The following is a 56,235-nucleotide window of genomic DNA, read 5'->3' as shown; positions in this document are numbered from 1 at the left end:
AGATGCGGCCGTTGTCGATCACCGGATCTGCGTCGATGTCCGACAGGCTCGACACCGACGTCGTGATCGAGGTGCGCGACAGCGCATCGCCCCACAGGACACGGCCGTTTTCGTAGCGATAGGCGTTGAGCTCGCCGCTCGAGAAGCCGGCGACGATCGTGCCCTGGCTGGCGGCCGGTGCCGCGACGCCGAACACGCCCTGCGTTTCCAGCGTGCCGGACTGCGCCCATTGCACCTTGCCGTCATTCTGGTCGATCGCGAAAATCTGATTGTCCTGGCTCAGCACATAGACCGAACCATTGGCCAGGGTCGGCGCGCCGCGCAGCGGGCCGCCGGGCTTGGCGCGCCAGATTTCCTTGCCGTCCGCAGCGTTGAACGCGACCACGTCGCCCAGGCCGTCGGTCGCGAAGACGCGGCCACCCTCGACGCTGGCACCGCCGCCGAAGCGCGCGGGGCGGTTGGCATCGCCGCTCGCGACGCTGGCGCTCCACAGCTTGGCACCCGTGTCGGCGGCAAAGGCATGCAGCTGGGCCTGCACGTCGACGATATACAGCTTGTTATCGACGATCACCGGCGCGGCGGCGAGCCGTTCACGCACCGAGCCGCCGTCGATCCGGCTTTCCCAGAGGCGCGACGGGGTTTCGGCAAGCGCGAGCTGGCCCATCGACTTGGCCGCATTGCCGCCCGGCTGCGACCAGCTCGCGTTGGCGGCGGGGGCGGGCAGCGTCACCTGGATGTCGGCGATCGACGGATCGGCCTCGATGCCGTTTTCCGACGTCAGGATCGGCACGCGCTGGCCGACGGTCGGCGTCTTCTTGGGTGCGCCCTTGAACACGCCGCAGGCGGACAAGGCCATCAGGGCCGCAATGCCAACCGAGGCACGAATGGTGGTCTTCATCTACGCGAGGCCTTCTCTATCGTGCGGCGGGTTATTGCGCGGTCGCGGCGCTGGCGGGGGTGACGACGCGAACCTTGGCGGCGGATGTATCCACCCCCATCGATCCGGCCATCTGAACCGCGCGTTGACGGATCGTCTCGGGCACGCTCTCTGTGCTGCCGAGCTGGCTGAACATCTGGCCGGCAAGGTCGCGGCGCCCGCTGTCGAGATAGGCCATCGCGACCAGTTCGCCCGCGCTGCCGAAATAGGCGTTGGCGGGGACGGCGATCGGCCGCAGCCGCTCGATCACCACCTGCGGCTTCAGCGTGTCATATTCGGCGACGGTCTGGCGGATCAGCGCGAGATCGCGGAACGGCTGCGCGACGCTGGTGTCGGCGGCGATCGCGGCGAACTTGGCCGCGGCAGCCTTGTCCTGCTTCTTCGACAACAGGATGTCCGCTTCGGTCATCTGGGCCAGCGCGCGATAGCCGGGGCGGCCGGTCTGCGCGATCGGCGCCAGCGCCTTGGCGGCGGCATCGGGCTGGCCGTTGCCGAGCTGGTCGTAAGCGGCCTGCAATTGTTCGCCCTGCACGCCCGCCGCTTCGGTCTGACGGTGTTGCCAATACAGGAATCCGCCGAACGCCGCGAGCGCGGCGACGATTCCTACGATGGTCCAGCGGCCATAGCGTTCCCAGAAGGTCAGCAATTGATCGCGGCGCAGTTCGTCGTCGACTTCGCGAAGGAACGCATCGTTGTTTTGCGGCGTAAGGGCCAAGGAGGGCTCCGGACGATAAAGGGCGGACGATAAAAGACTGGCGCGCACTCTTAGCGACGCCCGCCGGGAAACAAAAGGTCATGCAGGCTGTCGGCCTGCGCGTCGATCATCCCTTGGCGGGATAGATCTGCTCAGGGCCGGGGAAGCTGCGCGCCCGTACCTCGCCGGCATAGGCTTCGGCTGCGGCGGAAATGCGGCCGGCCATGTCGTCGTAGCGCTTCACGAAGCGCGCGGTGCGTTCGAACAGGCCCAGCATGTCCTCGGCGACCAGCACCTGCCCGTCGCACTGCGCCGATGCACCGATGCCGATCGTCGGACAGGCGATCTCTTGCGTGATGCGAATCGCGATCGGCTCCATCACGCCTTCGATCACGACGGCGAAGGCACCCGCTTCGGCGACGGCGACGGCATCGCCGACGATCTTCTCCGCCTCCGCATCGGTCCGCCCGCGTGCGCCATAACCGCCCAGCACGTTCACCGCCTGCGGCGTCAGGCCGACATGGCCCATGACGGGAATGCCGCGTTCGGACAGGAAGCGGACCGTGGACGCCATCGCCGCGCCGCCTTCCAGCTTCACGGCCGCCGCGCCGGTCTGCTTCAGCAGCCACGCGGCGCTTTCGAACGCCTTTTCGGGCGAGGCTTCGTAGCTGCCGAAGGGCATGTCGATGACGACCACCGCATGCGCACTGCCGCGCACCACCGCCGCGCCATGCGCCGCCATCATCTCGAGCGTGACGGGCACGGTGGAGGGCAGGCCGTAGATCACCTGGCCCAGGCTGTCGCCGACCAGCAGCATGTCGCAATGCGCGTCGAGCAGCTGGGCGGTGCGCACCGTATAGGCGGTCAGCATCACCAGCGGCTCGGCCCCCTTGCGCTGGCGGATCGCGGGGACGGTCAGGCGCTTGCGCAGCGCCGGCGTCGGATTCGCACGGCTGGTCGCGGTGTCGATCGTATAGGTCGTGGACATGGCAGCAGGCCTTACGCGCCTTGGCTCAACCGATCCATCCCCGCCGACGCGCATCGCCCGACAGCCAGACGCCGAACAGCGCCACTGCGGCGATGAAGACCGGGAAGGGGACGACCTGCGCCGCGCCGCGCACCGCGATGATGTCGGTCGCGACGAACAGCCAGCCGAACTGCACGATCACCGCGACCAGAGACACGAGGAACAGCGGCCGGGCCAGCGCCGACCGCAGCACCAGCGCGAGTGCGGCGGCCAGGCCGCTGCCGGTCGCGAGGGCGTAGACGCCATTGTACCAGATCGGGAAGCTTGCATACAGCCGTCGGTAATAAGCGTCCGCCGGCCCCATCGCCTCCGCGCCCAGGCGGAGCTGCTGGACGCAGGCGAACACGCCCACTGCGCCCCAGATGACCAGAACCATCACAACGATGGTGAACCACATAGGTGTCGCCGGTCTGCCGCGCGTCATCGCATCCCCTCTTTTGGAAACAGGATGCCGCGCCACGACCCGCGACGCAACGTCAGCCCAGCGCAGCGGCCCAGGCATCGGGCTTGAAGCCGACCAGCAGCACGCCGTCGCCCTCCAGCACCGGGCGTTTGATCATGGAGGGCTGCGCGATCATCAGCGCGATCGCCTTGTCCGCATTCAGATCGGCGCGGTCGGCGTCGGGCAGCTTGCGGAACGTCGTGCCCGCGCGATTGAGCAGGACCTCCCAGCCGAGCGTATCGACCCAATGCCGCAGTCGCCCCTCATCGACTCCGTCGCTTTTGTAATTGTGGAAGCGATACGACACGCCCGCCTGATCCAGCCAGACGCGCGCCTTCTTCACCGTGTCGCAATTGGGGATGCCGTAGAGGATAAGGGGCACCGTCGTCTCCATCATGGTCGGCCCGGCCTTTGCCAGTGTCGGGGGCGGAGCGGAAGCGGTCAGCGCGACGACAGCCGTACCTCCATCGATGGCACGTCCCCGCCCTCAACCAGGCACGGGCGCATGGCCGGGCCCGTCTCGACGAACCCCAGCTTATCCAGAACGCGGCCGGAGGCGGGGTTCGACAAGAAATATCCCGAGGTGATCGTCCGCAGCGCCAGCGTGTCGAACCCGAACGCCAGCACCGCCCGCGCGGCCTCGGTTGCCAGTCCCGACCCCCAGTGCGGCCGGCCGAGCCAATAGCCCAGTTCGGCGACATCCGGCGCCGGGGACGGCGTCAGGCCGATGGCGCCAATCAGCGTGTCATCGTGCCTGCGCGTGATCGCCCACACCCATTCGTGCGGGACGATCCGGTCCAGGAAAAAGGCGGCATCCTCAGGCCCATAAGGATGCGGCACGCGCGCCAGTCGTCGCGCGACATCCCGATCGCCAATCGCCGCGACGATCGCATCCGCGTCGCGGTGCTGCGGGTGGCGCAGGATCAGGCGTGCAGTGACGAGCCGGGGGCGATCGGGAAGGGGGCGTGCGTCCATCGTCGGCGTACGATCCTTTGAACGGCCCAGCCAGCTTGGCCGTCAGGCGACGCGTCCGCTCGCCAGATAGCGATTGAGCCACGCGCCGATCGCGGCATTGTCGCTGGGGCCGTCCAGCGAGCGTGTCGCCCGATCGCGCAAGGTCGCATCGATGTCGGGCGCGGTATGGGCGGCGATCAGCGCGCGTGCGTAAGCCGCGTCGAACTCGGGGTGGAATTGCAGCGTCAGCGCATCGCCGTCGGCATAGGATAGCGCGGCGCACGGCGTGAACGGCGTGCGGGCTAGCACCTCGGCGCCCTCCGGTGGTGTCACGACCTGATCCTGATGCGAGGCCATGGCGGTCACGCTGTCTCCCAGGCCCGCAATCGGGGTTATGAGCTGATAACGGGTCAGGCCGAGGCCCCAGCCTTGCGGCGCCTTCACCACCCGGCCGCCGAAGGCATGCGCGATCGCCTGGTGCCCGAAGCAGATGCCGATCAACCGTGCCGTGCCACGCGCGGTGCGCAGGAATTGGGCAAGCGATTCGAACCAGCCATGGCCATCGTTTACCCCCGCCGCCGATCCGGTGACGACATAGGCATCGCACGCGTCGGACGAGACGGGCAATTCGCCGCTGCGAACGTCGTAGCGTGTGTAGCGGTGCGTGGGCCCCAGCAGCGCGGCCATCATCATGGCGTAAGTGCCATGCTTTTCAGCAAGATCGCCCGGCGGTGCGCCGGTTTCGAGGATGCCGATATGCATGACAGGCGCTCCCGCAACAGGGCGCATCGCTCGCTCGTAGAAGGAAGGGCGGGGGAGAGTCCGGATACGCCGGTTGGACTCGATCCCCCGCACCCCGACCACACCGGTGCCGGTTTTACCGGCAGGCTCCGCTCCGTATATCTCATTGACGGCGCGGTTGAGGCGCAGCACCCGTACGCCGGATCGCGGCCAAAAAAAAGGCCGGTCAGAGACCGGCCGGAAAGTTTTTAGGAGAGGATGCCTGAAAGGCACGGTCTTTGTGCATCGCAGCACGGATTGTCGCAAGTGCAAAACGTGCAATCGCGCTTTTGTATCGCGCAATCGTTATCGGTATCACATAGGCGATGGTGGCTGATCCCGCCTCGGCCGGCCATTGCAAACCAGGGTTCATCATGCGCTTTTTCCATGCTCTTCTCGCAGTCGCAGCGTTCGGATCGGCGGGCTCCGCTGCACCGCCGCGCGAACCGGCGATCGTGCGCGTCCGGCTGGACACGGCCTATGGTCCGGTCGTGCTGGCGCTCGACGCCCGGCACGCGCCCCGCACGGTCGCCAATTTCATGGGCTATGTCGACGACGGGCGATTCGACGGCATGACCTTCTATCGATCGGCACGGAACCGGCAGGCGCCCACCTATGGCTTCGTTCAGGGCGGCATTCGAACCGACGCACGCCGCATCCTGCCGCCGTTTCCGCTCGAGACGACCGCGATGACGGGGATCAAGCACATCGACGGCACGATCTCGATGGCTCGGCGCGCCGATGCTGGCTCGGCGGGCGGCAATTTCTTCATCACGATCGGCGCGATGCCCAGCATGGACGCTAAGGGCAGCTATCAGGGCTATGCCGCCTTCGGCCATGTCGTGTCGGGGATGCCCGTGCTGAAGCGGATCCTGGCGCAGCCGACCGGCGGCATGGGCGGGCAATTACTGCTGCGCCCGGTCAAGCTGGTCCGCGCGGTGCGCCTGACCGGCACGCCGCATCCGACCGGTATCGTCAAGCCGTGGCTGGTGAAGACGCAGGCCGATCCCGCTCGCCGCAAATAGCCGCGCGCGCAACCATCCGTCGTCCCGAGCGCTTGGTCCGCCTTGTCTTGCAGGAGGTTGACGATGAAGACGGCATGGCTTGCGGCGCTGGCCGCGGTGACGATGGTGGCGCCGGTCACGACGGGCGCGGCGATCGCGCAGCGCGGCGACTATCGTTGGAACGGCGATCGTGACGGCCGGTGGGAGCCCGCCGATCATTATCGCGAAGGCCGCTATCGCGAGCGGCGCCTGGGCCGCAACGACCGCATCTATCGCGGACGTGACGGTCGCGCCTATTGCCGGCGCAGCGACGGCACGACCGGTCTGGTGGTCGGCGCGGTCGGTGGCGGCGTGCTCGGCAATCTGGTCGGCGGCGGCACGCTCGGCACGCTGCTCGGCGCCGGTGGCGGCGCGGTGCTCGGCCGCTCGATCGACCGCGGCAATGTGAAGTGCCGCTGAGGTAACGATCCGGGGCGGGCGCGATGCCCGCCTCGAACGCGGTCAGGCGAGGTGCGGCGCCGCGCCCGATTTGGGCGAATCATGCTCGCTTATCGAATTCAGCTGCACGTAATTGTGAATGCCCATCCGCTCGATCATGTCGAACTGCCGCTCCAGCGTATCGACATGCTCTTCTTCGCTGGCAAGAATACGCGTGAAGAGATCGCGGCTGACGTAATCCTTGACCTGCTCGCAATAGGCGATCGCGCCTTTGAGCTGCTCGACCGCTTCCATTTCCATGGCAAGATCGGACTTCAGCACCTCTTCCACGGTCTCGCCGATACGCAGGCGACCCAGCAGCTGGAAGTTCGGCAGGCCATCGAGGAACAAGATGCGCTCCGACAGCCAGTCGGCATGTTTCATCTCATCGATCGATTCCATCCGCTCATACTGGGCGAGCTTATAGACGCCCCAGTGATCAAGCATCCGGTAGTGGAGCCAATATTGGTTGATCGCGGTCAGCTCATTCTTGAGCGCCTCGTTCAGAAATTCGATGACCTTAGGGTCGCCCTTCACTGCCATATCCTTCGCCTTCCGCTAATGTCGTGGGCGGGGGTGTAGGCGCCGTATGGCGGCTACGGCAAGGCAAAAAATGGCGGAAATCTGCGGTTTTTTGCCGCTGCGAACGTCAGGCAGCAGCGCGTTCGGTGTCGATAATGGCTCGCGCTACCATCACGCATTGTCCGCATTTCGCCTGGCAGCCGAGCGCTCGATAGGCCTGGCACGCGGTACGGCATCCATTGCGGGCCGCGTCGCGGACTTGAGATTCCCGTATGGCATTGCAAACGCAGACGACCATGGACGCTCCTTCGCTTCGCCTCTTGGATAGGGCTAATGCGAGACGGTCGCAAGTCCGTCTGCGAGTGATTCGCAGTCGCTGGACCTCCATTCGTCGCAATTGCGGGACGGGAGAGTGCGCTACGCGGCGAGGATGATCGTCGGGGCCCGCTTGGACGTCATTGCGAGTGCAGCGAAGCAATCCAGGGCGTCCTGATCCGGCTCTGGATTGCTTCGCTGCGCTCGCAATGACGGTGTGAAGAGGAGTTACGCCAGCGCGGCGTCGACGCCCATCAGCTTGGGGAAGAACCCTTCATGCGCGCGGCGCAGATCGTCGATCGCCACCACGTCGTCGCGATCCGGGCGTTCGAAGATCAGGCGCTTGCCGCCGGTCCGACCCAGCGGCTCCGCCTCGACGCCGGCGGCGTGCGCCGCGCCCAGGAAGTCGAGCAGCGCATGATCGTGGACGGTGACGACATAGACGCCCTGGTCTTCGGCGAAGAAGGACGCCGCACAGCCGAACGGCTGCTTGCGGTCGATCATCGCGCCGATGTTGCCGGCCAGCGCCATTTCGGCGAGCGTCACGGCGATGCCGCCGTCGGACACGTCGTGGACGGCGCTCAGCTGGCCGTTGTCGATGGCGTCGCGGATCAGGTCGCCGGTCTTGCGCTCGGCGGCGAGATCGACGGGCGGGGGCGGGCCCTCTTCGCGGCCATGGCATTCGCGCAGCCACACCGACTGGCCGAGATGTCCGCCGCGGGTGCCGATGACGAGGATGACGTCGCCGATGCCCTTGAAGGCGATCGTCGCGTTCTTCGTCCAGTCCTTCAGCAGGCCGACGCCGCCAATCGCTGGGGTCGGCAGGATGGCCGAGCCGCCGCCGGTCGCCTTCGATTCGTTGTAGAGCGAGACGTTGCCCGACACGATCGGGAAATCGAGCGCACGGCAGGCATCGCCCATGCCCTCGAGGCAGCCGACGATCTGACCCATGATCTCGGGCCGCTGCGGGTTGGCGAAGTTCAGGCAGTTGGTGATCGCGAGCGGTGTCGCGCCCACCGCGGTCAGGTTGCGCCACGCTTCGGCCACCGCCTGCTTGCCGCCCTCGACCGGGTCGGCGAAGCAATAGCGCGGCGTGCAATCGGTGGTGATCGCCAACGCCTTGTCGGTGCCATGCACGCGGACGACCGCCGAATCGCCGCCCGGCGCCTGCACCGTATCGGCGCCGACCATGTGGTCGTACTGCTCCCAGATCCAGCGGCGGCTGGCGATGTCGGGCGAGGCCATCAGCGTCAGCAGGTCGCGCGCGATATCGTCGCTTTCGGGGGCGTCGGCGAGCGGCGCCGGCTTGGGCGTCGGTACGTGCGGGCGATCGTACAGCGGCGCTTCGTCGGCGAGCGGACCCAGCGGGATATCGCAGACCGTCTCGCCCTTGAACTTCAGCACCATACGCTCGGTATCGGTGACGTGACCGATGACGGCGAAGTCCAGCTCCCACTTGCGGAAGATCGCCTCGGCCTCAGCCTCGCGGCCGGGCTTCAGCACCATCAGCATGCGCTCCTGCGATTCGGAGAGCATCATCTCGTACGGGGTCATCCCCGTCTCGCGCTGCGGGACGTCGTCCATGACGAGTTCGATGCCGACGCCGCCCTTCGACGCCATTTCGACCGACGACGAGGTGAGGCCGGCCGCGCCCATGTCCTGGATCGCGACGATCACGTCGGTCGCCATCAATTCCAGGCACGCCTCGATCAGCAGCTTTTCGGTGAAGGGATCGCCGACCTGCACGGTCGGACGCTTGGCGTCGGCATCCTCGCCGAAGTCCGCGCTGGCCATGGTCGCGCCATGGATGCCGTCGCGGCCGGTTTTCGACCCGACATAGACGATCGGGTTGCCGACACCGCTGGCCGCTGAATAAAAGATCTTGTCCTGATCGGCGATGCCGACGGTCATCGCGTTGACCAGGATATTGCCGTCATAGGCGGGGTGGAAGTTCACCTCGCCGCCAACCGTGGGCACGCCGACGCAATTGCCGTAGCCGCCGATGCCGTGGACGACGCCGCTGATCAGGTGGCGCATCTTGGGGTGATCGGGCCGGCCGAAGCGCAGCGCGTTCATGTTCGCGACGGGGCGTGCGCCCATCGTGAACACATCGCGCAGGATGCCGCCGACGCCGGTTGCCGCGCCCTGATACGGTTCGATGTACGACGGGTGATTGTGCGATTCCATCTTGAAGATGGCGGCCTGACCGTCGCCGATGTCGATCACGCCGGCATTCTCGCCGGGGCCGCAGATCACCTGCGGGCCTTCGGTCGGCAGCTTCTTCAGGTGGATGCGGCTCGATTTGTAGCTGCAATGCTCGGACCACATGACCGAAAAGATGCCGAGCTCGACGAGGTTGGGCTCGCGGCCCAGCGCGTGCAGGACGCGCGCATATTCTTCCTCGGACAAGCCATGGTCGGCGACGATCTGGGGCGTGATCTCGGTCATGGCCCGCGCCCTTAGCGGGATGGTGCGCTTTCGTCACCTCCTGTGGCGGGTGGAGGTGGAAGAACATGGATCCAGTCTCTCCGTCACCCCGGACTTGTGCCGGGGTCCACCGGGCCGCAGGGGCGACGAAAGAGGCCCAAGGCACCCCCCCCCGCCGCAGAGTGGACCCCGGAACAAGTCCGGAGTGACGGGGAAGGGGTGCATACGTATGCCTTCCCCTCGACGGTTGACCTTGTTGCGGCCCGCCGCGCACAGCCTGTCGCATAACACCGGGAGAGACCTGAACGATGCGCGCCACGATGCTGCTGGCCCTGACTGCCCTTGCGACCGCGACGGTGCCGTCTCTCGCCTCCGCGCAGGCGGCGCCTGCCGTAACCGCGCGGGCCGACGGGGCCGATCTCGCCACCGCCGGCGCAACGATGCGCGTCGTCGCGCTGACCGATTCGATCCTGCGCATCCGCATCGGTCGCGGCGGTGCGATGCCCGAGGATGCGAGCTGGGCCGTCGATGCGAAGACGCGCGCGCAGCATGTCGCCGTCACCCCCGCAGCGGACGGCTTCGCCACCAAGGCGCTGCGCGTCCGCTTCCGTGCCGACGGCCGCCTGCGCGTCGAGGATCTCGCGGGCAACCTCATCTCCGAAGACGCCGCACCCGTCGCCTTCGACGGCAAGGGCTTCGCGCTCGCCAAGACGATGCCGCAGGCCGAGCATTATTTCGGCATGGGCGACAAGACCGGCGGGCTCGATCGCCGCGGCAAGAGCTTCGTCGACTGGAATACCGACGCCTTCGGCTTCGGCAGCGGCGACGATCCCATCTACAAATCGATCCCGTTCTTTATCGGCGTTGGCGGAGCGGGGGGCAGCTATGGCCTGTTCCTCGACAATACGACGCGCGCCTGGTTCGATTTCGGCCATCGCGACGACACGCGACTGGCCTTTGGCGCGCCGGATGGCCCCATCGACTATTATCTGATCGCCGGCCCGACCACGGCAGAGGTGGTGCGCCGCTACACCGACCTGACCGGCAAGGCGCCGCTCGTGCCGCAATGGGCGCTGGGCTATCAGCAGTCGCGCTACAGCTACATGACGGCGGACGAATTGCGCAGTGTCGCTGCCCGGCTGCGGCAAGAGCGAGTGCCCACCGACGTGCTGTGGCTCGACATCGATTGGCAGGATCGCAACCGACCCTTCACCGTCGATACCAAGGCTTTCCCGGACATGAAGGGCCTGCTGTCCGACCTGAAGCGCGACGGGTTCAAGGTCGTGACGATCACCGACCTGCACGTCGCCCAGGCGCCCGACCAGGGCTACCGCCCCTATGACGAGGGCATCAAGCGCGACGCCTTCGTCCACCGGGCCGACGGTTCGGTCTATGTCGGGCCGGTATGGCCGGGTCCGTCGGTGTTCCCGGATTTCACCGAGACGAAGGTGCGCGACTGGTATGGCACTTTGTTTGCCGACCAGGTGAGGATGGGCGTCGCGGGCGCGTGGAACGACATGAACGAACCGGCGATCTTCAACACGCCGACCAAGACGATGCCGGCGGACGTCATGCACCGCATCGATAGCGACGGCTTTAACCCGCGCACCGCGACGCATGCCGAGATCCACAACGTCTACGGCATGCAGAACACGCGCGCGACCTATGACGGGCTGCGCAAGCTGCTGCCCGACGAGCGCGCCTTCGTGATGACGCGGGCGAGCTATGCCGGGGGGCAGCGCTATGCGGTGACATGGACGGGCGACAATCTCGCGACCTGGGACCATTTGAAGCTGTCGATCCAGCAGATCATCAACTTAGGGTTGTCGGGCTTTTCCTATGGCGCCGCCGACGTCGGCGGCTTTGCGGGCGGGCCTAGCCCCGAGCTGCTGACGCGCTGGTTCCAGATCGGCGCCTTCTACCCCGTGTTCCGCGATCACAGCGCCAAGGGCACGCCGCGTGCTGAGCCGTGGGTCGACGGGCCCGATCACCTCGCGATCCGGCGCCGCTTCGTCGAGGAACGCTATCGGCTGATGCCGTATCTCTACGCGCTCGCCGAACAGAATGCGCGCGCGGGCGATCCTATCCTGCGCCCGGTGTTCTACGATTACCCGTCCGCCATGCGCATGTCGTGCGACCAGTCGTGGACGTTCACCGTGGGGCGCTCGCTGCTCGTCGCGCCCGCGCCGCATCCCGACCAGCCGCAGGCCTATGACGTCTGCCTGCCCGCGGGCGGCTGGTACGATTATTGGACGGGACAGCGGGCCGGCACGCCGGAAGCCGCGGACAATGGCCCGATTCAGTCGGCGACGCAGGCGACGGGGCAGGCGACCGAGCATGGCGACAAGGTGCGCGTGACGCCGCGGATCGACACGCTGCCCGTCTTCGTGCGTGCCGGCACCATCCTGCCGCGCCAGCCTCTCGTGCAAAGCACCGCCGAAACGCCGTCCGGCCCGCTGCAGCTCGACGTCTATCCCGGCGAGGATTGCCGCGGTGACCTGTACGCCGACGACGGCCATTCGATGGCCTTCATCCGCGGCGTCTTCCTGCGGCAGGGTATGACCTGCACCATGACGTCCGGTGGCCTGAAGCTGGCCTTTGGCGCGCGGCAGGGTCGTTACGCGCCGTGGTGGAAGCAGCTGCGCGTCGTCGTCCACGGCTGGTCGGGCGACGGCGCGGTTTCGCTTGCGCGCAAGGCCGTAGCGGCGCAGTCGGACGCGACGGCGGGTACGCTCAGCTTCGTCCTGCCCGATCAGCGTCGGGCGGCCGAGGTGATGATCGCCCGCCGCTGACGATCACGAGAGAGCATCCATGGCCACCATCCCCTTCGACGTACCCCACAGCCTCGGCCGCGACGAGGCGCGCGCGCGCATCCAGGCGGGCCTGCCCAAGCTCGCGGAGCATATCCCGGGCGGCGGCACCGTATCCGATCACTGGACCGGCACCGACGCGCTGACGCTCACGATCATCGCCATGGGCCAGAGCGTCGAGGCGAAGATGGACATCGAGGACGCGCGGATCGCCGGCACGGTGAAGGTGCCGATGATGCTGAGCATGATGTCCGGCCCGATCGCGGAATTCGTGAAGACCAGCGCGGAGAAGATGCTGTCGAAGCCTGCGGCGTAACGTCGCGGGCCATTTCCCCCAGAACCCCGTCACCCCGGCCTCGAGCCGGGGTCCCGCTGCCTCCGCAGGCAGTTGAAAAGCGGGACCCCGGACGAAGTCCGGGGTGACGGAATGGGGATCGAAGTGGCCTACAGCCGCGCGGCGTGCCAAGCGAGATGATCGGCCATGAAGGTCGCGATGAAGTAATAACTGTGGTCGTACCCCGGCTGCATCCGCAGCGTCAGGTCGATCCCCGCCTTCGCGCAAGCCTCTGCCAGCAGCTCCGGCTTCAGTTGCTCGGCAAGGAACTGGTCCGCATCGCCCTGATCGACCAGCAGCGCCGGCACCCGTGCGCCATCCTCGATCAGCGCGACCGCGTCGTGTTCGCGCCAGCGCGACCGGTCCGCGCCCAGATAGCCGCCCAGCGCCTTCTCGCCCCACGGCACCTGCGATGGCGCAACGATCGGCGCGAACGCCGACACCGCCTTGAAGCGATCGGTAAAGGTCAGTCCGATCGTCAGCGCGCCATGGCCGCCCATCGAATGGCCCATGATCGACTGGCGGGCCATGTCGGTGGGGAAATGCGCGCCGATCAGCGCCGGCAGTTCCTCGGTGACATAGGACCACATGCGGAAATGCGGCGCCCAGGGCGCTTCGGTCGCATCGACGTAAAAGCCTGCGCCCCTGCCGAAATCATAGGCCTCGTCGTCCGCGACATCGTCGCCGCGCGGGCTGGTGTCGGGGGCGACGAAGATCAGGCCCAGTTCCGCACAGGCGCGGCGATACTCGCCCTTGTCGGTGACGTTCGCGTGCGTGCAGGTCAGGCCCGACAGATACCAGACGACCGGCAGCTTCGCGCCATCGTCGTGCGGGGGCACGTACACCGAAAAGGTCATCGGCGTGCCCGTCGTGGCGGACATGTGCGTATAGACGCCCTGCGTGCCGCCGAACGCCTTGGCGGTCGACACCGTCTGTAAAGTCATCGGAAGATCACCGTCCTGTTGCCGTTGAGGAAGACGCGCCGCTCGCCCACCGAGGCGACCGCGCGCGCGAGCACCTGCGCCTCGATATCGCGGCCAATGCGGATCAGGTCATCGACGCTGGCGCGATGGTCGACGCGCTCGACCGCCTGTTCGATGATCGGCCCTTCGTCGAGATCGGCGGTCACGAAATGCGCGGTCGCGCCGATCAGCTTGACGCCGCGGGCATGCGCGCGGTGATAGGGTTGCGCGCCCTTGAAGCCGGGCAGGAAGCTGTGGTGGATGTTGATGCAGCGTCCCGCCAGTCCCTCGACGAGGCGGGGGCCGAGCACCTGCATATAGCGGGCGAGGATCAGATAATCCGCCCGCGCCTCCGCCATCAGGGCCAGGATCGCGGCCTCCTGCGCGTCGCGGTTCGTGTCGTCGACGGGCAGATGGTGCCACGGCAGGCCGTGCCATTCGACCAGCGGGCGCAAACTGTCGTGGTTCGAGACGACGCCTGCGATATCCACCGGCAGCGTCTTCGTGCGCCAGCGATGCAGCAGGTCGTTCAGGCAATGCGAGCCCTTCGACACCGCGATCAGAACACGCGGGCGCGCGTCCGCGGCATCCAGGCTCCAGTCGAAGCCGAACGTCTCCGCCACGGGCGCGAACGCCGCCCGCAGTGCCTCAGCCTCCGCCGGATAACGGTCGCCGCCGCGGACGAAGGCGACGCGCATGAAGAACCGGCCCGTTTCCAGATCGGCATATTGCTGGCTGTCGAGGATGAAGCCGTCGATCCCGGCGAGCGCCCCCGATACCGCCGCGACGATGCCGACGCGGTCCTGACACACCAAGGTGAGGATCTGGACCGCGCGGCGCTCCGTCATGCCGCGACGCGGTGCAGCGCGCACACCTTGTTGCCGGCAGGATCGCGAAGATAGGCGAGGTAGAGCTTGCCGAACGGCGCCTCGCGTACGCCCGGCGCATCCTCGATCGCGGTGCCGCCATTGGCGACGCCCGCGGCGTGCCATGCATCGGCCTGTTCGGGGCTGCTCGCGGCAAAACCGATCGTGCCGCCATTGGCGTGGCAGGCGGGCTGGCCGTCGATCGGCTTGGTCAGCAGGAACATGCCGCCCGGGTGCATGTAGAGCACGCGACCCTTGGGATCGACGCGGCCGGGCGCGATACCGAGCGCGCCGAGTGTCGCGTCGTAGAAGGCCTTCGAGGCGTCGATATCGTTGGCGCCGAGCATGACGTGGCTGAACATGATGGTTTTCCTCTCTTCGATTGTCTTCTTGGTACGCTTTACGTCATGCCGGGCTTGACCCGGCATCCCGCTTCTTCCTGTCGGATGTCGAAGGAGAAGCGGGACCCCGGGTCAAGCCCGGGGTGACGGGGGGCAGTGGGGCTTAGTAAATCACCACGCTGCGGATGCTTTCGCCGGCGTGCATCAGGTCGAAACCCTTGTTGATCTCGTCGAGCGTCAGGCGGTGGGTGATCATCGGATCGATCTGGATCATCCCGTCCATGTACCAGTCGACGATCTTCGGCGTGTCGGTCCGCCCACGCGCGCCGCCGAAGGCGGTGCCGCGCCAGTTGCGGCCCGTGACCAGCTGGAACGGGCGCGTGCTGATTTCCTTGCCCGCCTCGGCGACACCGATGACGATGCTGGTGCCCCAGCCGCGGTGGCAGCATTCCAGTGCAGTGCGCATCACTTCGGTATTGCCGGTCGCGTCGAAGCTATAGTCGGCGCCGCCATCGGTCAGCTCCGCCACCTTCGCGATGATCGCCTCGCGGTTCATGCCCTTGGTGTTGAGGAAGTGGGTCATGCCGAACCGGCGGCCCCACTCTTCGCGATCCGGGTTGATATCGACGCCGACAATCATCTTGGCGCCGGCCAGCTTCGCGCCCTGGATGACGTTGAGGCCGATACCGCCCAGGCCGAAGACAACGACATTGTCGCCGACCTGCACCTTGGCCGTGTTGACCACCGCGCCGACGCCCGTCGTCACGCCGCAGCCGACGTAGCAGCTGGTGTCGAACGGCGCGTCCTTGCGGATCTTCGCGACGGCAATCTCGGGCAGCACGGTGAAATTCGAGAAAGTGGAACAGCCCATGTAATGGAAGATCGGCTGCCCCTTGTAGCTGAAGCGCGTCGTGCCGTCGGGCATCAGCCCCTTGCCCTGCGTCGCGCGGATAGCGGTACACAGATTGGTCTTCTGGCTGAGGCACGACTTACACTGGCGGCATTCGGGCGTGTAGAGCGGGATGACATGGTCGCCAACCTCGACGCTGGTCACGCCCGCGCCCAGTTCGCGGACGATGCCAGCGCCTTCATGGCCCAGCACGCTGGGGAACAGCCCCTCGCTGTCGAGGCCGTCGAGCGTATAGGCGTCGGTGTGGCAGATGCCGGTCGCCATGATCTCGACCAGGACTTCGCCCGCCTTCGGGCCTTCGAGGTCGAGCTCGACGATCTCGAGGGGTTTCTTCGCTTCGAAGGCGACGGCGGCGCGGGTCTTCATGGGGCAACTGCTCCGGAGGGAATGATCGCGGCGGGGTTATCGCGGGACGGGCGGCGGGAGCAAGCGAAAGGGCAGGGCTCAGGCCATCGGGTCCGCCGGCACCGCGACGATGCCTGCGGCGGTCAGCGCGGCCAGGGTCTCGGCGTCGACGCCGGCCAATCGCTCTAGAACCGCGGCGGTGTGCTCGCCAAGCATCGGTGGCGGCGTATCGTAGGTCACTGGCGTGTCGGACAATTTGATCGGGCTGCCGATCGTTTCGAAGTCGGGGTTCCGTGGGTGCGGGATGGTGACGCGCATGGCGCGCGCCGCGACCTGCGGTTCGTCGAGGGCCTGCGCGATGCTGTTGATCGCGCCGACCGGCACGCCCTTGGGATGGATGCGCGCGATCCACGCATCGGCGGTGTCGGCCAGGAAATGGGCGGCCAGCCGCTCGATGACCGCTTCCCGATTCGCGACTCGATCGGGGTTGCGGGCGAAGCGCGGATCGCGGGGCAGATCGGGCAGGCCGATGGCCTCGCACAGCGCGACGAATTGCGAATCATTGCCGCAGGCGATCACGAAGTCGCGGTCCGCGGCGCGGAATACCTGATAGGGGACGATATTGGCGTGAGCGTTGCCATAGCGACCGGGCGCCTTGCCGGTCGTCAGGTAATTCTGGCTCTGGTTGCACAGCATCGCGACCTGCACGTCGAGCAGCGCCATATCGATATGCTGGCCGAGGCCCGTCGTCGCGCGGTGCAGCAGCGCGGCCTGGATCGCGATGACCGAATAGAGGCCGGTCATCAGGTCCGATACCGCGACGCCGACCTTCTGCGGCCCGCCGCCGGGCAGATCGTCCCGCTCGCCGGTGATGCTCATCAACCCGCCGAGCGCCTGGATGATGAAGTCATAGCCCGGCTCGGTGGCGCGCGGCCCGGTCTGGCCGAAGCCGGTGACCGAACAATAGACCAGACCCGGGTGCAGCGCGCGCAGGCTGTTATAGTCGAGGCCGTATTTCGCCAGCGACCCCGCCTTGTAATTCTCGATCAGCACGTCGCACTGGGGCACCATCGCGCGGATCAGCGCCTGTCCTTCTGCGGAGGCGATGTCGATCGCGACCGACTGTTTGCCGCGGTTGGCCGACTGGAAATAGGAGGCTTCGCGCGTCGGCGCACCATCAGCGTCCGCCATCCACGGCGGCCCCCATTCGCGCGTGTCGTCCCCGCGCCGGGGATGTTCGATCTTGATGACCTCCGCGCCGAGATCCGCCAGCGTCTGCGCGCACCATGGCCCCGCCAGCACGCGGCTCATGTCGAGCACCCTCAATCCCGTCAGCGCACCCATGTGGCGGTCCTCTCGCGTCCGTCCGTCGGATCGATGCCGGCGGTGTATCGGGGAAGCGCTAGCGACCGCGCGCCGTGCTGCAAAGGGTTACAGCGCACCCACGGGGAGCAGATGCCCCAGCAACGCCGTCGCGGCCATCGCCAGCGCGCCGAGCGCGGTGACGCGCACCACCGCGCGAACCTGCGGCGCGCCGCCGGCCTTGGCGCCGATCGCCCCCAGGATGGCGAGCAGCACGATCGCCACCACTGGCACCACCATGACCGCCAAGTGGCGTGGCGCGAGCGCGGCGATCACCACCGGCAGGATCGCGCCAGAAGTAAAGGCGGCGGCGGAGAAGACCGCGGCCTGCACGGGGCGCGATCCACCGTCATCGGCAAGGCCTAGTTCGTCACGGCGATGCGCGCCCAGCGCGTCATGCGCCATCATCTGTTCGGCGACCGTCTGCGCAAGCGCGGGCGCGACGCCGCGGCCGACGTAGATGGCGGCGAGTTCCCGAGTTTCCGCCTCGGGATTGCGGTGCAACTCGGCAGCCTCGCGCGTCAGGTCGGCATGCTCCGTATCGGCCTGCGAGCTGACCGAGACATATTCGCCTGCCGCCATCGACAACGCCCCGCCGACCAGCGCGGCCGCGCCGGCGAGCAGGATCGTCGAGGCGCTGGCGCCCGGCGCAGCGGCGACGCCGACGACCAGGCTCGATACCGAGATGATGCCGTCATTGGCGCCCAGCACCGCCGCGCGCAGCCAGCCGGTGCGGTGGACCAGGTGATGTTCGCCGGGGGCGTGCGGCATGTCGGTCATCGGGCAGGCACCTGTGTTGAACGACGACGGCGATACGGACCGCGCCGTCGCAGCGTCGAGCCAATCTGTTGAGACATCAGCCGATAGCAGAGGCGGGGGCGTACAAATCTAAATTAAATTTCAGGCAACGGCGCGGCGACTTCCTCGTTTCGGCTTGATGTGGATCAGGCTCGCCCTGTCGCACGCCGGGTCCCTCGCATCGCCCGGCTGCGCTCCTGTTCCACCCAATGGCGGATGCTGGAGCGCGTGTGCATGGAAGACTATAAGGACGTCCTGGCCGGGAAGTGCCCGTTCGGTGGGGATCGGATTGGCGGAGCGCAGACCAGCAAGCCGACGCTGCAGGATTGGTATCCCAATCGCCTTCGCGTCGAGCAGCTGCATCGCAACGGGCCGCGCGCCAATCCGCTGGGCGAGGATTTCGACTATAAGGCGGCATTCGAGGCGATCGACCTTCAGGCGCTGAAGGCGGAGATCAAGGCGTTCCTGACCAGCTCGGTCGCGTGGTGGCCCTCCGACTATGGCAATTACGGGCCGCAGATGATCCGCATGGCCTGGCACTCGGCCGGCACCTATCGCATCGCCGACGGGCGCGGCGGCGCGGGCGAGGCGATGCAGCGCTTCGCCCCGATCGACAGCTGGTGGGACAATGGCAACACCGACAAGTCGCGCCGGCTGATCTGGCCGATCAAGCAGAAGTACGGGGCCGCGCTGTCCTGGGCGGACCTGATGGTGCTGACCGGCAATTGCGCGCTCGAGATCATGGGCTTCCCCACTTATGGCTTCGCCGGCGGCCGGCATGACGCGTGGGAGGCGGACGATGCCACCTATTGGGGGCCGGAACATGTCGACATGACGACGGTCAAGTCGTTCGACGAGATGGTGAACCGCGACAAGCGCTGGCGCGGGCAGAACGGCGATGCCGACTATGACCTCGAACAGCCGCTCGCGGCATCGCACCAGTCGCTGATCTACGTGAATCCCGAGGGCCCCTATGCCAGCGGCGATCCGATGGCGTCCGCGCACGACATCCGCGTCACCTTCACCCGCATGGCGATGAACGACGAGGAGACGGTGGCGCTGATCGCGGGCGGCCACGCCTTCGGCAAGAGTCACGGCATGGTGAAGGCCGACCGCATCGGCGCGCCGCCCGAAATGGCGCCGATCGAGCAGATGGGCCTAGGCTGGCACAACCCCGAAGGCACCGGCGCCGGCGAGTTCACGATGACCAACGGCATTGAGGGCAGCTGGACGCCCGATCCGACCCAATGGGACAACAGCTACCTCGAAAACCTGTTCAAGTTCGAATGGGAACAGACGCGCAGCCCCGCGGGCGCGCTGCAATGGACGCCGGTCGACAAGACCGCGCCGCACACCCCCGACGCGCATATCGCGGGCAAGACGCATCCGCTGATGATGATGACCAGCGATATCGCGCTGAAGGTCGACCCCGTCTATCGTCCGATCTGCGAGCGGTTCCTGACCGACTTCGCCTATTTTACCGAGCAATTCTCCAAGGCCTGGTACAAGCTGACCCACCGCGACATGGGTCCGAAGGAGCGTTACCTTGGCGAAGAGCGGACGATCGAGAACGATCTGCTGTGGCAGGATCCGATCCCGCCGGTCGATCATCCCCTGATTGATACCGCCGACATCGCGGCGCTGAAGCAGGCGATCCTGGCGGCGGGGCATTCGGTGTCGGACTTGGCCTTCACCGCCTTTTCCGCGGCGTCGACTTTTCGGCACAGCGACAAGCGTGGCGGCGCCAACGGCGCGCGCATCGCACTCGCGCCGCAGAAGGACTGGGCGATCAACGCACGCACCCGTCCGGTGATCGACAGCCTGAAGCGCGTCGCGGCGGACTTTGCCGGCGGTGCGACGGGCGGCAAGGCGGTCTCGCTCGCCGACCTGATCGTGCTCGCTGGCTGCGTCGCGGTCGAGCAGGCGGCGGCGGCGGCTGGCGCGGCGACCGAGGTTCCGTTCACCCCGGGCCGGATGGACACGACGGACGCGCTGACCGACGCGGACAGCTTCGAATGGCTGCGCCCGGTGGTCGATGGCTTCCGCAATTATGTCGATCCGAACTTCGACGCGGTGAACGTCGCCGACCTGTCACCCGAACAGCTGTTCCTCGACCGGGCTGACCTGCTCGCGCTGTCCGCGCCCGAATGGGTGGTACTGACCGGTGGCCTGCGCGCGCTGGGCGCCAATTGGGACGGATCGTCCGACGGCATCTTCACCGACCGCGTCGGCGCACTGACCAACGACTTCTTCACCGTGCTGACCAGCATGGATTACGAATGGAAGAAGGCGGATGAGCAGGGATCACGCTTCACCCTGGTCGCTCGCGATGGCGGCGACGCCCGGTTCGAGGCGACACGCTGCGACCTCATCTTCGGCGCCAATTCGCAGTTGCGCGCGATCGCCGAAGTCTATGCGGCGGCCGACGGACAGGCGCGCTTCGTGCGCGATTTCGTGAAGGTGTGGGACAAGGTGATGATGCTCGATCGCTACGACGTGCATCAATAAACGCACCGACTATCGGGGGAAGGTTAGCTTCCCCCGATAGTCGCCTCAAAACAGGGGAAAATCCGCCCCATAACGGGTGCTTTACGCTGACGTCATCTTAACGCTTTATGGCCCACATGCGCCGGGACCGATGACTCACCGAGCCCCTGTAATCCGATGCTGACAAACCTTTTTCGCGAGCGCCTGCGTTCGCGGGCCGTGCGCGGCCTGACCGGCGGGGATGAGGCGAGCGCCTCTGCGCTCGATCGCCATGTCGAAGCGGCGCAGCAGGGCTTCGCTGCCCCGATCGCGGCCCTGTCGCTGATCTACGACGACATCCAGGCGATTCACGCGGCCCGCGGCGTCGACGTCGGCTGTCTGCCGCGACGGGATGGATTCTGCACACTGACGCTGGATGTCTCGGATGTGCTGGAATGCTGCGACGCGACGGTCGATCCGCGCTTCGCAGCCTTGCCTTCGGTGACCGGCGAACCGTTCATCCGTTATTATATCGGTACGCCGCTGCGCCTGATCGACGGGATCGAGATCGGCGCGCTCTGCGTCGCCGATATCAAGCCGCGTCCGCCCGCATCGGTGGATCAGAAGGCCTATCTCGTCGGTCTGGCCCGACAGGTGTCGCTGGTGATGGAAGGGCGCCGCGGCGCCCGGGGGGTGAGGGCCGCATGACCGACATCGCCCTGTGTTTCGCGCAGCACGATGTGCATCTCGTCCTGCTGGCGGCGCTGGTCTGCCTGATCGGCTCGGCGGCCAGCGTTCAACTGTTCCACTGCATCCGGTCGGCGGATGGCTACAGCCGGCTGGGCTGGGTGATGCTGACCGCAGTGGCCACCGGCACGATGGTCTGGGCGACCCATTTCGTCGCGATGATGGCCTATCGCACGTCGGCGCCGGTCGTCCTCGATCCGATACAGACGCTCGGTTCGCTTTTGGTCGCCATCAGTATAGCGGCGCCCGGCCTTGCGCTGGCCGCCTCGGCCCGTCGGGGCGCGGGGGTATTGGGTGGCGGCGTCATCGGTGCAGCCATCGCGCTGATGCACTATCTCGGCATGTCGGCCTATCACGTCGACGGCATCGTCACCTGGACCTGGCCGGTCGTCGCCGTGTCGATACTGCTGTCGGTCGGGCTCAGCGCTGCCGCTTTCGCACGCGCGCGGCAGGCGGGGCGTGCGGGTGCGTTGCGGACGATGGGTCTGCTCGCGCTGGGTGTCGTGACGCTCCATTTCAGCGGCATGGCGGCGATGCATATCACCGTCATCCGCCTGGGCGACGGCCTGTCGCCCTCGACCATGAACGCGCTGGCCGTGGCGACGGCGGTCGCATCGCTGATCATCGTGGGCTGCGCCGCGATCAGCGCGCTGATCGACGGGCATACGAAGGGCGAATCCTACCGCCGGCTGCGTCGCATGGCGATGTACGACGGGCTGACCGATCTGCCCAATCGTATGAGCTTCAACGAAGAATTGGAGCGCCGTTTCAACCGCAAGGGCGGGCATCTGTGCATGGCCGTCGTCATGATGGACCTGTCGCGGTTCAAGGTGGTCAACGACACCTATGGCCACCTGGCGGGCGACCAGCTGTTGATGGCGCTGGCGGCGCGGATGACGGCGACGCTGGGTCCCAACGAATGCATCAGCCGTCTGGGCGGCGACGAATTCGCGGCGGTCATTTCCTACGATCTGGCCGAGGAGTTGACCGACTTCCTTGATCGGCTGCGCGCGGTCTTCGACGCGCCCTTCGTCTTCGATCGCTTCACCGCGTCGATCGGGACCAATATCGGTGTGGCACTCGCGGTTCATGACGGCTGGGATGCGGACGCGCTGCTGGCGAAGGCGGACCTCGCCATGTACCGCGCCAAGTCGATCCATTCGAGCGAACCGTGTTTCTACGACGCGCAGATGGACGATGCGGTGCGCGCCCGGCGCGAGCTGGTCGTCGACCTGCGGCGTGCGCTCGACCGGGGGGCGTTCGAACTGCATTTCCAGGTGCAGGCGTCGACCGAGACGGGCGAGATCAAGGGGTATGAGGCGCTGGTGCGCTGGAACCATCCCGTCCGCGGCATGGTGCCGCCCGCGGAGTTTATCCCGCTGGCGGAGGAAAGCGGCGAGGTGGTGCCGCTGAGCATCTGGATCCTGCGCCAGGCGTGTTTCGAGGCGGCGCTGTGGCCCAATCGCTATCCGGTGTCCGTCAACCTGTCGCCCAAGCATCTGTCCGATCCGCGTCTGGTGATGACGGTACGGTCCGCGCTGGAGGACAGCGGCCTCGCGCCGAACCGGCTGGTGCTGGAACTGACCGAAAGCGCGATCATCCACGATCGCCGCTTCGCACTCGAACAGCTGCACGCATTGAAGGCGATGGGCGTATCGATCGTCCTCGACGATTTCGGCGTCGGCTATTCGTCGATCGACGTCCTGCGATCCTTTCCGTTCGACTGCATCAAGCTGGATGCGTCGTTCGTCGCCGAACTGGAATATGACGATCAGGCGATTTCGATCCTGCGATCGGTGACGGCGCTCGGCGGCCTGTTGCGCATGCCGGTGCTGGCGGAGGGGATCGAGCGCCCGGCGCAGCTTGCCATCGTGGCACGCGAAGGCTGCGCCAGCGTGCAGGGCTTCCTGGTCGGCCGGCCCTCGCGCACTTTGGCAGACCCGCACGAGGTACGGCGGACGATGGCGATCGGGACCAGTCCGGTGGTCGTCGATTTCAGGCAGCAGGCCGCAACGCCCACCGCGGCATGAAGGGACGGTTGACAGGGCCGGTGCGGTTCAACATTGGGACGTTACAACATCACTGGAATATGTTTTGCTTCTTCGATCCCGCGTTGCCGCCTGCCTGTCGCCGCTGATTGCCTGCCTCCCGATCACCCCCGCCGCTGCGCAGGACACCGATGACGTCTCCGTCGGCAGCGGCGATATCGTCGTGCTCGGCACGCGTCGCGCGCGCAGTGACGGGACGCTGTCATCGGATATCGCCACCCGCACGCTCTCGCAGTCGAGCCGATCGATCGAGCGCGACCTGCTGACCGCCGCCGGGACCTATCGCCTGTCGGACGCGCTCGAACTGGTCAGCGGGGTCAGCAATCAGAACAACCGTGGCGGCGTCATGGACAATTTCGCCATCCGCGGCTTCTTGGGCACACCGGATGGCGGTGGGGAATATTACGTCGATGGCTTCCTCGCCAACCGCGGCATGGGGCCGCCCCGCGATCCTGCCACCACCGAACGGATCGAGCTGCTGAAGGGGCCCGCGGGCGCGCTGTTTGGCGACATCGATCCGGCAGGCCGCGTCAATATCGTCAGCAAGACGCCGGATTTCGTCCCGGCCGCCTATGCGGTGTTCACGCTGGGATCGTTCGGAACGCGCCGGGTGGAACTGGATGCGACCGGTCCCGTATCGCGGACGCTGGCGGCGCGGGTCGTCGTTGCGGCGGAAACGTCGGACGGCTGGCGCAATTTCGTCGGGCTGGATCGGCAGGTGGTGATGCCGTCGCTGACCTGGCGGCCCAGCGAGCGACTGCGCGTCACCTATATCGGCGAGATCACGCGCTTCGACACGCTGTTCGATCGCGGCATTCCGGCGCTCGACGGGAATGCGAACGCCGTGCCGCGCGATGCCTATTATGGCGAGCCGAACGACGGCAAGACCCGCTTCCGCAACCAGCGTCACCAGCTGACGGCGCTGGCCGACCTTGGCAACGACTGGACGGTGACCGGGGGCGTCGCGTGGCGGACGGGAACGCTGAAGGGCTTTTCGTCCGATCAGTCGCGGTTGGTCGGCGGCCGAACACTGTGGCGGCAGCGGCGATCGCGCGATTTCAAGGTGGACGATCTGTCCGCGCGGATCGAACTCGCCGGACATATCGGTGCGCATCGGCCCAGCATCGGGCTGAAGGGCTATACGCTGGATTATGCCGAACGCTGGATGCGGCGCAATCCGGGCGATCCGGCGCGCGGCGGCAATCCCTATGCGATCGACGTCTTCGACCCCGTCTACGGCCAGACCCCGCCGACGCTGTTGCCCTTTACGAACAATCGCGAAAAGCGCTGGTCGGGCACGGTTTACGTGCAGGACATGTGGGACGTGACCGACCGGCTGACGCTGTCGGGCGGGGCCAGGTTCGATGCCTATCGCCAGCGCATCCGCAACAACAACACCGGGCAGGTGGGGCGTACAGTGGGCTCGCCGATGCATTACCGGCTCGGCGCGCGCTACCAGGCCAGCGATGCGATCGCGGTCCATGCCAGCTGGGGCGAAAGCTTCGTGCTCAACTCGGGCACGGGTCGCGATGGCAACGGTTTCGCGCCCGAAAGTGGCGTCGGATATGAGGTCGGCGTTGCCGGACGCTGGGCGGGTGTCGACGTCGCCGCGACCTGGTTCGATATCCGAAAGCGCGGCATCCTCGCCAACGACCCCGTCGACCCCGCTTTCAACGCGCCGGTCGGCAGCCTGCGCAGCCGCGGGATCGAGGGGGACGCGTCGGTACGGATCGCGCCACATTGGCAGATCGTCGGCAATTACGCCTGGACGCGCGCACGGGTGGACGACGGCGCCTTCCCGACCGATCGCGCGCTGAACGTGCCCGATCACAGCGGCACGGTCTTTGCGCTGGGGCGGTTCACCGACGTCGACGGACGTGGGTTCTCGGTGAGCGCCGGCGCCAGCTACATGGGGGACCGCGCCGGGTCGATCGAGCGCGACTATGTGGTGCTGCCCGCCTATCTGAAGGCGAAGGCTGCCATCGAATATGCCGTATCGCCGCGGCTGACGCTGCGGGCGGAGGCAGACAATCTGTTCGATGCCCGCTACGCGCAAAGCTCGTACAGCCGCGTGTGGATCTATCCGGGGCAGCCGCGCAACGTTCGGCTGTCGTTACGGATCAGCGGCTGACGTCGGCTTAGAACGTCGGGTCCTCGCCGGGCAGGGTGGAGACGTGGATGCCGCACTCCACCTTGTCCCAGCCGCGCCAGCGGCCGGCGCGCGGGTCTTCGCCGGGGCGGACCTTGCTGGTGCAGGGCGCGCAACCGATCGACAGATAGCCCTGCGCCTCCAGCGGGTGACGCGGCAGGTCGTGCTCGGCGAAGTAGGCGTCGAGCTGATCCTTCGACCAGTCAGCGAGCGGATTGATCTTCAGGCGCCCGTCGTCCTCCTCGAAGCGGGGGAGCGCGGTACGAGTGCCGGCCTGGAAGCCCTTGCGGCCCGAAATCCACGCGTCGAACGGGCCGAGCGCGCGACGGAGCGGTTCGACCTTGCGGATCTCGCAGCAGCCGTCCGGGTCGTAGGACCAGCGCATGCCGGTCGCATCGCGTAAGGCGAGCAATCGCGGATCGGGCCGAAAGACGCGCAGGTCGGTGAGGCCCAGTCGCTCAGACAATTCGTCGCGATAGGCGAGGGTCTCGCCGAACATCTTCTGCGTGTTGGTGAAGATGACCGGCACGTCCTTGTCGATCTGCGCCACCATGTGGAGCAGCACTGCCGACTCGGCACCATAGGACGACACGGAGGCGATGCGGCCCGCCAGTTCGCCGGTCAGGAGTTCGCGCAGCATCTCGGCCGCGGGCATGCCGGCGAAGCGGATCTGCATCGCGGCGGCGTCCGCGGCGGTAAAGGCGGGCGCGACATCGATCGTGTCGAGTTGGCGTGCGGCCTCAGCCATGGCGCAGCTTCCACACCGGGGCGACGGCGTCCGCCGCGGCCTGATAGCGATAGTCGTAGCGGTCAAGCGCACGGGTCAGTGCCTCGCCATCGATCGGGGCTTCGGGCGCGAAGCTGTCGAAGCCGCAGCGGCGCATCAGGGGCAGCTGATCGACCAGCACGTCGCCCGCCGCGCGCAGCTCGCCGGTATAGCCCGCCTCGCGCAAGACGCGTGCGGCGCTATAGCCGCGGCCGTCGCGGAAGGTGGGGAAGCTGACCTCGACGAGCGCGAGCTGCCCCAGTTGCGGGATCAGCGCGCGGGCGTCCTCACCCGCCTCCAGCCGGACCGCAGTGGCGTTGGTCTGGCCCAGAAAGGCGTCGAGCGTGACGGCGGGTTCGTCGTGCGGCTCGTCGTCGCGGAAGCGCAGCAGCGTGTCGGCATCAGCCATAGATCGCCTCCTTGAACGGTTCGAAGCCGACGCGGCGATAGGTGTCGAGGAAGCGTTCGCCCTCGTCGCGGAGCGCGACATAGCGGTCGGTGACGCGCTCGATCGCGTCGACCACGCCGTCCTCCGAGAAGCCAGGCCCGGTGATCTTGGCGAGGCTGACGTCCTCCGCTCCCGAGCCGCCGAGCGAAAGCTGGTAGTTTTCGGTGCCCTTCTTATCGACGCCGAGGATGCCGATGTGGCCGGCGTGATGGTGGCCGCAGGCGTTGATGCAGCCGCTGATCTTTAGCTTCAGTTCGCCCAGGTCCCGCTGGCGTTCGCGATCGGCGAAGCGGTTCGCGATCTTCTGGGCCAGCGGGATGGAGCGCGCGTTGGCGAGGCTGCAATAATCGAGGCCGGGGCAGGCGATGATGTCGGTGATGAGATCGAGGTTCGGCTCGGCGAGGCCGGCGTCGCGCAGCGCGGCCCAAAGGTCACAAAGGTCACGCCCGTGCACATGCGGCAACACGATGTTTTGCGCGTGCGTCGCGCGTAACTCATTGAAAGAAAAGCGTTCTGCCAAATCGGCCAGCAGGTCGATCTGATCGGCCGTCGCATCGCCGGGAATACCACCGGCGGGCTTCAGGCTGACGTTGACGATGTGGTAGCCGGGTTGCTTGTGCGCAACCACGTTCTGGTCGAGCCAGACGGCGAAATCGGGATCGCTGCGGTCGACCGCAGCGGCAGGGCCGGTGTCGAACGCGGGGGGCGCGAACATCGCGGTGATGCGGTCGAGCTCGGCGCGCGGTGGATCGATGCCGAGCTGCTTGACGAGGGCGAATTCCTCCTCGACCTGCGCGCGGTAGGCGTCGGCGCCGATCTCGTGGAGCAGGATCTTGATCCGCGCCTTGTAGATATTGTCGCGGCGGCCGTAGCGATTGTAGACCCGCAGGCACGCCTCCAGATAGCTCATCAGGTCGTCGGCGGTGACGAAGTCACGGATCAGGTGGCTGACCATCGGCGTACGGCCCATGCCGCCACCGACGTAGATCGCGGCGCCCAACTCCCCGTTCTGTTCGAGCAGCTGGATGCCGATGTCGTGCAGGCGCATCGCCGCGCGATCCTCGGCCGCGGCGATGACCGCGATCTTGAACTTGCGCGGCAGGTAGCTGAATTCGGGGTGGAAGGTCGACCACTGGCGGATCAGCTCGGCCCAGGGGCGCGGGTCGGTCACCTCGTCCGCCGCGGCACCGGCATATTGGTCGGCGCTGATGTTGCGGATGCAATTGCCGCTGGTCTGAATGGCGTGCATCTGCACCGTCGCGAGTTTCGCCAGGATATCAGGCGTGTCGGCGAGCTTGATCCAGTTGAACTGCAGGTTCTGGCGTGTGGTGAAATGGCCGTAGCCGCGGTCGTAATCGCGGGCGATCGACCCCAGCATGCGCATCTGGCGCGCGTCGAGCGTGCCATAGGGAATGGCGACGCGCAGCATGTAGGCGTGCAGCTGAAGGTACAGGCCGTTCATCAGCCGCAGCGGCTTGAACTGGTCCTCGGTCAGCTGGCCCGACAGGCGGCGCTCGACCTGGTCGCGAAATTCGTCGACGCGGGCATCGACGATCGCTTGGTCGTATTGGTCGTATTTATACATGCGTGGCTTTCCGGCCTTCGGAGTTTTGGTTCGCGCGAAGACGCGAAGACGCGAAGAGGGTTTGGTTCGCGGGGAGACGCGGAGACGCGGAGAGGGCGGGGCGCCGCGGCTCGCTTACCTTCGTCATCCCGGCGAAGGCCGGGATCCATGGTTGCGGCGCGGTCAGCGGTTGCGTGATGGCCTCAGCGACGTCGTGTCCATGGATCCCGGCGTTCGCCGGGATGACGAGGGGGGAAGGTTGGAATGACGAAGGGTGGGGGTAGGGCCGGGCATCAGATCACCCAGCTCCCGGCTTCGGGGTCCGCCGGCTTGAGCGTCAGGTCGGGCCGCACGGTCGGGCCGAGCGCACGGATGCGATCCTTGATATGCGCGGGGCGGGGGCCGTCGGGCGTGGCGATCGCGTCGATCAGATAGGGGACGTTGACACGGCGCGCGCCCTCCTCGGCTCGCAGGATACCTTCGCCCTCGTGGCCAACGTCGACGGCATCTTCGACGTGGCGCGACCAGCCGGTGCCGGTCCACCACACGACGTCGCCGGTGGGGAGGTCGTTTCCGGTCAGGAGCCTCATGCCGACATATCCTCCGCAACGCGCGCCCAGCGAGCGAGCTTGTCCTCGGCGTCGGACAGTTCGACGACCTCGCCGACGACGATGATCGCCGGGCTTTGCACGCGCTCACGCTGGACCATCGGACCGAGGTCGGCGAGCAGGGTGCGGATCGCGCGGCTGCCGACGAGCGTACCACGCTCGAGCACCGCGACGGGCATGTCGGGCGCGACGCCGTCCGCCATCAGTTTGTCGGCGATGTCGTTCGCCGTCGCGACGCCCATGTAGATCACCAGCGTCCGGCCCTGACCGGCGAGGCCGGACCAGTCCTGATCCGCCAGCCCCTTGCACTGGCCCGCGACGAAGCTGACCGCGCTGCTGTGATCGCGGTGGGTGAGCGGCAGCATCGCTTCCGCCGCGCAGCCGAGCGCCGCCGAGACGCCGGGGATGACCTCGACGGGTAGGCCGGCGGCGCGCACCGCTTCGACTTCCTCACCGCCGCGTCCGAAGATGAACGGGTCGCCGCCCTTCAGCCGCACGACGATCGCGCCGGTCTTCACATGGGCGACGATCAGCGCATTGATCGCCTCCTGCGGCAGCGTGTGGCGGGCGCGGCGTTTGGCGACGGAAATACGCTGTGCCGCCGACGGTGCGAGATCGAGCACGCGCGGGTCGATCAGCCCGTCGTGGACGAGGATATCGGCGGTCCGCAACGCCTCCACCGCGCGAACGGTCAGCAGTCCGGGATCGCCCGGCCCGGCGCCAACGAGGATGACGCGCCCACGGGCGCCCGGATCGAGAAGCGTAGCCATGATCGCCGACATGGCCTCTGCGCCCTCGTGCGGCAACGCAGCGATGCTTGTGGCGACGGTAGGGAAGCTTGTGGCTGATTTACATCAATGTCATTTCGGGTGCGTGGTTCATGTCGCGTTAGGGTTTGTCGCCTAGCCCTTATGTATGACAAGCATCGCTCCCGTCGGGTGTCAGGGCTGCCGCTCTGCAGCCCATGTCTTCGACATAGCGATGGCGTTCCAGCCCATCGTCGATACGGTCACCGGCCTGCCCTTCGCCTATGAGGCGCTCGTGCGCGGGGGGAGCGGCGAGGGGGCGGCCGAGGTGCTGGCGCGCGTGACACCCGACAATCGCTACGCCTTCGACCAGCAATGTCGGGTTGCGGCGATCGAGGGGGCGGTGGCCGCTGGCATCCTCGACACGGGTGCCAAACTGTCGATCAATTTCCTGCCCAATGCGGTCTATTCGCCGCTCGCCTGCATCCAGTTGACGCTGAAAACCGCGCGGGCGACGGGGCTGCCGACCGATCGGCTGATCTTCGAATTTACCGAGAATGAGGAGATGGCGGACACCGCGCATGTCCAGACGATCGTCGAATCGTACCGCGCGATGGGGTTCGGCACGGCGATCGACGATTTCGGCGCGGGGCATGCCGGGCTGGGGCTGCTCGCCAAATTCCAGACCGACTATATCAAGCTCGACATGGAGCTGATCCGCGACATCGACGCCAGCCTGCCGCGGCGGATGATCGTCGAGGGGGTGGTGCGGATCGCTGCGTCGCTCGACATCACGCTGATCGCCGAGGGGATCGAGACGGTCGCCGAATATGAGACGCTGCGCAGCCTCGGCGTGCGTTACATCCAGGGCTATCTGTTGGCGCGGCCGGGGTTTCGGACGCTGCCGGTGGCCGTACTGCCGGACGCGCGCGCGGCGGCGGTGGCGTGAGACGCTAACCTCGTCCGTTCGTGCCGAGCGTGTCGAAGCACGGGTGACCACAAGAGGCGCAGCTGCCTGCGGAGACCCGCCCGTCGACAGGCTCAGGGCGAACGGAAGGGTGGTGAGGGCGCGATTTACGCGTCCCGCAATCCGATTCCGATATTCGCGCGCGCGCTTTCCGCTTCGTTGCTGACAACGGGATAGGCGCAATAATCGGCGGCGTAATAGGCGCTGGGGCGATGGTTGCCGCTCCAGCCAATGCCACCGAACGGGGCCGCTGACGACGCGCCGTTGGTCGGGCGGTTCCAGTTGACGATGCCAGCGCGAATGCCTGCCCAGAACCGGTCATAGAGCGACGGCGTGTGGCTGACGAGGCTCGCCGACAGGCCATAGCGCGTGTCGTTCGCGATGCCGATCGCCTCATCGAAATCGCCGGCGCGGTAGACCTGCAGGATCGGGCCGAACAGCTCGATATCGGGCCGTTCGGTCGCGTGGGTCATGTCGATGATCGCGGGGCTGAGAAACGGCTTGTCATCGATCGGCCGTTCCATGTGCCGGATCGGCCGGCCGCCGCGCATGGACAGCGCGAGGAAGCTTTCGGTCAGCATGTCGGCGGTATGGTTGTCGATCACCGGCCCCATGAACGGCTGCGGATCGTCATGCGGCGCGCCGACGATCAGCCGCCCGGCAAGCGCGTTCACCTGCTCGAGCAGCGGATCGTACAGCCGGTCTTCGACGATCAGGCGACGCGCGGCGGTGCAGCGCTGGCCGGCGGAGGTGAAGGCGGACTGGATCACCAGCACGGCGGCCGAATGCAGGTCGGGCGTGTCCCAGACAATGATCGGGTTGTTGCCGCCCATCTCCAGCGCCAGGATCTTTTCGGGCTTGCTCGCGAAGGCGCGGTTGAGCGCGAGGCCGGTGCGCGCCGATCCGGTGAACAAAAGGCCGTCGATATCGGGATGTTCGGCGAGCGCCTTGCCCTCCGCCGGGCCGCCGAGCAGCAGCCGGACGCATGCCTCGGGCACGCCGGCGGCGCGGTAGCAGTCGATCAGGAAGGCGCCGGTCGCAGGCGTCTTTTCGGAGGGCTTGAACACCACCGCATTGCCGGCGAGCAGCGCGGGGACGATGTGACCGTTGGGCAGGTGCGCCGGGAAGTTATAGGGTCCGAGCACCGCCAGCACGCCGTGCGGCTTGTGGCGCAGCGCCATGCGGCTGCCCATCGGCGCGTCGAGCCGGCGCTGCGCGGTGCGTTCGGCGTAAGCGGTGACGGAGATGTCGACCTTGGCGATGACCGTGTCGATCTCGGTCCGCGCTTCCCACAGCGGCTTGCCGGTTTCGCGGGCGAGCAGGTCGGCGAACTGTTCGTGACGCTGGCGCACGACGTTGCCGAAGCGGCGCATCGTTTCGATCCGCACGGTCAGCGGCAGCGCGGCCCAGGCGGCCCAGCCGCCGCGCGCGGCCTCCACCTCGGCATCGGCATTGCCGATCGGGCCGCGCCAGAGCTCTGCCCCGGTCGCGGGTTCGTGGGAGATGATCTCGTCAACCATGCGTGTGCGCTTCGGCCCTCCTGCGGGCGGGGTTAGGCGAATGGCGGCGGGGCGGCAAGGTGGCGCTCAGGCGAGCGCGTCGCCCATCGCGCGGATCGCGGTGACCTTGGCGTGGACGCGGGACCAGTCGTCGGCTTCCGCGATGGGGGACCAGATTGCCTCGACCTCGTCGATCAGCATGCTGCACGGGCCACCCTGCCAATAGGCGTGGTCACGCGACTTGCGCGGAGCGTAGGGGGCGAGGGCGGCGCGCAGATCATCCCACGCGCTGCCGTAGCTGTCCGGCAGAGCGCCGCCGAACACGTCGAAGAACAGGCGATCGATGGCCACCTCGCTGGCGCGCATCGTGCGTTCGAGGGTGCGAACGAGCGCGCGGTCCTCGTCGTCGCCGCGCGGGGTGACGCCGATCCGCCAAAGCAGCGCGTCGGCGATCTCGCGCTGATAGTGCGCCGGGAACGTCTCGAGCGCGGCGATCAGCGGGTCACTCTCGGCGATCAGGCGCAGCGAGGCCGCGAGTTGCATCACGTCCCAATGGATCGCCTCGGGCTGGCGGCCGAAGGCGTAGAGGCCGGCGTGATCGAAATAGGCCGCCGTGAAGGCCGGGTCCCACGTCGGGGCGAACCGCCACGGGCCATAATCGAAGCTTTCGCCCGTCACATTGATATTGTCGCTGTTGAGCACGCCATGGACGAAGCCTGCCGCCATATAGCGTGCGGCGAGACGCGCGGTGCGCTCGACGACATACGTCAGCAGGCGGATCGGATCGTCGCACTCTTCTCCGTAAAGATTGTGGAGGACGTAGCGGACGAGCGCGCGCATGCCCGCTTCGTCGCGTTCGTAGGCGAGGCGCTGGAAGGTGCCGATGCGGATATGGCTGTGGCTGAGGCGCACCAGCACCGCCGAGCGCGTGGGGGAGGGTTCATCGCCGCGGACCAGCTCTTCGCCCGTCTCGATCAGCGACAGCGTGCGGCTGGTGGGGACGTTGAGCGCCTCCAGCATTTCGGTCGCCAGAATCTCGCGCACGCCGCCCTTCAGCGTCAGCCGGCCGTCGCCGAAGCGGCTATAGGGTGTCTGGCCCGATCCCTTGGTGCCGAGGTCCATCAGCCGGCCGGCATCGTCGTACAGCTGCGCAAAGGTGAAACCGCGGCCGTCGCCGATGTCGGGGTTATACTGGCGGAACTGATGGCCGTGATAGCGCAGCGCGAGCGGTTGCGGCAGCGTGCCGGGCAGCGGCTGGAAGCGGCCAAAGGCCTGAATCCATTCGCTATCGTTTAGCGTCGCCAGCCCGACCTCCGCAGCGGCGCGATCGTTGCGGAAGCGGAGCCGCGTCTGCGGGAAATCGGCGGCCTCCACCGGGGTCGCTATCGTGTCGCCGAGATCGAGCAAGGCGGTGGCGGGGCGGTATGCTTGCGGGGTGGTGGGCATGTGTGGATATGGAGGGCGCTGCCCCCCGGCCGCAACCCCGAGGATACCCGCATGGCTGCGTACGAAGACGGTTACTGGATGTCGGCCGACGGGCTGAAGCTGCACTATCGCCTGTATCCGGGCGATGAGAGCCTGTTGCCCGTGCTGTGCTTCCCCGGCCTGACCCGCAACGCGCGCGATTACGACGCGCTCGCCGCAAGGCTTGCCGGACGGCGGCAGGTGATCGCGGTGGAGTTTCGGGGACGCGGGCGCAGCGAATACGCCAAGGATCCGATGACCTATGTGCCGGCGACCTATGTCGCGGACGTCCAGGCGCTGCTGGCCGAGCGCGGGATCGGGCGGTTCGTCGCCATCGGTACGTCGCTGGGCGGGATCGTGACGATGCTGCTCGCGCAGGCGGGTGCGCCGATCGCCGCGGCGCTGCTCAACGACGTCGGGCCGGAGATCGAGGCGGCGGGGTTGAGCCGGATCCGTGGCTATGTGGGCAAGGGCAGCAGTTGCCCGACGTGGATGCACGCGGCGCGCACGCTCGCCGAGGGCAATGGCGACGTCTATCCCGATTGGGAGATCGAGGATTGGCTGGCGATGGCCAAGCGGCTGTACCGCCTGACCAGCAGCGGCCGCATCGTGCTGGATTACGATCTGAAGATCGCCGAACCTTTCCGTACGCCGGGTAACGAGGCGGGGGCGGATATGTGGGCGGCGCTGTCGGCGCTACGGGACACGCCGACGCTGATCGTTCGCGGCGGCCGGTCCGACGTGCTGGCGCAGCCGGTTGCCGAGCGGAGCCTGGCGGCGCTTGACCAAGCGGAGCTGGTGACGCTGCCCGGTGTCGGCCACGCCCCGACGCTTGCCGAAGAGCCGCTGCGCGATGCCATCGACCGGCTGCTGGATCAGGCGCGCGCGTGAGCGAAGCGGGAATGCCGGCGGCGGTTCCGCCGGCCAAGGAACCGGCCAATGAACCAGACGGGGCGCCGCGGATCGCGACGCTGGATATCCTTCGCGGCATCGCGATCCTCGCCATCCTGTTCATGAACATCAGCGAGATGGGCGCGTCGATGACCGCCAATTGGTCGGACCTGCACCATCTCGGCTGGAGCGCGAGCGACCAGATCGTCTGGTGGCTGCGCACGATCCTGATCGAGGGCACGCCGCGCGCGATGCTGCAGATGCTGTTCGGCGCGGGCATGCTGATCCTGACCGATCGCATCGATGCGCGGTCGAGCGATCCGCTCAGCGTGCCGCTGCGCTACGGCTGGCGCAATCTGGTGCTGTGGGCGTTCGGTATGGCGCACATGCTGTTGCTGCTGTGGCCGGGCGACATCCTGCACAGTTACGCGGTGGCGGCGATGGTCGCGTGCCTGTTCCGCGGGCTGCCGCCGCGGGCGCTGCTGGTGCTGGGCCTGTCCTATGCCACGTTCACGATGGCGCTGGGGCTGAGCACCGTCTCGCACCGGCTCGCCGATCCCACCGCCGCGTTTGCGAGTGCGATCCGCACCGCAGCGGCGGACGACGCGGCGGTCGCGCGCGAAGACGCGTTCGGCCACGGCACGATGGCGCAATGGACCGCCGGGCAGCGCGCGGTGTCGATGGATCGGCTGCGCAACGAGGAAGTGGTGATCGTCTGGGAAGCCGCGGCGACGATGCTGATCGGCGCGGCGCTGTTCCGCTGGGGCGTGTTGCAGGGGGCCTGGTCGCGGCGGCGGTATGGGTGGCTGCTTGCGGTGGGATACGGCATCGGTGTGCCGCTGCGCCTGTACGGCGGGTGGGAAGCGACCCGGCTGGAGGGCGGGTTCGACGTGGCCTGGCTGTGGGAGGATTTCGCCCGGCTGGCGATCACGATGGGGCATCTCGCGGCGGTGATGCTGGCGGTGCAGGGCACGCGGGGGCGGCGGCTGTTGCAACCGTTCGTCGCGGCCGGCCGGACCGCGCTGACGCTCTATGTCGCACAGACGCTGATCGTGTCGTGGTTGATCTTCTCGCCCATCGGGCTGGGGCTGTACGGTCGGCTCGACTGGACGGCGATGATGGCGGTGGCGCTGGCCGTGAACGCGCTGCTGCTGTGGGGTGCGAACGTCTATGTCCGCCACTTCCGCATCGCGCCGGTGGAATGGGCGTGGCGGTCGATCGTGGAACGGCGGATGCTGCCGCTGCGCTGATCGCGATTCGCTGGGGCAAGGCGGTTTCGTCGGCGCTGCGAACGGGGTACAGCCCGGCGCGATGCACCAGCCGGTCCATATCCTCCACCTGCATTCCAGCTTCAGCCTGGGCGGCAAGGAAGCGCGCGCGGTGCGCCTGATGAACGCCTTCGGGGACGCGGCGCGGCACACGATCGTCAGCGGCATGCCCGATCAGCTTGGCGCGCGCGCCCAGATCGCGAAGGGCATCCGCTACGAAATCGCGCAGGACCCGCCGCCGCTGACCGGGCGGCCATCGGTTGCGCGCTATGAGGCGCTGGCGCGCTACATGCGGCGCTTCGATCTGGTGCTGACCTATAATTGGGGCGCGATCGACGGGGTGATGGCGCGCCGCGTCTTCCCCAAGGGCACGCCGCCGCTGGTCCACCATGAAGACGGGTTCAACGCCGACGAGGCAGGCGGGCTGAAGATCGAACGCAACGTCTATCGCCGCATGGCCTTGGGGGCGGCGCATGCCTTGGTCGTCCCGTCAGAGGTGCTGGAAGGCATTGCGCGCACCACGTGGAAGCAGCCGGCCGGCCGCGTGCACCGCATCGCGAACGGCATCGATACGGCGCGCTACACGCAAAAGCCGGAGCTGCGCGCGATTCCTGGCTTTCTGCGCGATCCCCGTGACGTGGTGATCGGCAGTCTGGCGGGGCTGCGCGAGGTGAAGAACCTGCCGCTTCTGGTACGCGCGTGCGGCGGCCTGAGCGGTCGGTTCAAGCTGGTGATCGTCGGCGAAGGGCCCGAACGAGACGCGATCCTCGCCGCGGCCAAGGCGATGGGGATCGCCGAGCGGCTGGTGCTGCCCGGCTTCCTCGACCGGCCGTATCGCTTCGTCGGGCAGTTCGACATCATGGCGCTGTCGTCGAAAAGCGAGCAACTGCCGATCAGCGTCGTCGAGGGGATGGCGGCGGGGCTGCCGATCGTCAGCACGCCGGTGGGCGATGTGCCGCGCATGGTCTCGGCGGAGAATGCGCCCTTCGTCACCGGTGGCGACGAGGTGCTGCTGCGCGACGCGCTGCAGGCCCTCGTGTCGGATGCTGCATTGCGCCGGCGGGTCGGCGCGGCCAATCAGGCGAAGGCGCGCACCGATTACGATGCGGATACGATGATCGCGCGCTACCGGATGCTGTACGCGGACGCATTGGGACGGCCCGGCGCGCTGGGGTAGTTCGAGCCAAAAAATTCGAAGTGGCGTTCCAATTCCTCCCCCGCCAAGGGGAGGTGGCGCCGCCGAAGGCGGTGACGGAGGGGGCGGAAAGGAACGTCCAGGGTTATAGGCAGCTACCCTGACCTCCCCCTCCGTCATGCCTTACGGCATGCCACCTCCCCCTGGCGGGGGAGGAATGATCCGCTACGCCGAAGAGTGATCCGGCTTGGCCTATCAAATTTCCGTCAGGTCCACCGCGTTGCGTGTCACGAAGGCGAGCGTTGCCGGATCGGCCTCGCCATGGGCGAGCAGGGCGAGATCGCTCGCGCCTTGAAGCAGGCCGTCCTCGACCTCCGGTTCCTGGGCTTCGGCCGCCTCGACCGTGCTGGCGAGAATGTCGCGCGCCTGATCCTTGCCATAGGCGCTGGCGAAGGCGGACAGCGCGGTGGCGAAGCATTCGCGATCGGTGACCGAGGCGGCCGGGCGGTGCTGGAGCGAGGCGCAGGCGGCACCCAGCACATAGCCGCGTGACCAGGCCGATCCGGTGGCGCCGCCATGCGGCACCGCGCCGGCCGCATAGCCCAAAGCGGCGAACTGGCCCGACAGCAAGGCGTCGAGCGGGCCACTGGGCAGCGGCATGGGGGCAGGCTTGCGGGAACGGGGTGTGCGCTTGGGCGCGATCAGAGTGTCGAGAACCCCCATGGGTCGATGATCCCTCGGCATAAGAAGACGTGTCGTGTCGCGCCTCTCTGCCGCAATCGGGTTAACCGCCGCCTAAGCCTGCCGCAGGTCCGGTGGTGCATGCGGTTAGTACACGTTGCATTTTCTTCGCTTCGCCGCGTTCATCTTGTATAGCCGGCGGGATTTGTTCCCAGCGAGGTTGGATTTTCCGTGTTCAAGGGCCTGAAGCCGATCGTGTACAATGGCCGTGAGGTCTGGCCGCTGGTCGAGGGCGGCAAGGGTGTCGCCGCGACCAACCATGCCTCCGCGGGTGCCTGGGCCGCGGCGGGCGGGATCGGCACCGTCTCGGCGGTCAACGCCGACAGCTACGATCCCGAAGGCAAGATCATCCCGCAGGTCTATCGTGCGCTGACGCGGCGTGCCCGGCATGAAGAGCTGATCGAATATGCCATCGAAGGCGCCGTCCAACAGGTGAAGCGCGCGTTCGAGATCGCGGGCGGCAAGGGCGCGATCAATATCAACGTCTTGTGGGAAATGGGCGGCGCGCAGCGTGTGTTGCACGGCGTGCTGGAGCGGACCCGCGGCATGGTGGCGGGCGTCACCTGCGGCGCGGGCATGCCCTATAAGCTCAGCGAGATCGCGGCGTCGTACGAAGTGTCGTACCTGCCGATCGTCTCGTCGGGCCGTGCCTTTCGCGCGCTGTGGAAGCGTGCCTATTCGAAGGCGGCGAACTGGCTGGCGGCGGTGGTGTACGAGGACCCGTGGCTGGCCGGTGGCCATAACGGCCTGTCCAACGCCGAAGACCCGCTGAAGCCGCAGGACCCGTATCCGCGCGTCGCCGAGCTCCGCAGCGTGATGCGCGAAGGCGGCATCCCCGACAGCACGCCGATCGTGATGGCCGGCGGCGTCTGGTACTTGCGCGACTGGAACGACTGGATCGACAATCCCGAACTCGGCACCATCGCCTTCCAATATGGCACGCGCCCGCTGCTGACGCAGGAAAGCCCGATTCCCGAAGAGTGGAAGGCCCGCCTGACGCATATCGAGGAAGGCGACGTCCTGCTGCATCGCTTCTCGCCGACGGGCTTCTATTCGTCGGCGGTACGCAACCCGTTCCTGCGCAACCTGGAGGCGCGGTCCGAGCGCCAGATCGCCTTCTCGACCCAGGAGGCGGGCGACCACGTCTTCCAGCTCGACGTGGGCGTGAAGGGCAAGAATTTCTGGGTAACGCGCAACGACCTGCTGCGTGCGCGTCAGTGGTTCGGCGAGGGCTATACCGATGCGCTGAAGACGCCGGACAATACGCTCGTCTTTGTGACGCCGACCGAAAAGGGCATCATCCGCAAGGATCAGGCGGACTGCATGGGCTGCCTGTCGCAATGCGCCTTCTCGAGCTGGGCGGATACCGAGACGAATTCGACCGGTCGCCTTGCCGACCCGCGCAGCTTCTGCATCCAGAAGACGCTGCAGGACATCGCGCACGGTGGCGACGTCGACCAGAACCTGATGTTCGCCGGTCACGCCGCCTATAACTTCAAGCGTGATCCCTTCTACTCGAACGGCTTCGTGCCGTCGGTAAAGCAGCTGGTCGACCGCATCCTGACCGGCGACTGATCGTGTTGCTGATCGCCGGGACGATCCGCCTGCCCGCCGACCGGCTGGCGGCGGCGCGCCCGGCGATGCGCGCGATGGTGGAGGCGAGCCGGGCCGAGGATGGATGCCTCGGCTATAGCTACGCCGAGGACGTGCTCGAGCCGGGGCTGATCCATGTCGCGGAGCGCTGGCGGGATCGTGCTGCGCTGGAGCGACATTTCGTGACGTCGCACCTGGCCGCGTGGCGTGCGTGCTGGCCGGAATTCGGCATCGGCGAGCGTGCGTTGACGCTGTTCGAGACGGACGACGGCACGCCCACGTGACGCCAAGGATGGCCGCGGCGCTGGCTGATGTAGCGCAACTGATGCGGTCGGCGCGTCATCCCTGGTGGATCATCGGCAGCGGGGCGGTCGTGTTGCATGGAGCGGAGGCCGGCGACGTTCACGACATCGATGTCCTGATCGATCGCGCGGATGCTACCGCAGTGCTGGCGGCGGCCGGGGTAGCGCCGCTGGCGATGCCACCGGACCCGCTCTTCCGATCGGATATCTTTGCCATGTGGCAGGGCGCGGACGTGCCGGTGGAGATCATGGCAGGCTTTGCCATCGCCGGTCCGCAGGGATGGTGGCCGGTGCAGCCTGAGACGCGGGAGGCGATCGTTGTGCGCGATGCGACGCTCTTCGTGCCGTCACGATCGGAGCTGATGGCACTGCTGCGCCGCATGGGGCGGCCTAAGGACCTGCGGCGGGCTGCGGCGTTGGAGGAGCGGGAGCCGGGTTGAGGCTCGACCCCCGCTCCATAAGGTTAGTTGGCGACGGTGCCGACCACTGCGCCGGCCGTGCCACCGACCGCGGCCCCCTTTTCGACGCTGCCGCCCGTTGCCGCAGCGACGCCTGCACCACCCGCGGCACCGATGCCCGCACCCTTGAGCGTCGAGCAGGCCGACAGGCCGGCAGCGGTGCCGAGGAGAAGGAGCGTGGCGGCGATCGGCTTGAGCGTCATGGGTTAGGCATCCTGTCAAATGGGGTGCCGCGTTCAATGTTGCCGCGCAGCAAAGGTTGCGCGACCCCATGAAATATCACGATTTGTTACATTCGCGCCGGAGGCGTCAGACCCAGCCGTCGAGTACCTGATCGGGGGGGCGATGGCCGTCCGCCCACATGCGGATGTTCTGAATGACCCGCTCGCCCGACGCCTGCCGCCCTTCGAGTGTCGCCGAGCCCATGTGCGGCGTCATTACCACATTGGGGAGCGCAAGCAGGCGCGGATCGATCCGCGGTTCATGCTCCCAGACGTCGAGGCCGGCTCCGGCGAGTCGACCCGCCTCCAGCGCATCGACCAGCGCGACTTCGTCGACGATGCCGCCGCGCGAGGTGTTGATCAGATAGACGTGCGGCCGCATCAGTCCGATACGCCGCGCGTCGATCAGGTCGCGGCTGTCGGCGTTGAGCGGCGTGTGGATCGTCACGATGTCAGCGAGCCCGAGCAGGTCGTCGAGATCGGCGTGGAAGGTCGCGCCCAGGTCCGCTTCGACCACAGCGGGCAAGCGGCGGCGGTTGTGATAGTGGATCGACAGGCCGAACGCGCGGGCACGGCGTGCGACCGCCTGGCCGATGCGGCCCATGCCCACGATGCCCAGCGCCTTGCCGCCGATGCGCCGGCCCAGCATGCCGCCGGGGCTCCAGCCATGCCATTCGCCCGACCGGACGAGCTTCTCGCCCTCTGCCAGCCGGCGGGGGACGGACACGATCAAGGCCATCGCCATGTCGGCGGTGTCTTCGGTCAGGACGCCCGGTGTATTGGTGACGATGATGCCGCGTGCGCGCGCCGCTTTCAGCGCGATATGGTTCACGCCGGCGCCGTAATTGGCGATCAAGCGCAGCCGCTCGCCCGCGCCTTCGATCAACGCCGCGTCGATCTCGTCGGTGACGGTGGGGACCAGCACGTCGCAGTCGGCCATCGCCGCGGCGAGTTGATCGCGCGTCATCGGCGTATCGCCGCGGTTGTTCGCCGTGTCGAACAAATCCTCCAGCCGCGTCATGATCGAGTCGGTCAACTCGCGCGTGACGATCACGCGGGGCGCGCGCGGCGCCGGCGGACGGGGGCTGGTATCTGGCATCGCGCGTCCGGCTTGGCGAAGGTGCGGGCGAACGTCAACGCATCGTTGCCACCGCGCGCGGTGGCGCTAGAGAGAGGATATACGAGAAAAAGGGACAGTGACGATGCGCCATCGGATCTGGGCGGCAGCGGTGCTGGCGGCGGTCGCTATCGAAGGCGGCGCGCTGGCGGCCGACGCCAAGAAGACATTGCCATATTACGCCTCGATCAACGCAGGCCGCGCGCGGATGCGGACCGGGCCGGACAAGACCTATCCGGCGAGTTGGCTGTATCAGCGCGCCGATCTGCCCGTGCGTGTGGTCGCCGTCTTCAAACAGTGGCGCAAGGTGGAAGACCCGGACGGCACGCAGGGCTGGATGCTGGCGGCGCTGCTCAGCGAACGCCGCACCGGCATCGTGCGTGGCCAGCAACCCGCTGATATGCGGGCGCAGCCGTCCGCTGGCGCCGGCCTGTCGTGGCGCGCGGCCCCGGGCGTTGTCGGGCGGCTCAGCGAATGCGGCAATGGCTGGTGCCGTTTCGACGTGAAAGGGCAGGCGGGCTACATCGAGGTGTCGCACCTGTGGGGCGTCGAACCCACGGAACGGCTTCCGTAAAAGGTGGTAACCCGCCGTTAGTGCAATCTGGGTTAGCGCGCAGAGGTATAGGAGCCGCCGCGCGTGATCCCGACCGAGCCTTTACCGCTTCACCACAGCTGGCCCCTTTGGATGGCCGATCGCTTCGATCTGGGGCGTATAATCGAACTGGGCAGCGCGCCATCCGACCCGGTTCGTGCTCCACTCGACACGTCCGCGAACGCGTGGAGCTGCGAATTGGCCGGGCAGCGGCTCGACTGGGGCACGGACGTGCGCCGCCTGTTCGGCTATCCCACGAGCCATTGTCCGCAGCGCGAAGACGTGGTGACGCTGTACGAGGAATCGTCGCGGGCGGCGATGGAGCGGCTGCGCGCCCACGCGATCCGCCATCGGCGCGGCTTCACGCTCGATATCGCGATTCGACCGGTCGATGGCGGGCGCCGTTGGGTGCGGCTGGTCACGATGCCGGTCTGCGAGGGCAAGGCCGTCACTCGCCTGAAGGGTTGGAAGGCTGACGTATCGCACCTCTATGGCGACGCGGCGCCGATGCCGCTGCCCGCACCGCCGCTCAGTCGCGTATAGGCTTGGGGCGCTGGCGACTGGCGAGCCACAGTCCGGCGGCGATCTGCGCGACAGCGTAGACCCGGCGACGGGCCGGATGGCCGACGAACGGTCGGACCACGCGCTCTGCGCCCAGCGCCGCATCCTTCCATAAATCGACATGGCGGTCGGGTTGGGCAAGTCCGATCAGGCCGTCGCCGACCATGAAGATCGCCGCCATCTCAGCCGCGCGGGCGGGCCAGGGGCTGCCCATCAGCGCGCGCCGTGCGTCGGTCGCCATGCCCTCATCTCCTCTACCGCGACGCTGCGCCGCAGGACTTTGGCGTCGGGATCAACGATGTAGTGCGTGCCGACGGGAATAGTAAGCGTGCCGCGGCCGTCGGTCATCGGCAGGCGCGTGGTGGTGGTGCCGATTTGTACGTCGATCGGCATGGGGAAGGCGCCGCCGCCGGGCACGGTCCACGCGAAGGTCACGCGGTCGCCGGCGCGCGTCTCGACGAGGTCGGGTAGGGCTGCCTGGCGCAGATAGACGTCGAAGAACCAGCGATAGTCCTTGCCCGTCACCTGCCGGACGAGCGCCTCATATTCCGCGGTCGAACCGAAACGGGGGCGGAAATTGCCGGGGCGCGGATCCGCGCGCCCGTACACCGCCAGTCGCGTGACCGTCCAGAAAGCATCGTCGCCGATTAGCCCACGCAGGGTGTGGAGCATCCACGATCCCTTGTAATAGATGTCCTGGCCCGCACCGCCCTTGTCGGATTCGTATACCTCTTCTTCGGTCAGGACCTTGCCCTTCACGATCGGCTGGGCGTTCACGATCTTGTCGCGTTCGGCCTGCATCATCGCGTCATAGCGCGCGCGGCCTTCGCGCCACTGGCCGTAGGCAGGCTGCATGTAGGTGCCATAGCCTTCGTGCAGCCAGTAATCGTCCCAATTGGCGGCGGTAAGCTGGTTGGCGAACCATTCGTGCGAGAATTCGTGCTGGAACAGCCAGTCGAAGCCCTCCAGCGTCTTGGCGTAATCATTGCCGTAGGCGTTGATGGTCTGGTGCTCCATCCCCTTGTGCGGGGTTTCGACGACGCCGACCTTTTCGTCGCCGAAGGGATAGGGGCCGACCATGGTTTCGAAGAAATCGAGCGTCGGCGCGAACTCGGCGAACAGGCGCTCGGCCTGCGCCTTCTCGCCGGGCAGATACCAGTAGGACATGGGGATCGTGTTGCCGAAACGGCTTTTGTAGGTGCCGCTGATCTCTTCATACGGCCCGACGTTGAGCGCGATGGCGTAGGTGTTGGGGTTGCGCGTTCGCCAGTTCCAACGGGTGCGCCCGTCGGGCAAGGTGTCGACGCCGATCAGGCGACCGTTGGAGGGCGCCTTCAGCCCCTTGGGTACGATGATGTGGATATCGACCAGCGCGGGTTCGCCGGTCGGAAAGTCGAGGCACGGCCAGAACAGGTCGCAGCCATAGCCTTCGGATGTGGTCGCGAACCAGGTGCGACCGTCGGGCGTCTTCGACCAGACCATCCCGTCGTCCCACGGCGCGCGCACCGCGACGTGCGGCTGGCCGCCGTAGACGATGCGCGCGGTGACGCTGTCACCCGCTTTCAACGCGCGCGGCAAGCGGATGGCGAGGCGCCCTTCGGGGTTTGACCAGCTCGCCAGCGTGAGGGGCGTGCCGTCGATGGCGATCGCGGTGACGGGCAGGTTGCGGTCGAGATCGATCAGCAGCGTGGCGACGGGCGCGGTGGCGGTGAAGCGCAGCGTCGCGGTGCCGTTGAGCGTTTCGGTGTCGGGCAGCACTTCGAACGTCAGGTCGGCATGGTCGAAGCGGAGCGCGAGCTGTTCGGCCGGGCGGACGCCGCCGGACGTCTGGGTTAGCGGCGTGATCGCGGGCTCGCCCTTCTTGGGGAGCGGTGTGGCGGCGGCGGCGAGCAGGGCGAGCGTGAGGAGCATGGGGGATACCTGTCTAATTCCTCTCCGCTCTGCGGGGAGGGGGACCGCCCGGCGCTGCCGGGGGGTGGAGGGGCCGCCGCAGGCGGCATCGCGTGTGGCTGCCCCTCCACCACGGCCTTTCGGCCGCGGTCCCCCTCCCCTGCAAAAGCAGGGGAGGATTTGCGTACGTTACTTCTTCGCCTGGTCTTTCTTCCACGCCTGATAGGCATCCACCGCGTCGTCCTGCTTCAACACGCGGGACATCGGGTCTACGACGATATGCGCGCCCGCCGGTACGGTGATCGTCGCAAGGCCGCCGGTCATCGGCACTTTGCGCACGACATCGTCCACCGCGACCTCGACGGGGAGCGGGAAGGGCTTGCCGGTCGGGGCGACCCATTTCAGCGTCAGCTGCGTCGCGTTGCGGTTGACCACCAGCTTCGGCAAGGCGGCCTGATAGAGGTAAGTGTCGAAAAACCACTGCCAGTCCTGCCCGGTCACCTGATTGACGATGGCAATGAATTCGGGCGTCGTCCGGAACTGCGGCGTAAAATTGCCGGGCGCCGGATCAGGGCGGCCATAGACCTCGCGCCGCAGGATTTCGCCGAAGGCTGCGTCGCCGACGGCGTTGCGCAGCGTGTGGAGGACCCACGATCCCTTGTTGTAAATGTCGCTGCCGCGGCCGGGCGCCTTTTCATACACCTCTTCGGCGGCCTGCGGCTTGCCGGTGACGAGGGGCGATTCGTTGAGTATCGCCGGACGGCTCGCCAGCATCATCGCGGTGTAGCGCCCATCGCCCTCGCGCCAGCGTCCGTAGAGCGGCTGCATATAGGCGGTGAAGCCTTCGTGCAGCCAGAAGTCGTCCCAGTTGCTCGCGGTGAGTTGATTGGCGAACCATTCGTGACCGAATTCATGCTGGAACAGCCAGTCGAACCCTTCGGGTGCCTTGGCGTAATTATTGCCATAAGCGTTGATCGTCTGGTGCTCCATGCCCTTGTGCGGCGTCTCGACCACGCCGACCTTCTCGTCCGCCCAGGGGTAGGGGCCGACGGTCGATTCGTAGAAGTCGATCGTGGGGGCGAATTCGGCGAAGAGTTTCTCCGCTTTTTCCTTTTCGCCGGGCAGATACCAATAAAACATCGGGATCTCGTTGCCGAAGCGGCTCTTGTAGGTGCCGGCGATCTGTTCGTACGGCCCGACGTTCAGCGCGATGCCGTAGAGGTTCGGGTGCTTGGCCTCCCAGTTCCACGTCGAGCGGCCGTCGTCGAGGCGGTCGACGCCGAGCAGCTTGCCGTTCGACGGCGCCGACAGCCCCTTGGGCACGGTGATGTGCAGCGTCACCTTCTGCGGCTCATAGGTCGGGTAATCGATGCACGGCCAGATAAGGTCGCAGCCCTCCATCTGCACCGCGGTCGCGATCCAGGGCTGTCCGTCGGGCGTCTTTGCCCAGACGAAGCCGCCATCCCAGGGCGCGCGTACCGCGGTGTGCGGGCGGCCGCCGTAGACGATCTTGACGGTAAGCTTGGCGTCCTTCGCCGCCTTTTTGGCGAGCGTGATCGTCATCCGACCTTCGGGGTTGCTGAACCCCGCGTCGACGCCATCGACCGTCACGGCCGTGACGGTGAAATTCTTGTCGAGATCGACGACCAGCTTGTTGATCCGGTCGCGCGCGGTGAAGCTGAGCGTCGCGGTGCCGTTGATCACCTCTCGCACCGGATCGACCTCGATCGCGAGATCGGCGGTGTCGAGCGTCACCTTCTTCTGCGCGGGATCGAGCGGGCCACCGGACAGAGCGGTTTGCGCGGTGATCGGCGGCATGCCCTTTTCCGCAGCGTGGCCCCCCGTCGACAGGAGCAGCAGGGCAGCGAAGGGCAGGCGTGGCGACATCGGTTTCTCCCTGAGGACAGGCGAGCGCCGGTTTCCACGCTGGGCCGGGCGATGACAAGTCCGAAGCGAGCGGGCCGACGCGATTGCCACAAAAGCGCTTGGCCCGAACCCGATCGACCCCGCAGGCTTGCATACCGACCCGTAACGATTGATGCCTATCGCAAGCCACCCCATATAGGCGACAAGGCCGCCCCGGTATCGGGCGGCGTCGGAGTATCCATGACCCTATTTCCCGTCCTTCCCCTGCGCGATATCGTCGTTTTCCCGCACATGATCGTGCCGCTGTTCGTCGGCCGCGACAAATCGGTCGCGGCGCTGGAAGCGGCGATGAACGCCGACAAGGAAATCTTCCTCGTCGCGCAGCTCGACCCCGCGCAGGATGATCCGGCGCGCGAGGACCTGTATGAGGTCGGCGTCACCGCGACCGTACTGCAGCTGCTGAAGCTGCCCGACGGCACCGTGCGCGTGCTGGTCGAGGGCAAGGCGCGCGGGCGGCTGGTCGAGCTATCCGAGGCGGACGGCTATCTGCAGTCGACGATCGAGATCCTGGAAGAGCGTGTGGCCGAGGGCATCGAGGTCGAGGCGCTGATGCGCTCGGCGGTCGAGCAATTCGAAACCTACGCCAAGCTCAACAAGAAATTGCCGGCGGAAACCGCGCAGCAGCTGGGCGAGCTGGTCGAGGCGGCGAAGCTGTCCGACGCGCTGATGGCCAACGTCCAGGTCAAGGTCGCCGACAAGCAGGCGCTGCTGGTCGAGCTCGATCCGGTCAAGCGGCTCGAGATGGCCTATGCGTTGATGGAGGGCGAGCTCGGCGTCCTGCACGTCGAGAAGAAGATCAAAAGCCGCGTCAAGCGCCAGATGGAGAAGACGCAGCGCGAATATTACCTCAACGAGCAGTTGAAGGCGATCCAGCGCGAGCTGGGGAACAGCGACGACGAGGGTGATGGCGACGAGATCGCCGAGCTGACCCAGAAGATCGCGACGCTGAAGCTCAGCAAGGAAGCGCGCGCGAAGGCGACGGGCGAGCTGAAGAAGCTGAAGACCATGGCGCCGATGAGCGCCGAGGCGACCGTCGTGCGCAACTACCTCGACGTGCTGCTCGGCCTGCCGTGGGGCAAGAAGAGCAAGATCAAGAAGGACATCGCCGCCGCGCAGGCGGTGCTGGACGAAGATCACTATGCGCTGGAAAAGGTGAAGGACCGGATCGTCGAATATCTCGGCGTGCAGGCGCGCACCAACAAGCTGAAGGGCCCGATCCTGTGCCTCGTCGGCCCGCCGGGCGTCGGCAAGACCAGCCTCGGCAAGTCGATCGCCAAGGCGACGGGGCGCGAGTTCATCCGCCAGTCGCTGGGCGGCGTGCGCGACGAGGCCGAAATCCGCGGCCATCGCCGGACCTATATCGGCTCGCTGCCGGGCAAGATCGTGACGAACCTGAAGAAGGCCGGCACGTCGAACCCGCTGTTCCTGCTCGACGAGATCGACAAGCTGGGCCAGGATTTCCGTGGCGATCCGGCGTCGGCGCTGCTCGAGGTGCTCGACCCCGAACAGAACGGCAAGTTCAACGATCACTATCTCGAGATCGATATCGACCTCAGCGACGTGATGTTCGTGTGTACCGCGAACACGCTCAACCTGCCGCAGCCGTTGCTCGACCGCATGGAGATCATCCGGCTCGAGGGCTATACCGAGGACGAGAAGGTCGAGATCGCCGAACGCCATCTGGTCGAAAAGCAGATCGAGGCGCATGGCCTGAAGGCGGGCGAGTTCACGCTGACGCAAGACGGGCTGCGCGCGCTCATCCAGCGCTACACCCGCGAGGCCGGCGTGCGCACGCTGGAGCGCGAGATCGCCAAGCTCGCGCGCAAGGCGCTGCGCCAGATCCTGGAGGGCAAGGCGAGCAGCGTCACGATCACGCCGGACAACCTTCACGAATTCGCGGGCGTGCAAAAGTATCGCCACGGCCTCAGCGAAACCGAGCATCAGATCGGCGCGGTGACGGGTCTTGCCTGGACCGAGGTCGGCGGCGAGTTGCTGACGATCGAGAGCGTGACGGTGCCGGGCAAGGGCGCGGTGAAGACCACCGGCAAGCTGGGCGACGTGATGAAGGAATCGGTGCAGGCCGCCTTCAGCTTCGTCCAGGCGCGCAGCCCCAGCTATGGCATCAAGCCGTCGCTGTTCCATCGCAAGGACATCCACATCCACCTGCCCGAAGGCGCGGTGCCGAAGGACGGCCCGTCGGCTGGCATCGGCCTCGTTACGTCGATCGTGTCGACGCTGACTGGCGTGCCGGTGAAGAAAGACGTCGCGATGACTGGCGAGGTGACGCTGCGCGGGCGCGTGCTGCCGATCGGGGGCCTGAAGGAGAAGCTGCTCGCGGCGCTGCGTGGCGGCATCACCACGGTGCTGATTCCGCAGGAGAATGAGAAGGATCTCGCCGACATTCCGCAGAACGTGAAGGATGGCCTGACCATCGTTCCGGTGAGCCATGTCGACGAGGTGCTGACGCTCGCGTTGACCGAGCCGCTGGAGGCGATCGATTGGACCGACGCCGACGAACTTGCGGCGCTGCCCCCGACAGGGGTTGCGCCCGCGGGCGGCGAGTTGCATCACTGAGCACTTGGCGACCCTTAGGGTCCGTGTATTAACGCTATCGAACGGCCGCGTCGGAGAGGGCGCGGCCATAATCATTTGACATGCCCGGCCGCGACAGCGTTATTCGCTGTTCCGGCGGGGCAATGATTCTGACGCTCATGCCAAAGGGGGCAGTAACTCGATGAACAAGCAGGAATTGATCGCGACTGTCGCGGACATGTCGGGCCTCGCCAAGGGCGATGCGGTCAAGGCGGTCGAAGCGGTGTTCGACGCGATCTCCGCAAGCCTCAAGAAGGGCGACGAAGTGCGCCTGGTCGGGTTCGGCACCTTTTCGGTGTCGAAGCGCAAGGCGTCGACGGGCCGCAACCCGCGCACCGGCGAGCCGATGACGATCAAGGCATCCAGCCAGCCCAAGTTCAAGGCCGGCAAGGGCCTGAAGGATTCGGTCAACTGATCCAAGCGGGCGGGGCGATATTCGGACGCAAATTTTTTCGCGCGCGGATTTTGCACTGGACAGGGGGGCACGCCGCCCCCTAAAGGCCCGCCTCCGAACTGTTTCGGGCGCGTAGCTCAGCGGTAGAGCACACCCTTCACACGGGTGGGGTCACAGGTTCAATCCCTGTCGCGCCCACCATATCAGCCCGCCAGGTCGCATCGACCGGCGGGCTTTTTGGTGCGCTGCGTCCGTCGGGCCGCGAGGCGATCACGCGCCGGCCATATTGCCCGTTCGTGTCATATCCCCGTCATTTTGTCGTTGCGCCCCGGGAACAATGGGTGCCCCGTGCGCTTTAACGCCTTCACATTTCAGGGAGAGTGGTGATGGTGGACTATACGACCGATCGGACCGGACAGCGCGTCGTGGTGGAGCGTCGCGGCGGTGCAGGCCGTGTGCTGGCGATCGTCGCGGTCGTCGCGCTCGTGATCGTCGGCCTGCTGTTCGCGACCGGCTTCTGGAGCGCAAAGGTGACGAAGGACGGCTCGCTGCCGTCGGTCGACGTCAGCGCCAAGGGCGGTTCGCTACCGAAGGTCGATCTCGACTCGAAGGAAGTCGTCGTCGGCACCACCGAAAAGACGGTCGAGGTGCCCAAGGTGAAGACCGAGAAGGAAACGATCTCGGTTCCGGCCGTCGGCGTGAAGGACAACGGCGAGAAGTAAGCGCAGCCTTCTCGCGTGATGCGACGGGCGTCCTCCGTGGGGAGGGCGCCCGTTTCGTTTGTGGGGTGTTCGTGGGCCTTGCGGTGTGGCGGATCGGCGAGCCTGCCATGTCCTCCCCCTCCGTCAGCGCTGCGCGCTGCCACCTCCCCCTGGCGGGGGAGGAGTTTGGAGGTGCGACCCGCAGGAAAATTCCTCCCTCGCTTTAGCGGGGGAGGGGGACCGCGCCCTCAGGGCGTGGTGGAGGGGGCCTTTCCGCTGGCGAGCGGCTTGCCGAGATAGGTCAGCGGCTCTCCATAGTGATCATCAACCGCAGACATATTAATCGCTTAGCTCGCGCCTCAGCCCCGCGACGGTGTCACGAAACCGTCGTATCATCGTAACGAAAGCGTCTCGAAATCCTCACGATGGCGTCATTCAACGCGCCTAACCGCCGCTCTAGGGATCGGCGAACGGGGGAACCTTGGTCGATCGCGGGCACGCAGCCCGACTTCGCGACAACGCATATCGACCGGGAGCATTTCGATCATGGCGACCACCACGCGCTACGGCAATTTCCTCATGACGTCCGCCGCCTGCCTCGCGCTTGCGGGCTGCGGTGGCGCGGACAACGTCGCCTCGCCCGGCGCGGGCAGCGTGACGATCGTGCAGCCGGCCCCGACGCCGACGCCGACCGCCCCCACGCCGACGCCCAGCGCGATCACCGCGGCGCAGTTCGCCGCCGTCACCACGGTGAACGGCATCTCGATCAGCGCCGACGAACAGCTGGCGATCGTGAATGCGGGCAGCAACAACAACATCAACGGCACCGGCGCGCAGATGAACGGCGTCTACCCCGTCTCGTCGACGTCGCTGACCACCGCGACCGACCCGTCGTCGATCAACAGCTTCTTCACCAGCACCAATTACGTCGGTGCCCTGAACGGCCCGAGCGACACGAGCTTCCAGGGCTGGACTTGCAACTCGACCGCGGCGGAATTCGGCGGGTCGGGCGCGCGCTGCACCGCGGTGCCGGCGATCGGCACGCTGGCAAGCGGCACCGCCTGCCCGACGGGCACGGTCACCGCGACCGGTGGCAGCGGCACCGCGACCGCGGCGACGGTCGGCGGCTTCAAGGTGTGCGACATCCCGCAGGCGATCACCACCAGCCTGACGCTGCCGCGCATCCCCGGCATCGCCTATCGCCTGACCGGCCAGACCGAGGTCGGCACCGATCTGGGCTCGACCGGCGGCACCGGCGCGACGCTGACGATCGAGGCGGGCGTGACCGTCTTCTCCAACGCCAATGAGGCGACCAACGACCTGCTGCTGGTCAACCGCGGTTCGAAGCTGGTGGCGATCGGCACGCGCGACGCGCCGATCATCTTCACCTCGCAGCAGAACGTGACCTCGGCGACCGGCGAATCGGAAACCAGCCAGGGCCATTGGGGCGGCATCATCCTGCTCGGCCGCGCACCGACCGGCGTGTGCGCCAGCGGCACCGGCCCGAACAATGCGGCGGGCAGCTCGACCACCTGCCAGCAGGCGATCGAGGGTGTCACCGGCCGCTTCTACGGCGGGCCGACCGTGGCCGACTCGTCGGGCCAGATGTCCTACGTCCAGATCCGCTATTCGGGCATCGCGATCAGCGACGGCAACGAACTGCAGGGCCTGACGCTGGGCGGCACCGGCTCGGGTACGATCATCGACCATATCCAGAGCCACAATTCGGCGGATGACGGCATCGAGATCTTCGGCGGCAACACCAACATCAAGTACATCGCGGTCACCGGCGCCGACGACGACGGCTTCGACATCGACAACGGCTATCGCGGCTTCATGCAGTTCATGATCGCGGCGCAGCGCGTCGGCGGTGCGACGGTCGACAGCTTCTCGACCGAGATAGACTCGAACAATGCCGAGGATCTGCTGCCGCGCACCTTCTCGACCTACGCCAACTTCACCTTTATCCAGACCGCGCTGGCGCCGGCTGCGATCCGTCAGCGTGGCGGGTCGGACATGCGCTACGTCAACGGCATTGTGAAGACGGTGAGCAACGTCGCCTGCATCAACCTGGTGGCCGGCGAACAGACCAGCGGCGGCCGCACGACGATCCGGCCGAAGGACGACACGCTGCAGGACTTCGGCCCGCCGACGTTCAACTCGATCTACTTCGCCTGCCAGGGCCGCTGATGCGGCGGGGACGCACTCGTCCCCAGCCAGCATCGGTTCCGGGGTGGCGGCAACGCCGCCCCGGACACCTGTATCTACAGCCTCCTGTCCGGGATTGACGGTCATGTCGCAGCGGCACGCTTTCGCCACCCTTCTTCTTCTTTCCACCACGTTGGTGGCGCCGGCCGCGCTGGCGCAGACCAATGGCGCCGGCGCCCCGGCGCAGACCTCGACGCCCGCGACCGCCAGCCCGAGCGGCGCGGCCGACCCGCAGAGCGCGGCGCCGACCTCGACCGATCAGCAGGAGGCGCCCGTCGAGGTGTCCGCACCCGGGATGAACGGGGATGGCGCGGATATCGTCGTCGTCGGCCGCAACATCCCCAACGTCGTCCGCGGGACGCCGCAGATCGTCTCGGTCCTGTCGACCGCGGATATCGCGCGCACGGGCGAAGGCGACATCGCCGGCGCGCTGACCCGTGTCACTGGCCTGTCGGTCGTCGGCGGCGGTTTCGTCTACGTGCGCGGCTTGGGCGATCGCTATTCGTCGTCGCTGCTCAACGGATCGCCGCTGCCCTCGCCGGAGCCGCTGCGCCGGTCGGTGCCGCTCGACATCTTCCCGACGACGATCGTCGGATCGGCGCTGGTCCAGAAGACCTATTCGGTGAACTATCCGGGCGAATTCGGCGGCGGCGTCATCAACCTGACGACCAAGGCAATCCCGGACAAGAATTTCGTTCAGGTCGGCGGATCGATCGCGGCCGACGATTCGACGACCAGCGAACTGGGCTACACCTATTACGGCGGTGGCGCGGACTGGATCGGCTATGACGATGGCACCCGCAAGGTGCCCGCGTTCATCCGCAACGCTCCGAACGGCAGCGGCATCATCCCGGCGGCGCAGGTCGCGCAGCTGTCCAACGCCTCGACGACGTTGCTCCAGCGCAACAATCAGCTGCCGGCGAACTGGTCGGGCGAGATCAGCGGCGGGTCGGTCTACGACATCGGGTCGTCGCGCCTTGGCGTGATCGCCTCGCTCAGCGCCAGCAACACCTTCCGCACGCGATCGGCGGTGCAGCAGGACAGCGTGTCGGCGGACGGCACATTGCGCAACGACTTCCGCACGCTGCTGACCGACAATCGCATCGTCGCCAACGCGCTGATCGGGCTGGGCCTCGAATTCGGCGAGAATACGCTGCGGTGGACCAACGTCTACATTCACGACACGTTGAAGCAGGCGCGCGGGTCCGCCGCGGAGCTGTACAACAACGCCAGCGGCCTGCGCTTCCAGCAGAACACCAACTGGTTCGAACGCCAGCTGATCGAGACGCAGCTGGTCGGCGAGTTCAAGATCACCGACGCGTTGAAGGTCGACGCGCGCGGCGCCTACGCCAATTCGAAGCGCAACGCGCCCTATGAGCGGCAGTTCGACTATCTGTGCTCGGCGACGACGACCAACGGCTATCCGATCACCAGCGACGGGATCCAGCAGGCTGGCGGTTTCCAGTGCAACGGAGCCTATCAGGTGACGCAGCGCTTCACGCCCTTCGCCTCGATCATCTTCAGCGAGCTGAATGAGGATCTGTGGACCGGTCAGGCGGACGCATCGTACAAGATCGATGCCGATCGGCCGATCACGCTGTCGGCGGGCTATTTCTATCAGGACACCAAACGTCGGTCGTCACGGCTCGTCTTCAACTATCAGACGTCGCGGGGCGGCGGCACCGCGCCGGGCTATCCCTATAATCTGCTGCGGCCGGATTATCTGCTCAGCCCCGACGTGCTCAACAACGCGTGTCCGCTCGATGGCACTGGCGCCTGCACGATCCAGCTGCAATTCAACACGCAGGCGGGCGCCTATCGCTACGATGCGAAGCTCAACGTGCATGCAGGCTATGTCCAGGCCGAGGCGGAGGCGTTCGACGGCCTGCGCGCGGTGATCGGCGTGCGCTACGAAAAGGGCGACGAGCGGGTCACGCCGTTCGGCGTCACGACGGGCGGTACGCGGCTGCGCAACGATTACTTCCTGCCGGCATCGACGCTGACGTGGAATTTCGCGCCCGACATGCAATTGCGTGCGAGCGCCGCCAAGACGATCTCGCGCCCGCAGTTCCGCGAACTCGCACCGCAGCAGTTCCGCGATCCCGATTCGGATCGGCTGTTCTTTGGTAACCCGTTGCTGCGCGACAGCGAGCTGTACAACCTCGAGGCGCGCTACGAATGGTTCTTCAAGCGCGACCAGCGCTTCACGCTGGCGGGCTTCTACAAGCGGATCAATCGCCCGATCGAGCAGGTCGGCTTCTACACCGGCGCCGACGACCGGTTGCAGACGGGCTTCACCTATCTGCCCAAGGCCGTGCTGTATGGCGGCGAAATCGAGCTGCAGAAGTATTTCCCGCTGGGTGACCTGTTCGCCGGCAGCGATTTCTTCGCAACGCGGCGCGCCTTGCTGATCGCCAACTATACCTACACCAAGTCGAAGATCACTGCGGACGGCACCTGCGTGCCCAACCCGGCGGTCGACTTCCGCTCGACGGGGACGGGCTTGGCGGGCTGCGGCTCGAAGCTCGGGCCTGCGGGGCTGCTGTTCCGCGACGGCGCGCCGCTGACCGGCCAGTCGGACCATCTGGTCAACGTGCAGGTCGGGATCGAGGACAAGGAATCGCTGTCGCAGATCACCTTGCTGTTCAACTATGCGAGCGATCGCGTGACGAACCGCGGGCCGTCGAACCTGGGCGGCAACACCTTCCAGCCCGATATCGTCGAGCATCCCGGCATCCGCCTGGACCTGGTCGCGCGCCAGGGCGTCAAGCTGCTGGGTGGGGAGTTCGAGATCAAGGCCGAGGCACGCAACCTCACGCGGACGCGCTATAACGAGAGCCAGACCTTCGCGAGCGGCAAGGAAGTGTACATCAACCGGTACAATCTCGGCCGGGTGTTCAGCCTGGGGGTGAGCGCGACGTTCTGATCTGGGGAGGGGCGAGACGCGTCCGTCCCCACCCGTCACCCCGGACTCGTTCCGGGGTCCACTCTGCGGCGAGGGGGGAGGCTAGAGGCTCTTACCGTCCCCTTGCGGCCCAGCGGACCCCGGACCAAGTCCGGGGTGACGGCGAGGATTCGGGACAGGATCACCCCCACACCCGCTCACGATACCATTTCGTGATGACGTATTTCGTCCCCGCGCGTACCTTCATCCCCTGATGCAGTGTCGCGGGGTTGAGCGTCCCGTCGGGGCGGCGGTTGTTCCAGGCGACGAGCTTGCCGGTTTCGGGCTGGACGATCTTGTCGACTGCTTTGAACCGGGTCGCGCCGCCTGCTTCGGGCGCGTTGAGATAGACCATCAGCGTCCACGTCCGGTTGCCCGCGACCGAGCAATAGCGGACATAGTCCGCGCCATCGGGTTCGAAATAGTCGGTATGTCCCTTGAATTCCTGCCCCACCGCATAGCGTTGCCCCTGCAACGGTTCGCCGTGCGCGGGGTGGAGGCCGGTGAAGGCGGTGAAGCGCGCCTCGACCGCCTGCACCAGCGGATCGCCCGCGAACAGGTCGCCCGTCTCGCTGGTGCGGAACGCGGCGTCGCCATTGGGATCGGCGATCGTCGACGGGCGGCGGACCGCGTCGATCTGGTCGATCAACGCTGCGCAGGTGTCGGCGTCGAGGAAGTCGCGGACCAGGAACAGGTCGAGCTTCGGGCTGGGCACTTTCTGCACGCCGGGCTGCGACAGGATGCGGCGCGCGATCGCCTGGCCTTCCAGCCCATTGCCGAGCAGGGTTATATCGGTCATGGCAAGGGTCATATCACCGGCCACGACATGCCGGAAAGGGGGCGCCGAAAAGAGGCTAAGGCGCATAGCACCCCATTGACGCACAAGCGTAACATGGCATGCGTAGGCCAAGGTACGCGGGAC

General features: G+C 66.9%; 53 protein-coding genes and 1 tRNA gene (1 of these 54 running past the window's edge). 23 read left to right on the top strand and 31 right to left on the bottom strand.

The window, feature by feature from the left end; genetic code table 11:
• From A7E77_RS01745 to A7E77_RS17595, 8 genes are all read right to left on the bottom strand, one after another.
• A protein-coding gene (locus A7E77_RS01745; RefSeq protein ID WP_063685481.1) for a PQQ-binding-like beta-propeller repeat protein crosses the window boundary here: on the bottom strand, positions 1-898 show its 5' portion. The gene continues 428 nt to the left of window position 1, outside the view; only the first 898 of its 1,326 coding nucleotides appear in the window; its start codon is at positions 896-898; its stop codon lies off the left edge, out of view.
• A gap of 31 nt (positions 899-929) precedes the next feature.
• On the bottom strand, positions 930-1,652 hold the full coding sequence (locus A7E77_RS01740; RefSeq protein WP_063685479.1) for a tetratricopeptide repeat protein: 723 nt from the start codon (positions 1,650-1,652) through the stop codon (positions 930-932).
• A gap of 106 nt (positions 1,653-1,758) precedes the next feature.
• Positions 1,759-2,619: a 3-methyl-2-oxobutanoate hydroxymethyltransferase gene (panB, locus tag A7E77_RS01735; protein WP_063685477.1), complete on the bottom strand. Its 861-nt coding sequence runs from the start codon at positions 2,617-2,619 to the stop codon at positions 1,759-1,761.
• A gap of 25 nt (positions 2,620-2,644) precedes the next feature.
• Positions 2,645-3,055 carry a hypothetical protein gene (locus tag A7E77_RS01730; RefSeq protein WP_063685475.1) on the bottom strand — a complete coding sequence of 137 codons (411 nt, stop codon included), beginning with the start codon at positions 3,053-3,055 and terminating at the stop codon, positions 2,645-2,647.
• 79 nt (positions 3,056-3,134) lie between these two features.
• The gene (locus A7E77_RS01725; protein ID WP_226341804.1) at positions 3,135-3,497 is read right to left on the bottom strand and encodes an ArsC family reductase; all 363 of its coding nucleotides are present in this window, start codon (positions 3,495-3,497) and stop codon (positions 3,135-3,137) included.
• 44 nt (positions 3,498-3,541) lie between these two features.
• Positions 3,542-4,075, bottom strand: a complete 534-nt coding sequence (locus A7E77_RS01720) for a GNAT family N-acetyltransferase (RefSeq protein WP_063685473.1) — start codon at positions 4,073-4,075, stop codon at positions 3,542-3,544.
• A 42-nt stretch (positions 4,076-4,117) separates the two neighbouring features.
• A complete protein-coding gene (locus tag A7E77_RS01715) occupies positions 4,118-4,816 on the bottom strand; it encodes a type 1 glutamine amidotransferase (RefSeq protein ID WP_063685471.1) in 699 nt (232 codons plus the stop codon).
• 205 nt (positions 4,817-5,021) lie between these two features.
• Entirely contained in the window at positions 5,022-5,210 is a 189-nt protein-coding gene (locus A7E77_RS17595) for a hypothetical protein (RefSeq protein WP_151895440.1), read from the bottom strand.
• On the opposite strand from A7E77_RS17595, the gene A7E77_RS01710 reads away from it, so the two are divergent.
• Positions 5,209-5,859: a peptidylprolyl isomerase gene (locus A7E77_RS01710; RefSeq protein ID WP_063685469.1), complete on the top strand. Its 651-nt coding sequence runs from the start codon at positions 5,209-5,211 to the stop codon at positions 5,857-5,859. The two genes, A7E77_RS17595 and A7E77_RS01710, sit on opposite strands and share 2 nt — an antisense overlap.
• A gap of 63 nt (positions 5,860-5,922) precedes the next feature.
• Positions 5,923-6,297, top strand: a complete 375-nt coding sequence (locus tag A7E77_RS01705; RefSeq protein ID WP_017979288.1) for a glycine zipper 2TM domain-containing protein — start codon at positions 5,923-5,925, stop codon at positions 6,295-6,297.
• A gap of 42 nt (positions 6,298-6,339) precedes the next feature.
• On the opposite strand, the gene bfr is transcribed toward A7E77_RS01705, so the two are convergent.
• From bfr to purL, 3 genes are all read right to left on the bottom strand, one after another.
• The gene (bfr, locus tag A7E77_RS01700) at positions 6,340-6,852 is read right to left on the bottom strand and encodes a bacterioferritin (protein ID WP_024310291.1); all 513 of its coding nucleotides are present in this window, start codon (positions 6,850-6,852) and stop codon (positions 6,340-6,342) included.
• 112 nt (positions 6,853-6,964) lie between these two features.
• Positions 6,965-7,135, bottom strand: coding sequence for a bacterioferritin-associated ferredoxin (locus tag A7E77_RS18165; protein ID WP_078462195.1), 171 nt, complete (start codon positions 7,133-7,135; stop codon positions 6,965-6,967).
• A gap of 245 nt (positions 7,136-7,380) precedes the next feature.
• Positions 7,381-9,600 (bottom strand): phosphoribosylformylglycinamidine synthase subunit PurL, encoded by a 2,220-nt coding sequence (gene purL, locus A7E77_RS01695; RefSeq protein WP_063685467.1) that lies wholly within the window; start codon positions 9,598-9,600, stop codon positions 7,381-7,383.
• 287 nt (positions 9,601-9,887) lie between these two features.
• Between purL and A7E77_RS01690 the strand changes: the two genes are divergently transcribed.
• A complete protein-coding gene (locus tag A7E77_RS01690; RefSeq protein WP_063685465.1) occupies positions 9,888-12,371 on the top strand; it encodes a TIM-barrel domain-containing protein in 2,484 nt (827 codons plus the stop codon).
• A 19-nt stretch (positions 12,372-12,390) separates the two neighbouring features.
• Positions 12,391-12,705, top strand: coding sequence for a polyhydroxyalkanoic acid system family protein (locus A7E77_RS01685; RefSeq protein ID WP_063685463.1), 315 nt, complete (start codon positions 12,391-12,393; stop codon positions 12,703-12,705).
• 128 nt (positions 12,706-12,833) lie between these two features.
• On the opposite strand, the gene fghA is transcribed toward A7E77_RS01685, so the two are convergent.
• From fghA to A7E77_RS01655, 6 genes are all read right to left on the bottom strand, one after another.
• On the bottom strand, positions 12,834-13,667 hold the full coding sequence (fghA, locus tag A7E77_RS01680) for an S-formylglutathione hydrolase (RefSeq protein WP_063685461.1): 834 nt from the start codon (positions 13,665-13,667) through the stop codon (positions 12,834-12,836).
• Positions 13,664-14,533, bottom strand: coding sequence for a formyltetrahydrofolate deformylase (gene purU / locus A7E77_RS01675; protein WP_063689629.1), 870 nt, complete (start codon positions 14,531-14,533; stop codon positions 13,664-13,666). The genes fghA and purU overlap by 4 nt, the downstream gene beginning before the upstream one ends.
• The gene (locus A7E77_RS01670) at positions 14,530-14,913 is read right to left on the bottom strand and encodes a VOC family protein (RefSeq protein ID WP_017979281.1); all 384 of its coding nucleotides are present in this window, start codon (positions 14,911-14,913) and stop codon (positions 14,530-14,532) included. The genes purU and A7E77_RS01670 overlap by 4 nt, the downstream gene beginning before the upstream one ends.
• A gap of 142 nt (positions 14,914-15,055) precedes the next feature.
• Entirely contained in the window at positions 15,056-16,168 is a 1,113-nt protein-coding gene (locus A7E77_RS01665) for an S-(hydroxymethyl)glutathione dehydrogenase/class III alcohol dehydrogenase (protein ID WP_063685459.1), read from the bottom strand.
• A 78-nt stretch (positions 16,169-16,246) separates the two neighbouring features.
• Entirely contained in the window at positions 16,247-17,491 is a 1,245-nt protein-coding gene (locus tag A7E77_RS01660; RefSeq protein ID WP_063685457.1) for a CaiB/BaiF CoA transferase family protein, read from the bottom strand.
• A gap of 87 nt (positions 17,492-17,578) precedes the next feature.
• Complete coding sequence (locus A7E77_RS01655) at positions 17,579-18,289, bottom strand: VIT1/CCC1 transporter family protein (RefSeq protein WP_078462194.1); 711 nt, start codon at positions 18,287-18,289, stop codon at positions 17,579-17,581.
• 252 nt (positions 18,290-18,541) lie between these two features.
• Between A7E77_RS01655 and katG the strand changes: the two genes are divergently transcribed.
• The 4 genes from katG to A7E77_RS01635 all read left to right on the top strand — a co-directional run bounded on the left by katG (position 18,542) and on the right by A7E77_RS01635 (position 25,699).
• Positions 18,542-20,815 carry a catalase/peroxidase HPI gene (gene katG, locus A7E77_RS01650; protein WP_226341803.1) on the top strand — a complete coding sequence of 758 codons (2,274 nt, stop codon included), beginning with the start codon at positions 18,542-18,544 and terminating at the stop codon, positions 20,813-20,815.
• 198 nt (positions 20,816-21,013) lie between these two features.
• Positions 21,014-21,481, top strand: coding sequence for a GAF domain-containing protein (locus A7E77_RS01645; RefSeq protein ID WP_226341802.1), 468 nt, complete (start codon positions 21,014-21,016; stop codon positions 21,479-21,481).
• Positions 21,478-23,550, top strand: a complete 2,073-nt coding sequence (locus A7E77_RS01640) for a putative bifunctional diguanylate cyclase/phosphodiesterase (protein ID WP_063685451.1) — start codon at positions 21,478-21,480, stop codon at positions 23,548-23,550. The genes A7E77_RS01645 and A7E77_RS01640 overlap by 4 nt, the downstream gene beginning before the upstream one ends.
• A gap of 64 nt (positions 23,551-23,614) precedes the next feature.
• Positions 23,615-25,699, top strand: coding sequence for a TonB-dependent siderophore receptor (locus A7E77_RS01635; protein WP_063685449.1), 2,085 nt, complete (start codon positions 23,615-23,617; stop codon positions 25,697-25,699).
• 7 nt (positions 25,700-25,706) lie between these two features.
• Here the strand turns inward: A7E77_RS01635 and A7E77_RS01630 are convergent, their stop codons facing one another.
• The 5 genes from A7E77_RS01630 to cobA all read right to left on the bottom strand — a co-directional run bounded on the left by A7E77_RS01630 (position 25,707) and on the right by cobA (position 29,873).
• Positions 25,707-26,465 carry a phosphoadenylyl-sulfate reductase gene (locus A7E77_RS01630; RefSeq protein WP_063685447.1) on the bottom strand — a complete coding sequence of 253 codons (759 nt, stop codon included), beginning with the start codon at positions 26,463-26,465 and terminating at the stop codon, positions 25,707-25,709.
• A complete protein-coding gene (locus A7E77_RS01625) occupies positions 26,458-26,892 on the bottom strand; it encodes a DUF934 domain-containing protein (RefSeq protein ID WP_017979272.1) in 435 nt (144 codons plus the stop codon). The genes A7E77_RS01630 and A7E77_RS01625 overlap by 8 nt, the downstream gene beginning before the upstream one ends.
• Complete coding sequence (locus tag A7E77_RS01620; RefSeq protein ID WP_063685445.1) at positions 26,885-28,516, bottom strand: nitrite/sulfite reductase; 1,632 nt, start codon at positions 28,514-28,516, stop codon at positions 26,885-26,887. Before A7E77_RS01620 ends, A7E77_RS01625 begins: the two co-directional genes overlap by 8 nt.
• 272 nt (positions 28,517-28,788) lie before the next feature.
• Positions 28,789-29,085: a DUF2849 domain-containing protein gene (locus tag A7E77_RS01615; protein WP_063685444.1), complete on the bottom strand. Its 297-nt coding sequence runs from the start codon at positions 29,083-29,085 to the stop codon at positions 28,789-28,791.
• Positions 29,082-29,873 (bottom strand): uroporphyrinogen-III C-methyltransferase, encoded by a 792-nt coding sequence (gene cobA / locus A7E77_RS01610; RefSeq protein ID WP_063689623.1) that lies wholly within the window; start codon positions 29,871-29,873, stop codon positions 29,082-29,084. Before cobA ends, A7E77_RS01615 begins: the two co-directional genes overlap by 4 nt.
• Positions 29,874-30,084: 211 nt before the next feature.
• Between cobA and A7E77_RS01605 the strand changes: the two genes are divergently transcribed.
• Positions 30,085-30,798: an EAL domain-containing protein gene (locus A7E77_RS01605; protein WP_063685442.1), complete on the top strand. Its 714-nt coding sequence runs from the start codon at positions 30,085-30,087 to the stop codon at positions 30,796-30,798.
• A 125-nt stretch (positions 30,799-30,923) separates the two neighbouring features.
• Here A7E77_RS01605 and astD read toward each other — a convergent pair whose 3' ends face one another.
• Both astD and A7E77_RS01595 read right to left on the bottom strand, forming a co-directional pair.
• A complete protein-coding gene (astD, locus tag A7E77_RS01600) occupies positions 30,924-32,336 on the bottom strand; it encodes a succinylglutamate-semialdehyde dehydrogenase (RefSeq protein ID WP_063685440.1) in 1,413 nt (470 codons plus the stop codon).
• Between the two features lie 66 nt (positions 32,337-32,402).
• Positions 32,403-33,761: a protein adenylyltransferase SelO family protein gene (locus A7E77_RS01595; RefSeq protein WP_063685438.1), complete on the bottom strand. Its 1,359-nt coding sequence runs from the start codon at positions 33,759-33,761 to the stop codon at positions 32,403-32,405.
• A 51-nt stretch (positions 33,762-33,812) separates the two neighbouring features.
• On the opposite strand from A7E77_RS01595, the gene A7E77_RS01590 reads away from it, so the two are divergent.
• From A7E77_RS01590 to A7E77_RS01580, 3 genes are all read left to right on the top strand, one after another.
• The gene (locus tag A7E77_RS01590) at positions 33,813-34,670 is read left to right on the top strand and encodes an alpha/beta fold hydrolase (protein ID WP_063685436.1); all 858 of its coding nucleotides are present in this window, start codon (positions 33,813-33,815) and stop codon (positions 34,668-34,670) included.
• Positions 34,667-35,920: a DUF418 domain-containing protein gene (locus A7E77_RS01585; RefSeq protein ID WP_226341801.1), complete on the top strand. Its 1,254-nt coding sequence runs from the start codon at positions 34,667-34,669 to the stop codon at positions 35,918-35,920. The genes A7E77_RS01590 and A7E77_RS01585 overlap by 4 nt, the downstream gene beginning before the upstream one ends.
• A 61-nt stretch (positions 35,921-35,981) precedes the next feature.
• The gene (locus A7E77_RS01580) at positions 35,982-37,115 is read left to right on the top strand and encodes a glycosyltransferase (protein ID WP_063685432.1); all 1,134 of its coding nucleotides are present in this window, start codon (positions 35,982-35,984) and stop codon (positions 37,113-37,115) included.
• A 213-nt stretch (positions 37,116-37,328) separates the two neighbouring features.
• Here A7E77_RS01580 and A7E77_RS01575 read toward each other — a convergent pair whose 3' ends face one another.
• Positions 37,329-37,733: a hypothetical protein gene (locus A7E77_RS01575; protein ID WP_063685430.1), complete on the bottom strand. Its 405-nt coding sequence runs from the start codon at positions 37,731-37,733 to the stop codon at positions 37,329-37,331.
• Between the two features lie 252 nt (positions 37,734-37,985).
• On the opposite strand from A7E77_RS01575, the gene A7E77_RS01570 reads away from it, so the two are divergent.
• From A7E77_RS01570 to A7E77_RS01560, 3 genes are read left to right on the top strand one after another with little or no spacing between them, the layout of a single operon-like run.
• Complete coding sequence (locus tag A7E77_RS01570; protein ID WP_063685429.1) at positions 37,986-39,389, top strand: NAD(P)H-dependent flavin oxidoreductase; 1,404 nt, start codon at positions 37,986-37,988, stop codon at positions 39,387-39,389.
• Positions 39,390-39,391: 2 nt separating this feature from the next.
• Entirely contained in the window at positions 39,392-39,691 is a 300-nt protein-coding gene (locus A7E77_RS01565; RefSeq protein WP_063685427.1) for a putative quinol monooxygenase, read from the top strand.
• Positions 39,692-39,699: 8 nt separating this feature from the next.
• Positions 39,700-40,149: a nucleotidyltransferase domain-containing protein gene (locus A7E77_RS01560; protein ID WP_063685424.1), complete on the top strand. Its 450-nt coding sequence runs from the start codon at positions 39,700-39,702 to the stop codon at positions 40,147-40,149.
• A gap of 23 nt (positions 40,150-40,172) precedes the next feature.
• Here A7E77_RS01560 and A7E77_RS01555 read toward each other — a convergent pair whose 3' ends face one another.
• Entirely contained in the window at positions 40,173-40,370 is a 198-nt protein-coding gene (locus A7E77_RS01555; protein ID WP_017979258.1) for a hypothetical protein, read from the bottom strand.
• A 106-nt stretch (positions 40,371-40,476) separates the two neighbouring features.
• Positions 40,477-41,487, bottom strand: a complete 1,011-nt coding sequence (locus A7E77_RS01550; protein WP_063685422.1) for a 2-hydroxyacid dehydrogenase — start codon at positions 41,485-41,487, stop codon at positions 40,477-40,479.
• A gap of 103 nt (positions 41,488-41,590) precedes the next feature.
• On the opposite strand from A7E77_RS01550, the gene A7E77_RS01545 reads away from it, so the two are divergent.
• On the top strand, positions 41,591-42,079 hold the full coding sequence (locus tag A7E77_RS01545) for an SH3 domain-containing protein (protein WP_063685420.1): 489 nt from the start codon (positions 41,591-41,593) through the stop codon (positions 42,077-42,079).
• Positions 42,080-42,190: 111 nt separating this feature from the next.
• Positions 42,191-42,640, top strand: a complete 450-nt coding sequence (locus A7E77_RS01540; RefSeq protein ID WP_063685418.1) for a hypothetical protein — start codon at positions 42,191-42,193, stop codon at positions 42,638-42,640.
• Here A7E77_RS01540 and A7E77_RS01535 read toward each other — a convergent pair.
• From A7E77_RS01535 to A7E77_RS01525, 3 genes are all read right to left on the bottom strand, one after another.
• On the bottom strand, positions 42,627-42,899 hold the full coding sequence (locus tag A7E77_RS01535) for a hypothetical protein (protein WP_063685416.1): 273 nt from the start codon (positions 42,897-42,899) through the stop codon (positions 42,627-42,629). The two genes, A7E77_RS01540 and A7E77_RS01535, sit on opposite strands and share 14 nt — an antisense overlap.
• Positions 42,872-44,569 (bottom strand): M1 family metallopeptidase, encoded by a 1,698-nt coding sequence (locus A7E77_RS01530; RefSeq protein ID WP_063685414.1) that lies wholly within the window; start codon positions 44,567-44,569, stop codon positions 42,872-42,874. Before A7E77_RS01530 ends, A7E77_RS01535 begins: the two co-directional genes overlap by 28 nt.
• Positions 44,570-44,737: 168 nt before the next feature.
• A complete protein-coding gene (locus A7E77_RS01525; protein ID WP_063685412.1) occupies positions 44,738-46,435 on the bottom strand; it encodes a M1 family metallopeptidase in 1,698 nt (565 codons plus the stop codon).
• A gap of 219 nt (positions 46,436-46,654) precedes the next feature.
• Between A7E77_RS01525 and lon the strand changes: the two genes are divergently transcribed.
• From lon to A7E77_RS01495, 6 genes are all read left to right on the top strand, one after another.
• Positions 46,655-49,048, top strand: coding sequence for an endopeptidase La (lon, locus tag A7E77_RS01520; RefSeq protein ID WP_063685410.1), 2,394 nt, complete (start codon positions 46,655-46,657; stop codon positions 49,046-49,048).
• Positions 49,049-49,208: 160 nt separating this feature from the next.
• Positions 49,209-49,481, top strand: a complete 273-nt coding sequence (locus A7E77_RS01515; RefSeq protein WP_017979250.1) for an HU family DNA-binding protein — start codon at positions 49,209-49,211, stop codon at positions 49,479-49,481.
• Between the two features lie 105 nt (positions 49,482-49,586).
• Positions 49,587-49,661 (top strand) — tRNA-Val (locus tag A7E77_RS01510).
• A gap of 185 nt (positions 49,662-49,846) precedes the next feature.
• Positions 49,847-50,182, top strand: coding sequence for a hypothetical protein (locus A7E77_RS01505; protein ID WP_063685408.1), 336 nt, complete (start codon positions 49,847-49,849; stop codon positions 50,180-50,182).
• 525 nt (positions 50,183-50,707) lie between these two features.
• On the top strand, positions 50,708-52,351 hold the full coding sequence (locus A7E77_RS01500; protein WP_063685406.1) for a hypothetical protein: 1,644 nt from the start codon (positions 50,708-50,710) through the stop codon (positions 52,349-52,351).
• A 103-nt stretch (positions 52,352-52,454) separates the two neighbouring features.
• Positions 52,455-55,295: a TonB-dependent receptor domain-containing protein gene (locus A7E77_RS01495; RefSeq protein ID WP_063685404.1), complete on the top strand. Its 2,841-nt coding sequence runs from the start codon at positions 52,455-52,457 to the stop codon at positions 55,293-55,295.
• 160 nt (positions 55,296-55,455) lie between these two features.
• Here the strand turns inward: A7E77_RS01495 and A7E77_RS01490 are convergent, their stop codons facing one another.
• On the bottom strand, positions 55,456-56,112 hold the full coding sequence (locus A7E77_RS01490) for a prolyl hydroxylase family protein (protein WP_063685402.1): 657 nt from the start codon (positions 56,110-56,112) through the stop codon (positions 55,456-55,458).
• Positions 56,113-56,235 lie beyond the last annotated feature (123 nt).

Origin of the sequence: Sphingomonas sp. NIC1 (genome assembly GCF_001638925.1) — a bacterium.
GTDB lineage: Bacteria > Pseudomonadota > Alphaproteobacteria > Sphingomonadales > Sphingomonadaceae > Sphingomonas > Sphingomonas aquatilis.
The sequence above is the reverse complement of the archived record's forward strand: the minus strand, read 5'-3'. Positions and strand labels throughout refer to the sequence as shown.

Coding starts and splice junctions, on each gene's coding strand:
- panB (WP_063685477.1), bottom strand. CDS start 2,619: ATGTCCACGACCTATACGATCGACACCGCGACCAGCCGTGCGAATCCG.
- A7E77_RS01730 (WP_063685475.1), bottom strand. CDS start 3,055: ATGTGGTTCACCATCGTTGTGATGGTTCTGGTCATCTGGGGCGCAGTG.
- A7E77_RS01725 (WP_226341804.1), bottom strand. CDS start 3,497: ATGATGGAGACGACGGTGCCCCTTATCCTCTACGGCATCCCCAATTGC.
- A7E77_RS01720 (WP_063685473.1), bottom strand. CDS start 4,075: ATGGACGCACGCCCCCTTCCCGATCGCCCCCGGCTCGTCACTGCACGC.
- A7E77_RS01715 (WP_063685471.1), bottom strand. CDS start 4,816: ATGCATATCGGCATCCTCGAAACCGGCGCACCGCCGGGCGATCTTGCT.
- A7E77_RS01710 (WP_063685469.1), top strand. CDS start 5,209: ATGCGCTTTTTCCATGCTCTTCTCGCAGTCGCAGCGTTCGGATCGGCG.
- A7E77_RS17595 (WP_151895440.1), bottom strand. CDS start 5,210: ATGATGAACCCTGGTTTGCAATGGCCGGCCGAGGCGGGATCAGCCACC.
- A7E77_RS01705 (WP_017979288.1), top strand. CDS start 5,923: ATGAAGACGGCATGGCTTGCGGCGCTGGCCGCGGTGACGATGGTGGCG.
- A7E77_RS18165 (WP_078462195.1), bottom strand. CDS start 7,135: ATGGTCGTCTGCGTTTGCAATGCCATACGGGAATCTCAAGTCCGCGAC.
- purL (WP_063685467.1), bottom strand. CDS start 9,600: ATGACCGAGATCACGCCCCAGATCGTCGCCGACCATGGCTTGTCCGAG.
- A7E77_RS01690 (WP_063685465.1), top strand. CDS start 9,888: ATGCGCGCCACGATGCTGCTGGCCCTGACTGCCCTTGCGACCGCGACG.
- A7E77_RS01685 (WP_063685463.1), top strand. CDS start 12,391: ATGGCCACCATCCCCTTCGACGTACCCCACAGCCTCGGCCGCGACGAG.
- fghA (WP_063685461.1), bottom strand. CDS start 13,667: ATGACTTTACAGACGGTGTCGACCGCCAAGGCGTTCGGCGGCACGCAG.
- purU (WP_063689629.1), bottom strand. CDS start 14,533: ATGACGGAGCGCCGCGCGGTCCAGATCCTCACCTTGGTGTGTCAGGAC.
- A7E77_RS01670 (WP_017979281.1), bottom strand. CDS start 14,913: ATGTTCAGCCACGTCATGCTCGGCGCCAACGATATCGACGCCTCGAAG.
- A7E77_RS01665 (WP_063685459.1), bottom strand. CDS start 16,168: ATGAAGACCCGCGCCGCCGTCGCCTTCGAAGCGAAGAAACCCCTCGAG.
- A7E77_RS01660 (WP_063685457.1), bottom strand. CDS start 17,491: ATGGGTGCGCTGACGGGATTGAGGGTGCTCGACATGAGCCGCGTGCTG.
- A7E77_RS01655 (WP_078462194.1), bottom strand. CDS start 18,289: ATGACCGACATGCCGCACGCCCCCGGCGAACATCACCTGGTCCACCGC.
- katG (WP_226341803.1), top strand. CDS start 18,542: ATGGAAGACTATAAGGACGTCCTGGCCGGGAAGTGCCCGTTCGGTGGG.
- A7E77_RS01640 (WP_063685451.1), top strand. CDS start 21,478: ATGACCGACATCGCCCTGTGTTTCGCGCAGCACGATGTGCATCTCGTC.
- A7E77_RS01630 (WP_063685447.1), bottom strand. CDS start 26,465: ATGGCTGAGGCCGCACGCCAACTCGACACGATCGATGTCGCGCCCGCC.
- A7E77_RS01625 (WP_017979272.1), bottom strand. CDS start 26,892: ATGGCTGATGCCGACACGCTGCTGCGCTTCCGCGACGACGAGCCGCAC.
- A7E77_RS01620 (WP_063685445.1), bottom strand. CDS start 28,516: ATGTATAAATACGACCAATACGACCAAGCGATCGTCGATGCCCGCGTC.
- A7E77_RS01615 (WP_063685444.1), bottom strand. CDS start 29,085: ATGAGGCTCCTGACCGGAAACGACCTCCCCACCGGCGACGTCGTGTGG.
- cobA (WP_063689623.1), bottom strand. CDS start 29,873: ATGGCTACGCTTCTCGATCCGGGCGCCCGTGGGCGCGTCATCCTCGTT.
- A7E77_RS01605 (WP_063685442.1), top strand. CDS start 30,085: ATGGCGTTCCAGCCCATCGTCGATACGGTCACCGGCCTGCCCTTCGCC.
- astD (WP_063685440.1), bottom strand. CDS start 32,336: ATGGTTGACGAGATCATCTCCCACGAACCCGCGACCGGGGCAGAGCTC.
- A7E77_RS01595 (WP_063685438.1), bottom strand. CDS start 33,761: ATGCCCACCACCCCGCAAGCATACCGCCCCGCCACCGCCTTGCTCGAT.
- A7E77_RS01590 (WP_063685436.1), top strand. CDS start 33,813: ATGGCTGCGTACGAAGACGGTTACTGGATGTCGGCCGACGGGCTGAAG.
- A7E77_RS01580 (WP_063685432.1), top strand. CDS start 35,982: ATGCACCAGCCGGTCCATATCCTCCACCTGCATTCCAGCTTCAGCCTG.
- A7E77_RS01575 (WP_063685430.1), bottom strand. CDS start 37,733: ATGCCGCTGCCCAGTGGCCCGCTCGACGCCTTGCTGTCGGGCCAGTTC.
- A7E77_RS01560 (WP_063685424.1), top strand. CDS start 39,700: ATGGCCGCGGCGCTGGCTGATGTAGCGCAACTGATGCGGTCGGCGCGT.
- A7E77_RS01555 (WP_017979258.1), bottom strand. CDS start 40,370: ATGACGCTCAAGCCGATCGCCGCCACGCTCCTTCTCCTCGGCACCGCT.
- A7E77_RS01550 (WP_063685422.1), bottom strand. CDS start 41,487: ATGCCAGATACCAGCCCCCGTCCGCCGGCGCCGCGCGCGCCCCGCGTG.
- A7E77_RS01545 (WP_063685420.1), top strand. CDS start 41,591: ATGCGCCATCGGATCTGGGCGGCAGCGGTGCTGGCGGCGGTCGCTATC.
- A7E77_RS01540 (WP_063685418.1), top strand. CDS start 42,191: ATGGCCGATCGCTTCGATCTGGGGCGTATAATCGAACTGGGCAGCGCG.
- A7E77_RS01535 (WP_063685416.1), bottom strand. CDS start 42,899: ATGGCGACCGACGCACGGCGCGCGCTGATGGGCAGCCCCTGGCCCGCC.
- A7E77_RS01530 (WP_063685414.1), bottom strand. CDS start 44,569: ATGCTCCTCACGCTCGCCCTGCTCGCCGCCGCCGCCACACCGCTCCCC.
- A7E77_RS01525 (WP_063685412.1), bottom strand. CDS start 46,435: ATGTCGCCACGCCTGCCCTTCGCTGCCCTGCTGCTCCTGTCGACGGGG.
- lon (WP_063685410.1), top strand. CDS start 46,655: ATGACCCTATTTCCCGTCCTTCCCCTGCGCGATATCGTCGTTTTCCCG.
- A7E77_RS01515 (WP_017979250.1), top strand. CDS start 49,209: ATGAACAAGCAGGAATTGATCGCGACTGTCGCGGACATGTCGGGCCTC.
- A7E77_RS01505 (WP_063685408.1), top strand. CDS start 49,847: ATGGTGGACTATACGACCGATCGGACCGGACAGCGCGTCGTGGTGGAG.
- A7E77_RS01500 (WP_063685406.1), top strand. CDS start 50,708: ATGGCGACCACCACGCGCTACGGCAATTTCCTCATGACGTCCGCCGCC.
- A7E77_RS01495 (WP_063685404.1), top strand. CDS start 52,455: ATGTCGCAGCGGCACGCTTTCGCCACCCTTCTTCTTCTTTCCACCACG.
- A7E77_RS01490 (WP_063685402.1), bottom strand. CDS start 56,112: ATGACCGATATAACCCTGCTCGGCAATGGGCTGGAAGGCCAGGCGATC.